The following is a 57671-nucleotide window of genomic DNA, read 5'->3' as shown; positions in this document are numbered from 1 at the left end:
CCACCGCGATCGCGCAGGACACCGGGGCCCGCCTCGTCCTCACCGACGCGGCGAGCGAGCCCGCCGTGACCCGCTGGCTGGAGGGCGAGCGGACCGCACTGCCCGAACTGGCGGCGCTCACCGTGGAGTCGGCCGAGCGGGACGGGGACGCGGACGCCTGGACCGAGCGGCCCGTGGAACCGGACACGCTGTGCTTCCTGCAGTACACCTCCGGGTCGACCAGCGACCCCAAGGGCGTGATGGTGCCGCACGGCGCCCTCCTGCACAACCTGTCGCTGATGCGCGACCGGCACGGCTGGCACGGCGGGATGACCTGGTGCAGCTGGCTGCCCGCCTACCACGACATGGGCCTCATCGCGATGATGCTCTCGCCGCTCCACCTGGGCGGCACCGCCGTGCTGATGTCCTCCACCGACTTCCTCAAGCGGCCCGTCACCTGGCTGCGGCTGATCGAGCGGCACCGCGCCGACATCAGCTGCGCCCCGAACTTCGCCTACGACCTGTGCGCGCGCCGCCTCACCGAGGAGCAGACCGCCGGACTCGACCTGTCGGGCTGGCGGTACGCGTGCAACGGCGCCGAACCGGTCGACGCCGCCACGCTCGCCCGGTTCGCCGACCGTTTCGCCCAGTCCGGCTTCTCGCCCGCCTCCCTGCTGCCCGGCTACGGGCTCGCCGAGGCCACGCTCTACGTCTCCGGGACCCCCGCCGACCGGCCGCCGACCGTGCTGCGCGCCGATCCCGCGGACCTGGCGGCCGGCCGGCTCACCGAGGCCGGAGCGGGCGCCCCGGCCCAGGAGCTGGCGAGCAGCGGTGTCGTCCGGGGGCTCGACGTGCGCGTCGTGGACCCGGCCGGCCGCGCCGAGCTGCCCGACGGGGCGGTCGGCGAGATCTGGATCCGCGGCGGCAGCGTCGCCCTCGGCTACTGGAACCGGCCCGAGGAGACCCGGCGCACCTTCGGCGCGGTGACCGCCGGCGGCGACGGCGGCTTCCTGCGCACCGGCGACCTCGGCGCGCTGCGCTCGGACGAGCTGTACGTCACCGGGCGCATCAAGGAAATGATCATCGTGCACGGCCGGAACCTCTACCCGCACGACATCGAACGCGAACTGCGCGACCTCGAACCGGCCTTCGCCGACCTGCCCGCCGCCGTCTTCGCGGTGCGGCCGGGCGGCGGCCACGCGCAGGAGGAGATCGTCGCCGTCCAGGAGCTGCGCGGCCGCGGGCTGGCGGAGGGCGAGGCGGCCCGGCTCGCGCGCGGCGCCCGCGCCCGGCTCGCGCAGCGGCTCGGCGTACGGGTCGGGGGCGTCGTCCTCGTCAGGCCCGGCCGGGTCCGGCGCACCACGAGCGGCAAGATCCAGCGGACCCTGATGCGCGCCCTCTTCGAACGCGGCGAACTCCAGCCGCTGCACGAGGAGCTGAGCCCGGAACTGACGGCCGCGTTCCGCACCGGACGCGCCGGGGAGAGCCCGGTGTCCGCGCTGCGCGTACCGGCCCCCGAGGACGGCGCCGGCTGGGACCCGTACGCCCTCGGCCGTGAGCTGGAGGCGCGGCTCGGCGATCCGCGCGACGGCGGCGGCGTGTTCACCTACGGGCGTGCGGCACGACTCGACCGGGCCGAGGAGTTCCCGGCGGAGATCTGCCGGGAGCTGGACGCGCTGGGCGTGCCGCGCTGGTTCGCGCCCGCCCGGCACGGCGGGGAACTGCGCAGCGTCGAGGAGCTGTCCCAGCTCATCCGGACCCTGGGACGGCGGGACTTCACCGTCGCCCTCGGCCACGTCAAGACCTATCTGGGCGCCGTCTCCGTCTGGGTGGCGGGCACGCCGGGTCAGGCGCGGGCGCTGGCCGCCCGGGTCGCCGACGGCGCCGTCGTCTCCCTCGCGCTGACCGAGCGGGAGCACGGCAGCGACCTGCTCGCCGGTGAGCTGCGGGCCGTACGGTCGGCGGACGGGTCCGGCGGCTGGCGGCTCGACGGCGAGAAGTGGCTGATCAACAACGCCACCCGGGCGGACCTGGTGTGCGTCCTGGCCCGGACGGGCGAGGAGGGCGGCAGCCGCGGCTTCAGCCTCTTCCTGGTCGACAAGGCCCGGCTGAAGCCCGGTACCTGGCGTCCGCTGCCCGGGGTGGCCACGCACGGGGTGCGCGGCGCCGACATCAGCGGTATCGCCTTCGACGGCGCCGAGGTGCCCGCCGACGCGCTGGTCGGGGCCGAGGGCGAGGGCCTGGAGATCATCCTCAAGGGCTTCCAGATCACCCGGACGCTCTGCTCCGCGATGTCGCTCGGCATGACCGACCACGCCCTGCGCGTCACCGTGGACTTCGCCCGCACCCACCGGCTCTACCGGCGCACCCTCGCCGAACTCCCGCACGCCGCCCGCACCCTGGCCGAGAGCTACGCCGACCTGCTCGCCATGGAGGCCGTCAGCCTGGTCGCCACCCGCTCCGTGCACACCCTCACCGAGGAGCAGAGCGTGGTGTCCGCCGTGGTGAAGTACCTCGTGCCGACCCTCGGCGACGAGGTGATCGGACAGCTGCGCGGGGTGCTGGGCGCGCGGGCGATGCTGGCCGGCGACGACTTCGCCGACGGCGCCTTCCAGAAGCTGGAACGCGACCACCGCATCGTCGGCATCTTCGACGGCAGCACCGCCGTCAACCTCAACTTCCTGATCAACCAGTTCCCGGTCCTCGTCCGGGGCTACCGCAAGCGGCTCGCCGACCGGGACGGCGTCGCGGCGGCGGCACGGCTCGACGGGCCGCCGCCCGAGCTCGACCACGGCCGGCTCACCCTCTACGCCCGGTCCGGGTCCGGCGTCGTCCAGTCCCTGCCCGACGCCGTGGAACGCGTCCGGGCCCTGGCACCCGCCGCCGTGGCGGCCCGCGCCGGGCAGCTGCTCGCCGCCGCCGAGGAGGTCCACGCCGAACTCGCCGCGCACCGGCACAGCGCCCGCGAGGTCCCGCAGTCCGCGTTCGCGTCGGCCCGGCGCTACGCCCTGGTGTACGCGGGGGCGGCGAGCCTGCACCTGTGGCTGGAGAACACCGGCACCGCCCGCGCGGCGGGGCCGCTGTGGGACGGCGCGGCCTGGCTCGACGCCGTACTGGCCCGGCTGCTGCGCCGGCTCACCGGGGAGGCCGACCTCGACGACGTGGACGGGCCCGCCCTGGACGGACTGCTCCCCGCGCTGCACTCCCAGTACACCGACGGCGCCCTGTTCTCGCTGCTGCCGTGCCCGGCGGACGCCCCCCGGGCCGGGCGGGACGCGGCATGACCCCCTCCGGACGCCCGCCGACACACCCCGCCACCGCCCGCCCGGCCGCCCGCCTCACCAAGGACCCGGTATGACAGACCTGCTGACCGGCGCTCCCGGCGCCGGACCCGACTCGCCCGCCGCCGCCCCCGAGCCCGTGCTCGCGCGGATCGCCCGGCTGGAGCGGCTCCTCGGCGACCCGCACGACACCGCCAACCCCCTCGGCCTCGACGCCGTCCTCGCCGCCGACGAACGGGGCGAGCTGCTGCCCGAGGGGGAGCGCGCGCTGGCCGCGTTCGGCCTCGGCGCGGAGTTCGTGCCCGCGGCGTACGGGGGGCGCTTCGAGCGGGCCGACCGGTTCGCGCTGCTCATGCGCGGCCTGTTCCGGCGGGACTGCGCGCTGAGCATCGGCTACGGCGTCACCGGCTTCATCGCCGCACTGCCGGTCTGGGCCGACGGCAGCGAAGCCCAGCGCCGCCGCGTCGCCGGCCTGCTGTGCGGCGGGGGCCGGCTCGTCGCCGCGTACACCGAACTCGACCACGGCAGCGACTTCGCGCGGATCGCGCTGGCCGCGCGCCCGGCGCCCGGCGGCGGCTACCTCCTCGACGGGGGCAAGCAGCTCGTCAACAACGCGGGCCGGGCCGAGGCCGCCGTCCTGTTCGCCCGGACCGACGACCGGCCCGGCAGCCGCGGCCACTCCCACCTCCTGGTCGACCTCGACGCCCTGCCCGCCGGCCGGGTCGAGCGCACCGCCCGCTTCGCCACCTCCGGCGTACGGGGCTGTCTGCTCGGCGGGATCGACCTCGACGCCTGCCCCGTCCCCGCCGACGCCCTGCTCGGTGCCGAGGGCGGCGCCATGGAGACCGTGCTCAAGGTGTTCCAGGTGACCCGCAGCGTGCTGCCCGGCATGGTCGTGGGGGTCGGCGACACCCAGCTGCGCACCGTCCTCGACTTCGCGGGCGAGCGGCGGCTGTACGGGCGGCCGATGAGCGAACTGCCCGAGGTGCGCGGCACGCTGGCCGCCGTCTTCGCGGACCTGCTGATCGCGGACGCGCTGTCCGTCGTCGGCGCCAGGTCGCTGCACCTGCTGCCGGAGGAGACCGGCGTGCGCTCGGCGGCCGTCAAGTACCTGGTGCCGAAGCTCCTCCAGGACAACTCCTACCGGCTCGGCACCCTCCTGGGAGCCCGCGGCTACCTGCGCGAAGGACCGCACGCCGTCTTCCAGAAGGCGGCCCGCGACCTGCCCGTCGTGGCCCTCGCGCACGCGAGCGGCGCCGTCTGCCTCTCCACCATCGTCCCGCAGCTGCCCCGGCTCGCCGAGCGGGCCTGGGAGCCCGCCCTGTCCGGCACCGCGCCCGCCGTGCCCGGGGCGCTCTTCGGGCCGCACGACCCGCTGCCCGCCCTCGACTTCGGCCGGCTGGAGCTGACCGCGCGCGGCGCCGACCGGCTCGCCGGGCACCTGCCCGCCCTCGCCCGGGAACTCGCCGACGAGGCCCGCACCCGCCCCGAGCTCGCCGAACCGGCCCGCCTCGCCGCCCTGTTCGCCGACGCCCTCGGCGACCTCGCCCGCCGCGCCCGCGCCCTGCCGCCGCGCGACCGCACCCCGGTCGCCGGCCGCCGTGCCTTCCTGCTGGCCGAGCGGTACACCCACCTCCTCGCCGCCACCGCCTGCCTCGGCGTGTGGCGCGCGGCCGGACCGGAGGACGGCTTCACCGCCGCTCCGGTCTGGATCACCGGAGCGCTGTACCGGCTCGCCGAGCGGCTCGGACTGCGCCAGGGCCCGCTGCCCGAAGCCGTCGTACGAGGCCTGACCGCCGAACTCGCCGAACGGCACGCCGGTCACCTCACGTTCGACCTGTTCCGCGCACCACTCGCCCACGGCCGGGCCCCGGCCGCGTAACCGCCGGCGCGCCCGCGAGGGCGGCCCGCCCCACCCGCCAGAGGAGTCCTCCCATGACCGAGACCACCACCGCCGACGCCCTCACCTCCCCGCAGGCGATCCGCTCCTGGCTCGTCGACCGCGTCGCCTACTACCTGGAGCGCACCCCGGCCGAGATCGACGAGGGCGCCGACCTCGCCGAGATGGGACTCGACTCGGTGTACGCCCTGACCCTGTGCGGTGACGTCGAGGACCGCTTCGGCCTCGTCGTCGAGCCGACCATGGCCTGGGACCACCCGACGATCGACGCGATCACCGCCCACCTCGCCGCCGAACTGACCGCCTGAGCCGGACGCCCCCCAGGGCGCGGCAGACGGCGGACGGCGGCGTGGAGAGCGGATATAGAAGTCCGATGAGGTGCCGCTGGCAGCGTGGGAAGCCCCCTACACGAGGACGAGATGATGAACCGAGCACCTGACCCCGGCCGGCGCCGACCGCTGGTCGAACGCATCACGTACTGGAGCGTCCACCACCGCAGGAAGGCGGGCTTCGGCTGGCTCGGCCTCGTCGTCCTGATCATCGCCATCGGGGCGGGGCTCGGCAGCACCGACCGCAGCGAGCACTCGCCGGGGGAGACCGGCCGCGCCCAGACGATGCTCGAAGAGGCCCAGGTGTTCTCGCCTCCGCAGGAGAACGTCCTCATCGAGGCGAAGGGGTCGGCGCCCGGGTACGCCGACAACCCGGCCATGCGCGACGCCGCCGCCGACGTGGCGAAGGCCCTGCGCGGCCTCGGCAAGGACGAGACCGGCACCGCGTGGGCCTCCGACATCACCGCGCCGGCCGACTCCGCGAAGGCAGCCGAGAAGCTGGTCTCCGGGGACGGCCGCTCGGTCCTGGTCCGCTTCTCGGTGACCGGCTACACGATGGAGCCGATGCAGAAGGCCGTACGGGACCAGCAGCGGACGCACCCGGACGTCGCCATCACCCAGACCGGCAAGGTCAGCGTCAGCCAGGCGATCGGCGACATCAAGGACGAGGACTTCTCCCGCGCCGAGATCCTGTCGATCCCGCTCACCGTCCTCATCCTCGCGGTGGTCTTCGGCTCGCTGATCTCCGCGGGCATCCCCGTGCTCATCTCGCTGGTGTCGGTGCTCGCCGCGATGGGCGCGCTGACCTTCGCCGGCAAGTGGATCGCCATGGGCGACAGCACGCCCTCGGTGGTGCTGCTCATCGGCATGGCGGTCGGCGTCGACTACTCGCTGTTCTACCTGCGGCGCGCGCGTGAGGAACGGGCCGCCGGGCACGACAACGACACCGCCCTGCTGATCGCCGGCCGCACCTCGGGCACGGCCGTCGTCGTCTCCGGCCTCACCGTGATCATCGCGCTGGCCGGACTGTTCTTCACCGGCATCGAGACGTTCACCGGGATGACGGTCGGCACGATCGCCGTCGTCGGCATCGCCATGATCGGCTCGGTCACCGTGCTGCCCGCCGTGCTGTCCTGGCTGGGGGAGCGCGTCGACAACTGGAAGCTGCCGTGGCTCGGCGCCCGCCGCACCGAGGTCCGCGACTCGCGGGTCTGGGGCGGACTGGTCCGCCAGGTCGTGCGGCGGCCCCTGCTGTGGGGCGGGGTCGGCACCATCGTGCTGGCGCTGCTCGCGCTGCCCGCGCTCGGCATGAAGCTCTCCGACCCGGACCTCAAGCACCGGATGCCCACCGACGTCCCGGCGCTGCAGGCCCTGGACCGGCTGCAGAAGGCGTTCCCGTCGGACTCGGACACCGAGCCCGCCGAGGTCGTGGTGCGCGGCGGCGACCTGGAGGGCCCCGCCGTGAAGGGGGCGCTGGAGGAGCTGGACCGGCGGATCGCGGACAGCGGCGGCAAGCTGCACGGGCCCGTGGACACCTCGCTGGTCACCTCGCCCGTCGACAGCAGCCGCAGCGTCCTGGTGGTCCGGGTGCCGCTGGCCGGCGACGGGAAGAACGCGGCGTCCGTCGCGGCGCTGAAGGAACTGCGCGAGGAGGCACTGCCCGCCTCGTTCGGAGAGGTCGACGGCATCGAGTACGCCGTGTCGGGGGACACCGCCAAGCAGGAGGACTTCAACTCCGCGCTCTCCGACAGCACCCCGTACGTCTTCGCCTTCGTGATCGTGCTGGCGTTCGTCCTGCTGGCGGCCGCGTTCCGGTCGCTGCTCATCCCGGTGCTGTCGATCCTGCTGAACCTGCTGTCGATCGGCTCCGCGTACGGCGTGCTCACCCTGGTCTTCCAGGACGGGCACCTGTCGTCGCTGCTGGACTTCCGCTCCTACGGGGCCGTGGTCAGCTGGCTGCCGCTGTTCATGTTCGTCACGCTGTTCGGACTGAGCATGGACTACCACGTGTTCATCCTCAGCCGGGTCCGCGAGTACCGGGGGCGCGGTCTGGACACCCGGGACGCCGTGGTGCAGGGCATCAGCCGCAGCGCGGGCGTCGTCACCTCCGCCGCCGTCGTCATGGTCGCCGTGTTCTCGGTCTTCGGGACGCTCTCCGCGATCGACTACAAGATGGTCGGCGTGGGCCTCGCCACCGCCGTCCTGATCGACGCCACCGTCGTACGCGGCATCCTGCTGCCCGCCGCGCTCGCCCTGTTCGGCGACGCGACCTGGAAGATGCCGCGATGGCTGGCCTGGCTGCCCGGCATCAGCCTGGAGGGTGCCGACGAGCCCGCGCCCGCCGCACCGGCCGCGGATGCCCCGGCTCCCGTCACCGCGCCGGCCGCCGAGCCCGCCGGCCGGGGCACCGACCCGCTGGTGGGTCCGCGGGCCTGACCGGCCGCCCGGCTGCCGCACCGCACCGCACAGCGGGCCGGGGCCGTCCGAACCCTCGGACGGCCCCGGCCCGCTGTCTTTGCGCGGAGCCCGCCATATAGGGGCGTGATAGCGGTTCCGCAGAGAATTCTCAGGTCAATTCTGTGCTGTTCCGCAGTGACTCACCGGGAAGGGGCAGTCGTGCCCGAAAAACCGTTCCCAGGAATTCTGTCCACCGTAGGAAACACCCCGCTCGTCGAATTGGAAAGACTGCTGCCGGACTTCGGGTCCCGCGTCTTCGGGAAGATCGAGAGGTTCAACCCCGGCGGCAGCATCAAGGACCGCTCCGCCCTCGGCATGCTCCTCGCGGCCATCGAGTCCGGCGAGGTCGAACCGGGCCGCTCCGTGATCGTCGAGTCCAGCTCCGGCAACCTCGCCGTCGGACTCGCCCAGATCTGCCGCTACTTCGGCCTCCGCTTCATCTGCGTCGTCGACGGCAAGACCACCGAGCAGAACCTCGCCATCCTGCGCGCCTTCCGCGCCGAGGTCGAGGTCGTCACCGAACGCGACGAACTGACCGGTGAGTACCTGCCCGTCCGGCTGCGCCGGGTGCGCGAACTCGTCGCCGCGACCCAGGACGCCTACTGGCCCAACCAGTACGCGAGCCTGCTCAACCCCAGGGCGCACGAGACCACCATGCGCGAGATCGAGGAGTCCCTGGACGGCCGGGTGGACTACCTCTTCTGCTCGGTCAGCACCTTCGGCACCCTGCGCGGCTGCCGCGACCACATCAAGGCCAGGGGCCTGTCCACGACCATCGTCGCCGTGGACGCCCTGGGCAGCGCCATCTTCGGCCTGGAGTCCACCCAGCGCCTCATCCCGGGCCACGGCGCGTCCGTGGTGCCGCCGCTCATGGACCCCTCGGCGGCCGACGAGGTGGTGCACATATCCGACCTGGAGTGCGTCGTCGCCTGCCGCCGGCTCATCGGCCGCGAGGCGGTGCTCGCCGGCGGTTCGTCCGGGGCGACCGTCGCCGCCCTGTGGAAATTCAGGCACCGCATTCCGGAGGGCTCGAACTGCGTGCTCATCTTCCCCGACGGCGGTGACCGCTATCTCGACACCATCTATTCCGACGCCTGGGTGAACCGGAACTTCGGCGATGTCGCGCACCTCTGGAAGGACTGACCCGCCCATGTCCGTACCCCCGCCGGTACCCCTGCCCCTCTCCGTCGGCCAGGAAGGGCTCTGGCTCGCTCACCAGCTCGACCCGGCGAGCCCCGCGTACAACGTGGTCCTCGCCGTCCGGCTGCGGGACCGGGTCCGCACCGACGTGCTCCAGGAGGCGCTGACCGCGCTCGTCGCGCGGCACGAGCTGCTGCGGTCCCGCTTCCCCGCCACCGAGAGCGGCCCCGCCCGCGTCACCGTCCCCGCCGACGACGTACGCCTCGACGTGCGCGAGGTGCCGGACCACGACGACGACGCCCTCTTCCGGCTCGCCCAGGAGGCCGCCGAGGAGCCGTTCCGCCTCGCCGACCGGGGCGCGTTCCGCGCGGTGCTGCTGCGCCGCGCCCCCGACGACGCCGTCCTCGTCACCGCCACCCACCACATCGTCAGCGACGCCACCTCGCAGTGGCTGCTCGTCCGCGACCTGTTCGCCGAGTACGGGGCCCGCACCGGGCAGCCGGCCGCCGGACCCGCGCCCGCCGCCGGCGACTGGAGCGGGCAGGTCGCCTCCGAGCGCGCGTTCATCGCCTCACCGCGCGGCGAACGGGCCGCCGCCTACTGGCGGGAGAGATGCGCGGGACTCGCCGCCGCCGAACTGCCCACCGACCGGCCGCGCCCGCCACAGCGCACCCTCAACGGGGCCACCACCGAGCTGGAGCTGCCCGCCGCCACCGCCGGACGGCTGCGGGAGACGGCCGCCCGGCACGCGCTGACCCCGTTCGCCTGGCTGCTCGGCACCTTCCAGGCGGCCCTGCACCGCTCCGGCGCCGGGGACGCCTTCCTCATCGGCTGCCCCGCCACCACCCGGTTCACCCCGGAGAGCAGGAACGCGGTCGGCTACTACGTCAACGCCCTGCCCGTGGCCGCCCGCTTCGGCCCCTCGACCACCCTCCTGGACACCGTCGAGTCGGCCCAGCACCAGCTGCGCACCGGTCTCGCGCACGCCCGCCACCCCGTCGAGCTCCTCGACGGCGGGCCGGGCCGCGGGCCGCTCTTCCGCATCTCCTGCACCCTCGTCGCCGCCGACCGGCTGCCGGTCCCCGGACTGTACGAGGGGCCGGTCCGCCTCGGCGGGCTGCGCGCCGAACTCTGCGACGTACCGCAGCAGGAGGGGCAGCTCGACCTGACCGTGGAGGTCCTCCAGGACAGCCGGGGCTTCCGGGCGGTCCTGCGCTACAACACCGACCTGTTCGACGCCGCCACCGTCGAACGCTTCCGCGACACCTGGCACCGTCTCGTCGACGCCTCCCTCGACGCGCCGGACACCGGCGCCGGCGACGTGGTGCTCGTCGCCCCCGACGACCTGGAGTTCCTGCTGTTCCTCGGGGCGGGTGCGCCGTGACCCCCGGATCACCGGACGACGGCGCGGGAGCGGTGCGCAGGCGGCTGCCCGACGGGCCCGGCGTGTGGTGCGTCAACGGGCCCGCGGCCGTCGCGATGTGGCGTGAGATGCGGCCGCCCGGCGCCTACCACCGGGCGGCCGGGCGGCTGAGCCCCGGCGACACCCTCCTCGACATCGGCGCCAACATCGGCCTGATGTCCGTGTTCTGCGCCCGCACCTGTCCCGGTCTGCGGGTCGTCGCCGCCGAACCCGCCCCCGACCTGCACGCCTGCCTGTGCCGCAACCTCGCCGAGCACGTGGCGCCCGGCTGGCGCGCGGAGTGTGCCGCCGTCTCCGACCGCGCCGGTCGGCTGCGCTTCACCTACTACCCCGAGGCCCCGGGCAACTCCGGCCTCTACGCCGACCCGCATGCCGACGACGAGATCACCCTCGCCTTCCTGCGCAACAGCGGCGTGGACGCCCGGGACGCCGAGGAACTCGTCGAAGGACTGCACGACGGCGTCGAGTTCACCGTGCCGGCCGTCACCGTCACGGACCTCGTCCGCCGGTACGGCCTCGCCCGCGTCGATCTGCTGAAGGTCGACGTCGAGCGCGCCGAGCTCGACGTGCTGCGCGGCGTCGAGCAAGGCCTCTGGCCGCTGATCGGTGCCGTCGTCGCCGAGGTGCACGACGAGGACGGCCGCCTGGACGCCGTACGGCGGCTGCTGCGGAGCCACGGCTTCACCGTCGACGTACGGCAGGACCCGCTGCTCGCGGGCACCGCGCTGTACGACGTCGACGCCGTGCGTGCCGTATAGGCCGCATATAGCGGCGGATCGCACCATCGCAGGGTCAACACGTCCCGTTCACGCACCCGTTCGCCCCTCAGGAAGGTATCCCCATGCTGATTCTCCGGCGCGCCGATGTGACGGACGTCCTGTCCGGCCGGGAGACGGAGATCATCGACCTCGTCGCCGAGACCTACCGGCTGCACGACGCGGGGCAGACGTCCCTGCCGCACTCGACGTTCCTGCGCTTCCCCGAGGAGCGCCACAGCCGCGACCGGATCATCGGCCTGCCCGCCTACCGCGGCGGCGAGCGGCCCGTCGCCGGGATGAAGTGGATCGCCTCCTTCCCGGGCAACGTGGCGGCCGGGACCGAGCGGGCCAGTGCGGCGATCGTCCTCAACTCCCTGGACGACGGGCGCCCGGTGGCGTTCGTCGAGGGCGCGGTGATCTCCGCGCGGCGCACCGCCGCGAGCGCGGCGCTCGCCGCCCGCGAGCTCACCGCGGACAACCCGCCCACCGGAGTGCTGCTGATCGGCTGCGGCGTCATCAACCTGGAGATCCTGCGCTTCCTCGCGGCCGCCCTGCCCGGGCTGCGCGAGGCCGCCCTGTACGACACGGACACCGCCCGCGCCGAGGCGTTCGCCGAGCGGTGCGCCGAGGCGGTCCCGGGCGTGAAGGCGTACCCGGTCACCGAGCTGTCCGCCGCGCTCGGCGAGCACCGGCTGGTCTCCCTCGCCACCACCGCGGCCCAGCCGCACATGGACCTGTCGGCGTGCGGCCCGGACACCACGGTGCTGCACATCTCCCTGCGGGACCTGACCGCCGAGTCGATCCTGGGCGCGGCCAACGTCGTCGACGACGTCGACCACGTCTGCCGGGAGAACACCTCCCTCGACCTCGCGCAGCGGCTCAGCGGCGGCCGCGACTTCGTCGACGCGCCGATCGGGGCGCTGCTGCGCGGCACGGCCACGCTCCGCCGCACGCCCGGACGGCCCGTCGTGTACTCCCCGTTCGGCCTGGGCGTGCTCGACATGGCGCTCGCCGAGTTCGTCCGGGAGGAGGCCGAGCGGCGCGGTCTCGGCGTCCGCGTCGAGGGCTTCATGTCCGCCTGACGCCGGCCCGCCTCACAGCCCCGGCCGCCTCACAGGCACCACCCGCGCCGCGTCCACCGCACGCGCTGATCCACCGCATCCACCGTACCGACCGCACCCACCTCATCCACCGAGGAGTTTCCGTGACCGCACAGCAGAACGCAGCGCAGACCCCGCAGAGCGAGGGCCCCGTCCAGCGGGTCGTCTTCAACGACGAGGAGCAGTACTCGCTGTGGCCCGCCGGGCGCGACCTGCCGGCCGGCTGGCACGCCGAGGGCACCGAGGGCACCCGCGAGGAGTGCCTCGCCCGCATCGCCGAGGTGTGGACCGACATGCGCCCGCTGAGCCTGCGCAAGCAGATGCACGAGTCGTCCGCAGCGTAGGACCTTCGCCCGTCCGCCACCTCACACCCAGGTCTGTGACAGGAGTTACCGTGAACGCCGAACTGCTTTCGGAACGCTTCGCCGAGCAGGCGTTCCGTACCCCGCACGCGGCCGCCGTCGTCGACGGCGCTCGGGCGGTGACGTACGAGGAGCTGGACCGTGCGTCCCTGCGCATGGCCCGCCACCTGCGGGACCTGGGTGCGGGACCGGAGACGCTCGTCGGGGTGAGCCTGCCCCGCGGCGTCGACCTGGTCGTCGCCCTGCTCGGCGTCTGGCGGGCGGGCGCGGGCTACGTCCCGCTCGACCCGGCCCAGCCGCCCGCCCGCCTGTCCGGGCTGGTCCGCGAGGCCGGCGCCCGGCTGGTGCTCGCGGGTCCGGCCCTGGAGGGCGCCATCCGCGACGCCGGAGCCCGGCGCGTCGGACCGGCGGAGCCCGACGGGCGCCCGGACCCGGGCTTCGGCCCGCTGCCCGCGGCGGACCCCGCCAACGTCGCGTACGCCATCTTCACCTCGGGTTCCACGGGCCGGCCGAAGGCCGTCGCCGTCACCCACGCGGGCATCGCGCACCGCGTCGGCTGGACCGTCGAGCGCCACGGGCTCGGCGCGGCCGACCGGGTCCTGCAGAAGACCACCATCGGCTTCGACGCGGCCGGCTGGGAGATCTTCGCGCCGCTGGTCAGCGGCGGCACCGTCGTCCTCGCCCCGGCCGGCGCCGAACGCGACCCGGCGGCCCTGCTGCGCGCGGTCGCCGACCAGGACGTGACCGTGCTCCAGGTCGTCCCCTCCGTGCTGCGGCTGCTCGTCGAGGAGGGCGACTGGAGCGGCTGCGAGCGGCTGCGCCTGCTGTTCTCGGCGGGCGAGGCGCTGCACGCCGAACTCGTCGCGCGGCTGCGCGAGCGGGCGGGCACCGGCCTGGAGGTGTGGAACACCTACGGCCCCACCGAGTGCTCCATCGACGTCACCGCCCAGCCCGTCGACCCCGCCGTCACCACCGGGCCCGTGCCCATCGGCCGCCCCCTGCCCGGCATGCGCGTCCTCGTCCTCGGCCCGAACGGCACCCCGGTACCCGTCGGCGTCCCCGGCGAGCTGTACGCGGGCGGCTCCGGCGTGGCCCGCGGTTACGTCGGCCGCCCCGACCTGACCGCCGAGCGCTTCGTGCCCGACCCGTACGCCGCCGAGCCCGGCGCCCGCCTCTACCGCACCGGCGACCAGGTGCGCTGGCGGGCCGACCGCACCCTGGAGTACCTGGGCCGCCTCGACCACCAGGTCAAGGTCAACGGCGTCCGGATCGAACCGGCGGAGATCGAGGCCGCGCTCGCCGCGCACCCCGCCGTCACCGGCGCCGTCGTCACCCCGTACGAGGTCGACGGCGGCGGCAAGCGGCTGGCGGCGCACCTCACCGCGGACGGCGCCCCGGACACCGCCGAGCTGCGCGGCTTCCTGGCCGAGCGGCTGCCGGACAGCCACGTTCCCTCCTTCTTCCACGTCCTCGACGCCTTCCCGCTGCTGGCCAACGGCAAGGTCGACCGGGCGATGCTGCCCACCCCGGACGAGGTCGTCGCCGCGGACCAGCCCGTGTTCACCGCGCCGCGCGACGCGGCCGAGGAACTCGTCGCCGGGGTCTGGGCGGAGCTGCTCGGCCTCGACCGGGTCGGCGCCCTCGACGACTTCTTCTCCCTGGGCGGCACCTCGCTGCAGCTGACCCGGCTCGCGGCGCGGCTGCGCGCCGCCTCCGGCGAGAAGGTCTCCCTGCGCGGCCTGTTCGCCGCCGGCACCGTCGAGGCCCAGGCCCGCCTGCTCACCGGCGCGGGAGCGCGCGCCGGGGCGGACGCGGCCGACGGCCCGCGGGGCGGCGCGCGCGCCGGTGACGACGGGCCGGGCATCGTCCCGGTGCCCCGCGACGGTGAGCTTCCGCTGTCCTCCGGGCAGCGCCGGCTGTGGTTCCTGGACCGGATGCACCCCGGCAGCCCCGAGTGGGTCGCCCCGCTCTTCCTGCGGCTGCCCGGCACCCTGGACGCCGCGACCGTCGGCCGGGCCCTCGACGCCCTCGCCGCCCGCCACGAGCCGCTGCGCACCCGGTACGCCGACCGCGGCGGCGAGCCCCGCCAGATCATCGACGCGCCGGGCACCGCCCGCGTCGGGCTGCGCGTCGAGGACACCGCCCCGGACGGGCTGCCCGCGCTGTTCGGCGAGCAGTTCGACCGCGGCTTCGACCTCGCCGAGGGACCGCTGTGGCGGGCGCTGCTGGCCCGGATCCCCGGCCAGGACCACCTGCTGCTGCTGACGATGCACCACATCACCTGCGACGGCTGGTCCACGGTCGTCCTGGAGCGCGAACTGCGCGAGCTGTGCGCCGCGTACGAGGAGTCCCGCGAGCCCCGCCTGGCCCCGCTCGACGTCCAGTACGCGGACTACGGCGCCTGGCAGCACGCCCACCTCACCGACGACGTCGTCGAGCGGGAACTGACCCACTGGCGCGGCGCCCTCGACGGCATCAGCCCCGTCGACCTGCCCGCCGACCGTCCCCGCCCGGCCGTCCGCGACCCGCGCGGCGCCGTCGTCCCGTTCAGGGTCGCCCCAACGACCGCCGCCCGGCTGGCCGAACTGGGCCGGGCCCACGGCGCCACGCCGTTCATGACGCTGCTGACGGCCTACGCCACGCTCGTCGCCCGCTACACCGGCCAGTGGGACGTGCCGGTCGGCACCCCGGTGGCGGGCCGCACCCGGCCCGAGACCGAGCACATGGTCGGCTTCTTCCTCAACTCCCTCGTCGTCCGCTGCGGCCTCACCGCCGGCCTGTCCTTCACCGACGCCCTGGTCCGCGTCCGGGACGCGGCCCGCGCCGCCTTCGTCCACCAGGACCTGCCGTTCGAGCGGCTCGTCGACGAACTGCAGCCCGAACGCGACCTCTCCCGCACCCCGCTCTACCAGGTCGCCTTCGACCTGCACAGCGAGGGCGTGACCAGCGTCGTCACCGACGACGCGGACCTCGCCGCGTTCACCGAGGCCTGGCGGGTCGCGAAGACCGACCTGTCGCTGTTCATGCGGCAGACCCCCGACGGCGCCCTCGACGGCGTCCTCGAGTACGCCACCTCGCTGTTCGAGCGGGCCACCGCCGAACGCATGACCGGCCACTTCCTCACCCTGCTGGAGCAGCTGACCCGCGACCCGCACACCGCGCTGGGCGCCGTGGACATGCTCTCCGCCGACGAGCGCAGGCAGCTGCTCGCCGACTGCAACGACACCGCCGAGGAGACCGACGAGCGCACCGTCTTCGAGCGCTTCGAGGAGCAGGCGGCCGCCGCACCCGAGCGCACCGCCCTGACCTTCGGCGCCGAGACGACGACGTACGGCGAGCTGGACGCCGCAGCCAACCGGCTCGCCCAGCACCTGCGCACCCGCTGCGTCGGCGTCGAGTCCCGCGTCGCGGTCCTCCTCGACCGCGGACCCGAACTGGTCACCGCGCTGCTCGCGGTCTGGAAGGCCGGCGGCGCCTACGTGCCCGTCGACCCGTCCTACCCCGCCGAGCGTATCGCCGCGATGTGCGAGGCCGCGGGCGTCCGCACCGCGGTGACCACCTCCGCGTACGCCGGCCGCTTCGCCCCCTCCGGGGCGCGGCTGCTGCTCCTGGACGAGGAGGCCGGTGAGATCGCCGGGCGGCCCGGTGCCGCGCCCGCCCGCACCCGGGACGCCGGACGGCTCGCCTACTCCATCTTCACCTCCGGCTCGACCGGCCGCCCCAAGGGCGTGGAGGTCACCCACCGGGGCCTCGCCAACCACGTCGCCTGGGCGGCCCGGGAACTCGCCGGCGCGGACTACGGGGGAGCCGCCCTGTTCTCCTCCGTCGCCTTCGACCTGGTCGTCCCCAACCTGTGGGCGCCCCTGGTCACCGGCCAGCGGCTGTTCCTGCTGCCGCAGGACACCGACATGTCGGAGCTCGGCAAGCGGCTCGCGGAGGCCGAACCGTTCAGCTTCCTCAAGCTGACCCCCGGCCACCTCGACATCCTGGCCCTCCAGCTCACCCCGGCCCAGGCGGGCGCCCTCGCCCCGGTCGCGGTCGTGGCGGGCGAGGCCTTCACCCGGGCCACCCTGGAGCGCTGGCGCGAACTCGCGCCCGACATGCGGCTCGTCAACGAGTACGGGCCGACCGAGGCGTCCGTCGGCACCTCCGTCTACCCGGTACCGCGGGACGGCACCGACCACATCCCCGACGTCCTGCCCATCGGCCGCCCGCTGCCGAACATGACGATGTACGTCCTCGACGCGGACCTGCGCCCCGTCCCGTTCGGCGTCGGCGGCGAACTGTACGTCGGCGGCACCGGCGTGGCACGCGGCTACGCCGGCCGGCCCGACCTCACCGCCGAACGCTTCGTGCCCGACCCGTACGCCACGGCCCCCGGTGCCCGCATGTACCGCACCGGCGACCTGGCCCGGCGCCTCCCGGACGGCGACGTCGCCTTCCTCGGCCGCGTCGACGACCAGGTCAAGATCCGCGGCTACCGCGTCGAACTCGGCGAGATCCAGGCCGTCCTGGCCGGTCACCCCGCCGTCCGCGACGCCGTCGTGACCGTGCACCGCCCCGCGAACGGCGAACCCGCGCTCGCCGCCCACCTCGTGCCCGCCGACCCCGGCGCACCGCTGCCCGACCTGGCCGCCCACTGCGCCCGGCACCTGCCCGAGTACATGATCCCGGCGACGTTCACCGCGCTCGACGCGATCCCCGTCAACGCCAACGGCAAGGTCGACCGCGCCGCACTTCCCGCGCCCGGCCGCCCCGCCGACGACGAGGACCGAGCCGAACCCAGCGGCCCCGTCGAGGAACGCATCGCCGAGATCTGGAGCGAACTGCTCGGCGTACAGGCCGGGGCGCACGACAACTTCTTCCACATCGGCGGCAACTCGATCCTCGCGATCCGGCTGATCTCCCACATCCAGCAGGAGTTCGAGATCGACTTCGCGGTCCGCACCGTCTTCGAAGGCCCCACCGTCGCCCGCCTCGCCGCCACCGTCGAGGAACGCGTCATGGCCCAGATCGACGCCCTCACCGACGCCGACCTCCGCGAGGAGGCCGGCCTGGGCGACGACACGGACCTGGCGACGGCCGCCGCGGCCACCACCCCAGACCTCACGAACAATCCCTCGCTGAAGGAGCACCAGGCATGAGCACCGGGGAAATGGAGAGGCCCGCGGTCGCGGGCGCCGACGCCGACACGCTCCGCGCCGAGCTGCTGCGCCGCCGTCTCGCGGGCCGCCGCGGCGGCACCACCACCCGCCGCCCGGAGATCCCCCGCGCCGACCGCACCGCCCCGCTCCCGCTGTCCCACGGGCAGCAGCAGATGTGGTTCCTCAGCCGCCTGGAGCCGGACAGCCCCGAGTACCTGGTCCCGCTGGTGCTGCGGCTGCGCGGCCGGCTCGACACCGAGGCGCTCGCCGCGGCCTGGCAAGGGGTGGTCGACCGGCACGAGATCCTGCGCACCCGCTACGCCCTCGACGGGGACGAGCCCGTCCAGATCGTCGACGCCCCGGGCCCCGCGCCCCTCGACCGCTGCGACGCCGCCGACGACGACGCCGCCCGCGCCCTGGTCGAGGCCGACCTCGCCCGCCCCTTCGACCTCGCCCGCGACCGGCCCGTACGCGCCCGGCTGATCCGGCTCGCCGACGACGAGCACGTCCTCGCCGTCGTCCTCCACCACATCGCCTGCGACGCCTGGTCCACCGGAGTCATCGGCCAGGAGCTCAGCGACCTGTACGCGGGCACCACCCCGGAGCCGCTGCCCCTCCAGTACGCCGACTACGCCGCCTGGCAGCGCGCCGAGCTGACCGGCGACGTCGTCGAACGGCACCTCGACCACTGGCGGGAGCGGCTGGCCGGCCTCGCCCCGCTCGACCTGCCCACCGACCGCCCGCGCCCCGCCGTCCGCGACGGCGCCGGCGCCTCCGTCGGCTTCGACGTGCCCGCCCCGGTGGCCGCCCGGCTGCGCGAGCTGGCCGCCCGGCACGACAGCACCCCGTTCATGCTGTTCCTCGCCGCCTACCAGGCCCTCCTGGCCCGCTACACCGGCCGCACGGACATCGCGGTCGGCACCGTCGTCTCCGGCCGCGGCCGGCCCGAGCTGCAGCGGCTCGTCGGCTACGGCATCAACAGCCTCGTGATGCGCGGGGACCTGTCCGGCGACCCCACCTTCGGCGAGCTGCTGGACCGCACCCGCGGCACGGTCCTGGACGCCTACGACCACCAGGACGTCGCCTTCGCCCAGGTCGTCGACGCCCTCGCCCCCGAGCGTGACCTCTCCCGCACCCCGCTGTTCCAGACCGCCTTCACCCTGCACGGCGACCGCAGCTCCGCGTTCACCTTCCCCGGCGTCGACGCCTCGCCCTTCGAGGGCTCCGGCGGCGTCGCCAAGTTCGACCTGGACCTGCAGATCCGCGAGGGCGCCGACGGCTCCCTCGGCGGACGGCTCGAGTACGCCACCTCGCTCTTCGACCACGCGACCGTCGAGCGCTTCAGCGGCCACCTGCTGCGCCTGCTCGGCGGAATCGCCGCCGACCCCGGCGCCCGGCTGTCCTCGTACGGGATCGTCGGCGACGACGAGCTGGCCGTCCTCCTCGGCGAGGACGCGTCACAGGCGGCGGAGCCGGTGACGCGTCGGGTGCACGAGGTGTTCGAGGAGCAGGTGGCGCGGACTCCGGAGGGGGTCGCGGTCTGCTTCGAGGGTACGGAGCTGTCGTACGCGGAGGTGAACGCGCGGGCGAACCGGATCGCGCACGCGCTGATCGCGAAGGGTGTGGGTGCGGAGACGCTGGTGGGTCTGAGTCTGGAGCGGGGGATCGAGCTGATCCCGGCGCTGCTGGGCGTCCTGAAGTCGGGTGCGGCGTATCTGCCGCTTGACCCGGCGAACCCGGCGGACCGGATCGCGTACATCGTCGGTGACGCGAAGGCCCCGGTCGTGGTGACGACGGCGGAGCACGCGCACCTCTTCGACGTGGACCTGCTGCTCCTGGACTCGGACGCGGGGGCGCTCGCGGCGCTCCCGGACACGGACCCGGGTGTCGCGGGCAGTCCGGAGAACCTGATCTACACGATCTACACGTCGGGTTCGACGGGCCGCCCGAAGGGTGTCGCGCTGACCCACTCCAACGTGGTCCGCCTCCTGGAGCGCGGCCACGAGCACTACGCGTTCAGCGACACCGACGTGTGGCCGCTGTTCCACTCGTACGCGTTCGACGTGTCGGTGTGGGAGATGTGGGGTGCGCTGCTGCACGGCGGCCGGCTCGTCGTCGTCCCCCACGCGGTGACCCGCAGCCCCGAGGAGTTCCTCGACCTGCTCGTCCGCGAGCGCGTCACGGTCCTCAACCAGACGCCCACCGCCTTCCGCTCCCTGGCCGGGACGGAGGCCGAGCTGTCCCTGCGGGCCGTCGTCTTCGCCGGGGAGAAGCTGGAGGTCTCCGAACTGCGGCCGTGGGCGGAGCGGTTCGGGCTCGACCGGGTGGCCCTGGTCAACATGTACGGGATCACTGAGACCACCGTCCACACCACCTACCACCGGCTCACCGAGCGCGACCTGGAGCCCGGAGCGGGCAACCCGGTCGGCCACCCGCTGGCCGACCTCCGGGTCCACCTGATCGACGCCGAGGGCCGGCTGGTCCCGATCGGTGTCCCCGGTGAGATCCACGTGGGCGGTCCGGGTGTGGCGCGCGGTTATCTGAACCGGCCGGAGCTGACGGCGGAGCGGTTCGTACCCGACCCGTACGGTCCCGCCGGCTCGCGCCTGTACCGAAGCGGTGACCTGGCGCGCCGACTGCCGGACGGCAGCCTGGAGTTCCTCGGGCGCATCGACGACCAGGTGAAGATCCGAGGCTTCCGCATCGAGCTCGGCGAGATCGAGACCGCGCTCGCCGCACACCCCGGCATCCGGGACGCGGTCGTCCTGGTCCGCGAGGACACCCCCGGCGACAAGCGCCTCGTCGCCTGGACGACCCCGGCCTCCGAGGAGGTCCCGCCCCCCGGCGAGCTGCGCTCCCACCTCACGGCCCGGCTGCCCGAGTACATGGTGCCGTCCGCGTTCGTCGCCCTCGACGCGCTGCCGCTGACCACCAACGGCAAGCTCGACAAGCGCGCCCTGCCCGCCCCCGGCCAGGACGCCCAGGGCACCTCCGGATACGTCGCCCCGCGCACCGTCGCGGAGGAGCGCATAGCCGAGGTGTGGGCCGACGTCCTCGGTCTGGACCGGGTCGGCGTCGACGACGGCTTCTTCGAACTCGGCGGGCACTCCATCCGGGCCGTCACCCTCGTCGGCCGGCTCCGCGCGATCGGCTACGACCTCGCCGTCCGCGACGTCTTCGAGTACCGCACGGTCGCCCGTGTCGCCGAACTGGTCACCGGGCGCCCCGCGCCCACCGACGCCGACCGCACCGTCGAGCCGTTCTCCCTGGTGCCGGCCGCCGACGCGGACCGCCTCCCCGCAGGGCTCGCCGACGCCTACCCGCTCTCGCAGGTCCAGCTCGGCATGGTCGTCGAGATGCTGACCGACGACGGCAAGCACCCGTACCACAACGTCACCTCCTTCCGGATCCGCGACGAGCGGCCCTTCTCGCCCGACGCGCTGCGTGAGGCCGCCGCGGCCGTCGTCGCCCGCCACGAGGCGCTGCGCACCTCCGTCGACCTCACCGGCTACTCCGTGCCCCTGCAACTGGTGCACGCCACCGCCGAGATGCCCGTCGGCTTCCGCGACCTGTCCCGCCTCTCCGAGGAGGAGCTGCTCGCCTCTCTGCGCGATTTCACGGTCAAGGAGCGGTCCGAGCTGTTCGACCTGGCGTCGCCGCCGCTGCTGCGGCTGTACGCGCACATCGCGGGCGACGGCAGCTGGTGGCTCACCAACACCGAGTGCCACGCCATCCTCGACGGCTGGAGCCACCACTCCCTGCTGATGGAGGTCCTGGAGGAGTACGGGAACCTCCGCGACGGCCGGGAGCCCGCCCAGGACGCCGCGGCCCGCCCGGCGGTCCGCTTCGCCGACTTCGTCGCCGCCGAACTGGACGTGCTCGCCTCCGCGGAGACCCGCGCCTACTGGCAGTCCGTGGTCGACGGCCACGCCCGTCTCACCGTCCCCGCCCCGTGGACCGGAGACCCGGCCGACACCGGCGCCCCGTACCGGGTGCCCGTGCCCTTCCACGACCTGGAGGACCGGCTGCGCGCCCTGGCCACCGCGGCGGGTGCCTCGCTCAAGAGCGTCCTGCACGCGGCCCACCTGAAGACGCTCAGCATGCTCACCGAGGAGGACCGCTTCTTCAGCGGCCTGGTGTGCAACGCCCGCCCCGAGGTGCTGGGCGCCGACCGCGTCTACGGGATGCACCTGAACACGCTGCCGTTCGCCCACGACCGGTCCGCCGCGACCTGGCGCGAGCTGGTCGCCGCGGTGTTCGCCCGCGAGATCGAGCTGTGGCCGCACCGCACGTTCCCGATGCCGGTCATCCAGCGTGAACTCGCCGGCGGCGAGCGCCTGATCGACATGCGGTTCAGCTACCACGACTTCGACCAGGTCGACCGCGACCAGGTCGACTACCTGGCCAGCATCGACGACAGCCCCACCGAGTTCCCGCTCGGCGTCTCGGCCCGCGTCGGCCACCTCGTCCTCACCGCGTCCCCGAAGGCCCTCAGCCGCTCCGGCACGGACCGCCTCGCGGCCATGCTCCGCGGCGTACTGGAGGCGATGGCGGCGGGCCCGGACGGCGACGCGCAGGCGTCGTTCCTCCCGGAGGGGGAGCGGGAGCGGCAGCTCGTCGAGTGGAACGACACCGCGTTCGCGGCGGAGTCGGCGAGTGTGCTCCAGCGGTTCGAGGAGCAGGCGTCCCGCACGCCGGGAGCCGTGGCCGTGGCCGACGGGGAGAACTCTCTCTCCTACGGTGAGCTGGACGCGCGCGCCAATCAGCTGGCGCACCACCTGCGGGACGCGGGTGTGGGCGCCGAGTCGCGGGTGCTGGTCCGCCTCGACCGCGGTCCCGACCTGCTGACGGCGCTGCTGGCGGTGTGGAAGGCGGGCGGTGCCTATGTGCCGGTCGATCCGTCCTACCCGGCCGACCGTGTCACCGCGATGCGCGAGGCCTCCGGCGCCCGTGCCGTCCTCACCGAGATCCCGGCGAAGGCGCTGATCAGCCTCCCCGTGACCGCGCCGGCGAGGACCGACCACCTGGACCGGCTGGCGTACGTCATCTTCACCTCCGGTTCCACCGGCCGCCCGAAGGGCGTGGAGGTCACCCACCGGGGCCTGGCCAACCACGTCGCCTGGGCGGCGCGGGAGCTGGCGTCGCAGGGTGACGGCGGCGCCCCGCTGTTCTCGTCGGTCGCCTTCGACCTGGTCGTCCCCAACCTGTGGGCGCCCCTGGTCACCGGCCAGACCGTGCACACCGTCGGCCAGGACGTCGACATGGCCGACCTGGGCGCGCGCCTCGCCGCCTCGGCCCCCTACAGCTTCGTCAAGCTCACCCCGGGCCACCTGGACGTGCTCGCCCAGCAGCTCACCCCGGCACAGGCCGCCGCTCTGGCCCCCGTACTGGTGGTGGCGGGCGAGGCGTTCACGCGGGCGACGCTGGAGCGCTGGCGTGAACTCGCCCCGGACACCCGGCTGATCAACGAGTACGGGCCGACCGAGGCGTCCGTCGGCACGACGATCCACCCGGTGCCGGCCGACGCCGACGCGGACGTGCTGCCCATCGGGCGTCCGCTGCCGAACATGACCACCTACGTCCTGGACGCGGCCCTGCAGCCGGTCCCCGTCGGCGTCACCGGTGAGCTGTACGTCGGCGGCACGGGCATCGCCCGGGGCTACGCGGGCCGCCCCGACCTGACCGCCGAGCGCTTCGTGCCCGACCCGTACGGGAGCGTGCCCGGCAAGCGGCTCTACCGCACCGGTGACCTCGTACGCCAACTGGCCGACGGGACCGTCGAGTTCCTGGGCCGCGTCGACGACCAGGTCAAGATCCGCGGCTTCCGCGTCGAACTCGGCGAGGTCCAGGCCGTCCTCGCCGCCCACGCGGACGTCCGCGACGCCTTCGTGACGACCGTCGACGGCGAACTGGCCGCCTACGTCACCCCTCAGGCGGTCACCGCGGAGGCGCTGCGCGCCCACCTCGCCACCGCGCTGCCCGACTACATGATCCCGGCCACCCTCACCGCCCTCGACGCGCTGCCGCTGAACGCCAATGGCAAGGTCGACCGCAAGGCCCTGCCCGCCCCCGAGTCGGCCGCCGCCGTCCCCGACGGGTTCGTGGCCCCGCGCACGGACTCCGAGGAGCGCGTCGCGTCCGTGTGGCGCCGTGTCCTGGAGCGGGACGCCGTCGGCGTCGACGACGACTTCTTCGAGATCGGCGGGCACTCGATCCGCGCCGTCGCCCTCGTCGGCGCCCTGCGCGCCGAGGGCTTCGACATCGGGGTGCGGGACGTCTTCGAGTACCGCACCGTGGCCCGGCTGTCCGAGCTGCTCACCGGCCGCCCGGCGCCCGAGACCGCCGACACCGGCGTCGCACCGTTCACCCTGGTGCCCGGCGCCGACCGCGCCCACCTGCCGGCCGGGCTCGACGACGCCTACCCGCTGTCGCTGGTGCAGACCGGCATGGCCGTGGAGATGCTCGCGGAGGAGGGCGGCGACAAGTACCACAACGTCAGCGTCTTCCCGATCCGTGACGGCATGGCGTTCGACGCCGAAGCGCTGCGCGCCGCCGCCCGCACCGTCACCGCCCGCCACGACATCCTGCGCACCTCCGTCGAGCTGACCGCCCACTCCGTGCCCATGCAGTACGTGCACACGCACGCCGAGGTCCCGGTGACCGTGGAGGACCTGCGGGCGCTGCAGGACGCCGGCGCCCGCGCCGAGGCGGTCGCCGCCCGCCGCGCGGCGGAGCGCACCCGGCACTTCGGCCTGTCGGCCGCGCCGCTGCTGCGGATCGCCGCGCTCGTCGAGGACGACACGTCCTGGCAGCTCGTCCTGACCCAGCCGCACCTGGTCACCGAGGGATGGAGCCACCACTCCCTGCTGATGGAACTGCTCGACTGCTACCGGCAGTTCCGCGACGAGGGCGCCGCGGGCCCGTACGCGGCACCGTCCGTCCGGTACGCCGACTTCATCGCCGGTGAACTGGACTCCCTCGCCTCCGAGGAGGACCGCGACTTCTGGCAGCGGACCGTCGACACGTACGCCCCGTTCACGCTGCCCGCCTCCTGGGCCGACGACCCGGCCACCCCGCGGACCGTCTCCCGGGCCCGGGTCGACCTCAGCACGGTCGAACGCCCGCTGCGGGCGCTGGCGGCCGCCGCCCGCGTCTCGTACAAGAGCGTGCTGCACGCGGCCCACCTGAAGGTGATGAGCCAGCTCACCGACGAGGAGCGGTTCTTCACCGGCATCGTCGCCCACGGCCGGCCCGAGGCGCTGGGCGCCGAGCGGGTCTACGGCATGCACCTCAACACGCTGCCGCACCCCACCGACCGGGAGGCCCGCACCTGGCGCGAGCTGGTCCGGCGGACCTTCGACCGGGAGGCCGCGACCTGGCCGCACCGGCGCTACCCGCTGCCCGCCGTGCAGCGGCTCGCCGGCGGCGAGCGGCTCATCGACGTCGTCTTCAACTACCTGGACTTCCACCAGGTCGACACCGAGCGCGTCGACTTCAAGGAGGCCGCGCACGACGCGGCCACCGAGTTCGGCCTGCACGTCTCGGTGCTCGGCGGCTATCTGGGCCTCAGCAGCAACACGCACGTGCTGAGCCAGGCCCACGCCGAGCGTCTCGCCGGGCTCTACCGGGCCGTCCTGGAGGCGATGGCCGCGAACCCGGACGGCGACGCGCGGGCCACGTACCTGCCCGCCGCCGAGGCGGAGCTGCTGCCGTCCGCCGCCCCCGGCGAGCCCGCCGCGCACGGCACCGTGCCCGCGCTGTTCGCCGCGCAGGCCGCCCGCACCCCGGACGCCGTCGCCCTCGCCCACGAGGACACCGCGGTGACGTACGCGGAGCTGGACGCCCGCGCCAACCGCCTCGCCCACCACCTGGCCGGGCTCGGGGTCGGCCCCGAGACGGTCGTCGCCGTCTCCCTGGACCGCGGACCCGCCCTGATCACCGGCATCCTCGGCATCCTCAAGGCGGGCGGCGCCTACCTGCCGCTCGACCCCGCCTACCCCGCCGACCGGCTCACCTACATGCTCGGCGACTCCGGCACCCGGCTGCTGCTCACCGAGAAGGCCGTCGCCGGGACACTGCCCGCGCACACGGCGCGGACGGTCGTCGTCGACGACGAGGAGACGGCGGCGGCGATCGCCGGACTGCCGGCCACGGCGCCCGCCGTGGACCTGCGGCCCGAGTCCGCCGCGTACGTCATCTACACCTCGGGCTCCACCGGGCGGCCGAAGGGTGTCGTGGTCACCCACGCCGGCACCGGCAACCTGGGCGCGGGCATGGCCGCCCGGATGGGCGCCGGTCCCGGCAGCCGCATCCTGCAGTTCGCCTCGATCAGCTTCGACGCGGCCTTCGCCGACCTGGCCCAGGCCCTGTTCACCGGCGCCACGCTGGTCCTCGCGTCCGCCGAACGGCTGATGCCGGGGGCCGAGCTGACGGCACTCACCCACGAGCAGCGGATCACCCACCTCACCCTGCCGCCGGCCGCGCTGTCCGTGCTGCCCGTCGACGGCGGACTGCCGGCCGGGGCGACGCTGCTGGTCGCGGGCGAGGCCTGCCCGCCCGACACGGTCGCCGCCTGGTCCGCGGGCCGCGTGATGATCAACGCCTACGGGCCCACCGAGACGACCGTCTGCGCCACCACCAGCGCCCCCCTCTCGGGCGCCGCCGTGCCGCCGATCGGCCGGCCGATGCCCGCCTTCACCACCCACGTGCTCGACGCCCGCGGACACCGGGTGCCCGCCGGGGTCACCGGCGAGCTGTACGTCGGCGGCATCGGCGTCGCCCGCGGCTACCTCGGCCGCCCCGGCCTGACCGCCGAACGGTTCGTCCCCGACCCGTACGCCGCCGAGCCGGGCGCCCGCCTCTACCGCACCGGCGACCTGGTGCGTCAACTGCCCGACGGGCAGCTCCAGTTCGTCGGCCGCGTCGACACCCAGGTCAAGCTCCGCGGGTTCCGGATCGAACTCGGCGAGATCGAGACCGCCCTCACCGCCCACCCGGGCGTACGGGCCGCCGTCGCCGACGTCCGCGAGGACGTACCCGGCGCACGCGCCCTCGCCGCCTACTACGTGCCCGAGCCGGGCGCCCGCCCCGAGCCGGCCGAGCTGCGCGAGCTGCTCGCCGCCTCGCTGCCCGAGTACATGGTCCCCGCCTCCTTCACCGCCCTCGACGCGATCCCGCTCAGCCCCACCGGCAAGACCGACCGGCGCGCCCTGCCCGCCCCCGACCGCTCCGCCCACGCGGCGGCCGAGACGTACACGGCACCGCGCACCACCGTCGAGGAGCGCGTCGCGTCCGTGTGGAGCGAGGTCCTGGGCCTCGGCCGGGTCGGTGTCCACGACGGGTTCTTCGACCTGGGCGGCGACTCGATCCGCGCCGTCACCCTGGTCGGCGCGCTGCGCGCCGCCGGGTTCGACACCGGCATACGCGAGATCTTCGAGGCCCGTACGGTCGCCGCGCTCGCCGAACTCCTCACCGGACGCCCGGCCCCGGCCGAGCGGACCTGGACCGCGCCGTTCGCGCTGGTCACCGACGCGGACCGCGCGCTGCTGCCCGGCGGTCTCGACGACGCCTACCCGCTGTCCCAGGTGCAGACCGGCATGGTCGTCGAGATGCTCGCCGACGGTGCCCGCACCAAGTACCACAACGTGAGCGTCAACCGGATCCGCGACGGCGTGCCGTTCTCGGCCGAGGCGCTCCGGGAGGCCGCCCGTACCGTCGTCGCCCGGCACGAGGTGCTGCGCACGTCGTTCGAACTGACCGGCTACTCCGTGCCGATGCAGCTGGTGCACGCCACGGCGGACGTGCCGGTCCGCGTCACCGACCTGCGCGACGCCGACGCGGGCGAGCAGGAGCGGATTCTCGGGGACTTCGTCACCGCCGAGCACGCCGACCACTTCGACCTCGCGTCCGCCCCGCTGCTGCGGGTCGCCGCGTTCGTCGAGAGCGGCACGTCCTGGCGGCTGGCCCTCACCGAGTCCCACGCCATCACCGAGGGCTGGAGCTACCACGCGCTGATGATGGAACTGCTCGACGTGTACGCCGCCCTGCGCGACGGACACGAGCCCGCCCTGCCCGCCCTGCCCGAGGTCCGCTTCGCCGACGCGATCGCCGCCGAACTGGCCACCCTCGGCAGCGAGGAGAGCCGCGCCCACTGGCAGGACACCCTCGACGCGTACCCCGCCTTCGAGCTGCCCGCCGACTGGGGCGACACCTCCGCCCCGGCCGAGACCTACCGGGTCAGCGTCGCCCTCGCCGACCTGGAGCCGGGACTGCGCAGCCTGGCGAGCGCCACCCGCACCTCCCTGAAGGCGGTGCTGCACGCCGCCCACCTGAAGGTGCTCGGCCAGCTCACCTCCGAGGAGTGCTTCCACGCCGGACTGGTCGGCGACACCCGGCCCGAGGCGGCCGGCGCCGACCGGGTGCTCGGCATGTACGTCAACACCGTGCCGTTCGCCCACGACCGGTCCGCCGCCACCTGGGGCGACCTGGTGCGGCAGGTCTTCGACCACGAGGTCGCGCTGTGGCCGCACCGCCGGTTCCCGCTGCCCGCGCTCCAGCGGCAGGCGGGCGGGCAGCGGCTCGTCGACGTCGTCTTCAACTACCAGGACTTCCACCAGGTCGACACCGACCTCGTGGACGTCGCGGCGGGCACCGGCGCCGGCGGCATCGAGTTCGCTCTCGCCGTCACCACCCTCGCCGGACAGCTCCACCTCAAGTCCGACACGCACCGCATCAGCCGCGCCCACGCCGGCCGGCTCGCCGCGATGTACCGGGCGGTCCTCACCGCCATGGCGGGCGGAGCGGACGGCGACGCCCGCGAGGTGTACCTGCCGGACGGCGAGCGCGCCCTCCAGCTCGCCGACTGGACCCGCGCCGCCGCACCCGGCGGCGCGGACGCCGCCCCGGACCGGTGCGTGCACGAGGTCTTCGAGGAGCGGGCCGCCCGCACCCCGGACGCCGTCGCCGTCACCTCCGGTACCACCCGGCTCACCTACGCCGAGCTCAACACCCGCGCCAACCGCGTCGCCCACCTGCTGCGCGCCAAGGGCGTCGGGCCCGAGACCCTGGTCGGCGTCGCCCTGGAACGCGGCACCGACCTGGTCGCCACCCTCCTCGGCGTCCTGAAGGCGGGCGGCGCCTATCTGCCGCTCGACCCCGCCTACCCGGCCGACCGCCTCGCCTACATCGCCGAGGACGCCGCCGCCCCGGTCGTCGTCACCACCTCCGGCCACGCCGACGCCTTCACCGCCGACCTGGTCCTGCTCGACCGGGACGCCGACCTGCTCGACGCCCAGCCCGGCACCGACCCCGAGTCCGGCGCGGCCCCCGGCAACCTGGTGTACGTCATCTACACCTCGGGCTCCACCGGCCGCCCCAAGGGCGTGGCCCTCACCCACGCCAACGTGCTGCGCCTCTTCACCGTCACCGAGGACCGGTTCCACTTCGGCCCCGACGACGTGTGGACGCTCTTCCACAGCTACGCCTTCGACTTCTCGGTGTGGGAACTGTGGGGCGCCCTGCTGCACGGCGGCCGCCTCGTCGTCGTCGACCAGCAGGTCACGCGCTCGCCCGACGACTTCCTCGGCCTGCTGGCCGCGGAGGGCGTCACGGTCCTCAACCAGACGCCGTCCGCGTTCCGCGCGCTGACCGCCGCCGCCCGCGACGACGACCCGCGCGTCGCGGAACTCGCCCTGCGCACCGTCGTCTTCGGCGGCGAGAAGCTCGAGGTCGGCGAACTCGCCCCGTGGGCCGCACGCGTCGGGCTCGACACCACCGACCTGGTGAACATGTACGGGATCACCGAGACCACCGTCCACGTCACCCACCACCTGCTCACCGGCGCCGACCTCGCCGCGCCGCTGCGCAGCCCCGTCGGCGCCCCCCTCGACGACCTGCGGGTCTGCCTGCTCGACCGGGACGGCAGGATCGTGCCGCTGGGCGTCCCCGGCGAGATCCACGTGGGCGGCGCGGGCGTGGCCCGCGGCTACCTCGGCCGGCCCGGACTGACCGCCGAGCGCTTCGTGCCCGACCCGTACGGCCCGCCCGGCGCCCGCCTCTACCGGGCCGGAGACCTCGCCCGCAGGATGCGCGACGGCAGCCTGGAGTTCCTCGGCCGGATCGACGACCAGGTCAAGATCCGCGGCTTCCGCATCGAACTCGGCGAGATCTCCCACGCCCTCGGCGGCCACCCCGAGGTGCGGGACGCGGTCGTCGTCGTCCGCGAGGACACCCCCGGCGACAAGCGCCTCGTCGCCTACTTCGTCCCCGCGGGCGACCAGCCGCCCGCCCTCGCCGGCCTGCGCGCCCACCTCGCCGAGGTGCTGCCGGACTACATGGTCCCGGCCGCGTTCGTACCGATCGGCAGCGTGCCGCTGAATGCCAACGGCAAGCTCAACCGCCGTGTCCTGCCCGCCCCCGCCGACGCCGCGCTGGCCGCCGACGACACCTACGCGGCGCCCAGCGGCCCCGTCGAGGAGCGCGTCGCCGCGATCTGGTGCGAGGTCCTCGGCGCTCCGCGGGCGGGCCGGCACGACAGCTTCTTCGACCTCGGCGGCGACTCCATCCGCGCCGTCGCCCTCGTCGGCGCGATGCGCGCGGCCGGCTTCGACGTCGCCGTCCGCGAGGTCTTCGAACTACGCACCGTCGCCGGGCTCGCCGAGCTCCTGGAAGGCCGGGAAGGACCCATGGACACAAGGACAAGCGTGCGCCCCTACGAGCTGATCACCGAGGCGGACCGCGCGAAGCTGCCCGAGGGCACCACCGACGCCTACCCGCTCTCCCAGATCCAGGCCGGCATGGTCGTGGAGCTGATGGCCGACACGGGCCGCAGCAACTACCACAACGTGACCTCGTTCCGGATCACCGACGACGCGCCCTTCTCGCCCACCGCGTTCGAACGCGCCGTCCGCACCGTCGTCGCCCGCCACGACGTGCTGCGCACCTCCGTCGCCGCCTCCGGCTACTCGGTACCGCTGCAGATCGTCCACGCGCACGCCGACACCCCCGTCACCGTCGCCGACCTCAGCGGCACCGACGCGGCGGGCCTGGAGGCCGCGCTGCGGGCGTACGTCGCCGAGGAGCGCGCCGCCCTGTTCGACCTGTCGGCGGCACCGCTGCTGCGCACCGCCGCGCACATCGAGGGCGACCGCGCCTGGTGGCTCTCGCTCACCGAGTCGCACGTCATCCTGGAGGGCTGGAGCCACGCCACCCTCGTCATGGAACTCCTCGCCGCCTACCGGGAGATCCGCGACACCGGCGAGGCCGCGCCCTACGACCGGCCGCCCGTGCGGTACGCCGACTTCGTCGCCGGCGAGGTGGAGGCCCTGGCGACCGCCGAGGACCGCGCCTACTGGCAGGGCGTCGTCGACGAGCACGCCCGGTTCGCACTGCCCGCCGGGTTCGCCGAACCGGGCAGGGCACGCGAGTCCAACCGCGTGATCGTCGCCCTCGACGACCTCGCGCCGCGGCTGCGGGCCCTCGCCTCCGAGACCGGCACCTCCCTCAAGAGCGTCCTGCACGCCGCGCACCTGAAGGTGATGAGCCAGCTCACCGGCGAGCAGGCCTTCTTCACCGGCCTGGTCACCCACGCCCGCCCCGAGGCGGCGGGCGCCGAGCGGGTGCTCGGCATGCACCTCAACACGCTGCCGTTCGCCCACGACCGTTCCGCCCGCACCTGGCGCGAGCTGGTGGGCCAGGTGTTCGCCCGCGAGCTGGAGGTCTGGACGCACCGGCGCTTCCCGCTTCCGGAGATCCAGCGCGCGGCCCGCGGCGGCCGCCTGATCGACGTGCTGTTCAACTTCGTCGACTTCCACCAGGTCGACGACGACCTGGTCGACTCCGGCGTCCGCATCAGCGAGACCCCGACCGAGTTCGCCCTGTCGGTGCACGCCACCGGCGCGAACATCGTCCTCAGCACCAACACCCACGTCCTGAGCGTCGCCCACGCCGAGCGGCTGGCCGGGATGTACCGGGCGGTCCTCGACGCCATGGCCGAGGACGCGGACGGCGACGCCCGCGCCACCCGGCTCCCGGCCGGCGAACGCGAACGCCTCCTCGGTGAGGTGGTGGCGGAGGCGGCGGAGCCGGTGACGCGGCGGGTGCACGAGGTGTTCGAGGAGCAGGTGGCGCGGACTCCGGAGGGGGTCGCGGTCTGCTTCGAGGGTACGGAGCTGTCGTACGCGGAGGTGAACGCGCGGGCGAACCGGATCGCGCACGCGCTGATCGGGAAGGGTGTGGGTGCGGAGACGCTGGTGGGCCTGAGTCTGGAGCGGGGGATCGAGCTGATCCCGGCGCTGCTGGGCGTCCTGAAGTCGGGTGCGGCGTATCTGCCGCTTGACCCGGCGAACCCGGCGGACCGGATCGCGTACATCGTCGGTGACGCGAAGGCCCCGGTCGTGGTGACGACGGCGGAGCACGCGCACCTCTTCGACGTGGACCTGCTGCTCCTGGACTCGGACGCGGGGGCGCTCGCGGCGCTCCCGGACACGGACCCGGGTGTCGCGGGCAGTCCGGAGAACCTGATCTACACGATCTACACGTCGGGTTCGACGGGCCGCCCGAAGGGTGTCGCGCTGACCCACTCCAACGTGGTCCGCCTCCTGGAGCGCGGCCACGAGCACTACGCGTTCGACGAGACGGACGTGTGGCCGCTGTTCCACTCGTACGCGTTCGACGTGTCGGTGTGGGAGATGTGGGGTGCGCTGCTGCACGGCGGCCGGCTCGTCGTCGTCCCCTACGCGGTCACCCGCAGCCCCGAGGAGTTCCTCGACCTGCTCGTCGAGCAGGAGGTGACCGTCCTCAACCAGACGCCGACCGCCTTCCGCTCCCTGGTCGCGGCCGCCGCCGACGGCGACCGGCGGATCAAGCAGCTGTCCCTGCGGGCCGTCGTCTTCGCCGGGGAGAAGCTGGAGATCTCCGAACTCCGCCCGTGGACCGACAAGCTGGGCCTGGCCCGGACCGCACTGGTCAACATGTACGGGATCACCGAGACCACCGTGCACACCACCTACCACCGGCTCACCAAGAAGGACCTCGACCCCCGGGCCGGCAACGCCATCGGCCGCCCCCTCGCCGACCTCCAGGTCCACCTCCTCGACGCGGACGGGGACCTCACACCCCTCGGTGTCCCCGGTGAGATCCACGTGGGCGGTCCGGGTGTGGCGCGCGGTTATCTGAACCGGCCGGAGCTGACGGCGGAGCGGTTCGTGCCGAACCCGTACGGTCCCGCGGGCTCGCGCCTGTACCGAAGCGGTGACCTGGCGCGCAGGCTGCCGGACGGCAGCCTGGAGTTCCTCGGGCGCATCGACGACCAGGTGAAGATACGCGGCTTCCGTATCGAGCTCGGCGAGATCGAGACCGCGCTCGCCGCGCACCCCGGCATCCGGGACGCGGTCGTCCTGGTCCGCGAGGACACCCCCGGCGACAAGCGCCTCGTCGCCTATCTGACGGCCACCGGCGACCAGCCGCCCGCGCTCGGCGAACTCCGCGCCCACCTCGGCGGCTCGCTGCCCGAGTACATGGTGCCGGCCGCGTTCGTCGCCCTCGACGCGCTGCCCCTGACCACCAACGGCAAGCTGGACAAGCGCGCCCTGCCCGCCCCCGGCCAGGGCACCGCCCTCACCGGCGAGCAGACCTACGTCGCCCCGCGCACCGACACCGAACAGCACATCGCCGACGCCGTCGCCGACGTCCTGGGCGTCGAGCGGGTCGGCGTCGAGGACAGCTTCTTCGACCTCGGCGGCGACTCGATCCGGGCGCTGTCCCTGGTGGGCGCCCTGCGCGAGGCCGGTTTCGACCTGGCGGTGCGCGACATCCTGGAGAGCCTGACGGTCGCCGCGCTCGCCGAACTGGCGACCGGGCGCCCCGCCCCGGCGCAGAGCGCGGGCAGCGTGGCACCGTTCACACTGCTCACCGACGCGGACAGGGAGCGGCTGCCCGACGGCCTCGCCGACGCCTACCCGCTCTCCCAGGCCCAGCTCGGCATGGTCGTCGAGATGCAGCGCGGCGACGGCAGGAACACGTACCACAACGTCTTCTCCATGCGGATCCGCGACGAGGTCGCCTTCGACGCGGACGCGCTGCGCCGCGCCGTGGCCGAGATCGTCGGCCGGCACGAGGTGCTGCGCACCTCCGTCGACCTCTCCACGTACTCGGTGCCCATGCAGCTCGTCCACGCGGACGCCGAGATCCCCGTCGCGACCCGTGACCTGAGCGGCCTGGACCGCGACGGCATCGACCGGGCGGTACGGGAGTTCACGGCCGAGGAGCGCGCGAACGTCTTCGACCTGGAGCGGGCGCCGCTGATGCGGATCGCCGCCCATGTGGAGGAGACGGGCGCCTGGTGGCTCGCCATCACGGAGTGCCACGTCGTCATGGAGGGCTGGTCGACCTTCACCCTGGTCATGGAGGTCATCGACGCCTACCGGCAGATCCGGGACACCGGTGCCCCGGAGCCGTACGAGGCGCCCGCCGTGCGGTACGCGGACTTCGTCGCCGCCGAACTCGACTCGCTGGCCTCCGCCGAGGACCGCGGGTACTGGCGTGACGTCGTCACCGAGTACCCCCGGCTGGAGCTGCCGGCCGCCTGGGCCGACGCGCCCGGTTCCGAGCGCCGCCAGTCACGCGGCCAGGTGGCCTTCGGGGACCTGGAGCCCGGACTGCGCTCGCTCGCGGCCGACGCCCGCGCCTCCCTCAAGAGCGTCCTGCACGCCGCCCACCTCAAGGTCATGAGCCAGCTGACCCCGGACGAGCGCTTCTTCACGGGGCTGGTGTGCAACGCCCGCCCGGAGGCCCGGGGCGCCGACCGCGTCTACGGGATGCACCTGAACACGCTGCCGTTCGCCCACGACCGGTCCGCCGCGACCTGGCGCGAGCTGACGGAGCAGGTCTTCGCCCGCGAGGCGGAACTCTGGTCGCACCGGGCCTTCCCGATGCCGGAGATCCAGCGCGAACTCGGCGACGGCCGGCGCCTGATCGACATCCCGTTCTCCTACCAGGACTTCCACCAGGTGGACGAGAAACTGATCGACACCAAGGCCACGGTCGGCGAGGGCGCCCTGGAGTTCGGGCTGCGCGTCTCGGTCCTGTCCGGGCACATCAACCTCTCCGCCAACAACCTGGTCCTCGGCCAGGACGCCCTCGACCGGCTCGCCGGGATCTACCGGTCGGTCCTGGAGGCGATGGCCCGCGACCCGAAGGGCGACGCGCAGGCGTCGTTCCTCCCGGAAGGGGAGCGGGAGCGGCAGCTCGTCGAGTGGAACGACACCGGGTACGAGGCGGAGACGGCCAGTGTGCTCCGCCGGTTCGAGGAGCAGGCGTCCCGCACCCCGGGGTCCGTCGCCGTCGCCGGCGAGGGCAGTGCCCTCTCGTACGGTGAGCTGGACGCCCGTGCCAACCGGCTGGCGCACCACCTGCGGGATGCGGGTGTGGGCGCCGAGTCGCGGGTGCTGGTCCGCCTCGACCGCGGTCCCGACCTGCTGACGGCGCTGCTGGCGGTGTGGAAGGCGGGCGGCGCGTACGTGCCGGTGGACCCGTCCTACCCGGCCGACCGTGTCACCGCGATGCGCGAGGCATCAGGCGCCGAGGTCACCCTGGACGGGCTCCCCGGCCCCGCCGCGCTCGCCGCGCTGCCGGACTCGGCCCCGGACCGGACGGACGGTGACGCCCTGGACCGGCTGGCGTACGTCATCTTCACCTCCGGTTCCACCGGGACCCCGAAGGGTGTGGAGGTCACCCACCGCGGGCTGGCCAACCATGTCGCGTGGGCGGCGCGGGAGCTGGCGTCGCAGGGCGAGGGCGGTGCGCCGCTGTTCTCGTCGGTCGCCTTCGACCTGGTCGTCCCCAACCTGTGGGCGCCCCTGGTCACCGGCCAGACCGTGCACACCGTCAGCCAGGACACCGGCCCCGCCGACCTGGGCGAGCGGCTGGCCGCCGACGCCCCGTACAGCTTCGTCAAGCTGACCCCCGGGCATCTGGACATCCTCGCCCAGCAGTTGATGCCCGAGCAGGCGAGCGGACTCGCGCCGGTGCTGGTGGTGGCGGGCGAGGCGTTCACGCGGGCGACGCTGGAGCGCTGGCGTGAACTGGCTCCGGACACCCGCCTGATCAACGAGTACGGGCCGACCGAGGCCTCCGTCGGCACCACGGTCCACCCGGTGCCGGCCGGCACCGACGCGGACGTGCTGCCCATCGGACGCCCGCTGCCGAACATGACGACCTACGTCCTGGACGCGGCGCTGCAGCCGGTCCCGGTCGGCGTCACGGGCGAGCTGTACGTCGGCGGCACCGGGATCGCCCGGGGCTACGCGGGCCGCCCGGACCTGACCGCCGAGCGCTTCGTGCCCGACCCGTACGGGAGCGTGCCCGGCAAGCGGCTCTACCGCACCGGTGACCTCGTACGCCAACTGGCCGACGGGACCGTCGAGTTCCTGGGCCGCGTCGACGACCAGGTCAAGATCCGCGGCTTCCGCGTCGAACTCGGCGAGGTCCAGGCCGTCCTCGCCGCCCACGCGGACGTCCGCGACGCCTTCGTGACGGCGCTGGACGGACCGACCGGCGACAAGGAACTCGCCGCCTACGTCACCCCTGGGACCGTCACCGACGACACGCTGCGCGCCCACCTCGCCACGGCCCTGCCCGACTACATGATCCCGGCCACCCTCACCGCCCTCGACGCGCTGCCGCTGAACGCCAACGGCAAGGTCGACCGCAAGGCCCTGCCGGTACCGGACCGGGGAACGGCCGCCGACGAGCGGGAGTTCAGGGCGCCGGGCACGGAGACGGAGAAGACGCTCGCCGGGATCTGGTCCCAGCTGCTGGGCACCGACGACATCTCCCTGGACGACAACTTCTTCGACCGCGGCGGCCACTCGATGCTGATCATCAAGGTGATGGCGGCGGCCCGCAAGCAGCGCCTGCCCATCTCCCTGCGGATGCTCTACGAGACGGGCACCCTCGCGGAACTCGCCGCCGCCGTCGATGCCCAGGCGGCGAAGACCCGGCCGGCGTCCGCCGCCCGCACCGCCGCCGCGCCCGCCGCCCGTACGGCCGCCGCGCCCGCCGCCCCCGAGCTGCTGCCCGGCATGGCCGAGCACCACGTGCCCGGAGCGGTCGTCGCGCGGATCCAGGACGGCGAGGTCGCCGGGGTCCGGGCGTACGGGGTGCTCACCGCGGGCTCCGCGGAGGCGGTCACCGCGCAGACGCTGTTCCAGGCCGGGTCGATCAGCAAGCTGGTCACCGCGCTCGGTGTACTGAGGCTGGTGGACCGGGGCACCCTCGGCCTCGACGAGGACGTCAACACGTACCTCACGTCCTGGCAGGTGACCGCCCCGGCCGGCGAGCCCGCCCGGGTCACCCTGCGGCAGCTGCTGAGCCACCGCTCGGGGCTGACGGTCGTCGGGAACGCCGGTTACCTGCCGGGCGAGCCGATGCCCACCGTCCTCGACCTGCTCACCGGGCGGCCCCCGCTCGACACGCCGCCCGTCCACGCCGAACGGGCACCCGGCGCCTTCCAGCTGGCGAACACCAACTACTCGGTGATCCAGCAGCTGCTGGAGGACACCACCGGCACCCCGTTCGCGGCGCTGCTGCGCGAGCTGGTCCTGGAACCGCTGCGCATGACGTCCAGCGGCTTCGAGCAGGACTTCCCGCGCACCGCGGGCCGTCCGGCCGCCGAGGGCCACGACAGCCGGGGCGCCCGGATCGAGGGCGGCTGGCGGGTCCGCCCGCAGCTGGCCTCCTCCGGCCTCTGGTCCACGGCCGGGGACCTGGCGAAGGTGGTGGTCGAACTGCGCCGCGCCTACCGGGGCGAGCCGTACGCCGTCCTGTCGCGCCCCCTCGCCGAGCAGATGTGCACCCCGGGCGAGGACGGCTTCTACGGCCTCGGCGCCGTCGTCGACGGGGTCGCCCCCGACCTGGAGGTGGGGCACGGCGGTGAGCCGCAGGGCTACCGCAACATGCTCATCGTCGCCACCGGCACGGGCTCCGGCTTCGTCGCCCTGACCAACGGCGAGTCGGGCCGCGAGGTCCTCAAGCCGGTCGCCGCCGCCCTGCGCGAACAGGACGGCGCCTTCGGCACCGGCAGCCTCGCCTCCACCTGGTCCGCCTAGGCCGGCCCGACCCGACCCGGCCCGTCCCGGTCCGCGGGGAGCCCGACCGGCCCCCCGCGGACCCCACCGGAAGGACATCCTCATGCGACACCTGATATCCCTCGACGACCTCACGGACGACGAGCTCACCGCCCTCGTGACGCGCGGCGCCGCCTTCGCCTCCGGCCAGACCGGCCCCGTACGCCCGCTGGACGGGCAGATCGCCGGCATCTACTTCGCCAAGACGTCCACCAGGACCCGCACCGCCTTCTCCAGCGGCGCCCTGCGGCTCGGCGCGCAGATCATCGCGTACGGGCCCGGCGACCTCCAGCTCAACACCGGCGAGACCAGCGAGGACACCGGGCGCGTCATGTCCCGGATGCTCGACGTGCTGGTGGCGCGCACCGCGGGCGACCCGGCGGAGATGCGGGCCTGGGCGGCCCAGGACCGGATGTCCGTCGTGAACGCGATGAGCGCCGACGAGCACCCCACCCAGGGGCTCACCGACCTGACCACGCTGTACGGGCGGTTCGGCCGCGTCGAGGGGCTGCGCGTCCTGTACGTCGGCGAGGGCAACAACACCGCCGCCGCCCTCGCCCTCGGCCTGAGCCGGTTCCCCGGTGTCGAGTTCGAGCTGCGCACCCCGCCGGGATACGGCCTCACCGAGCCGGTCCGCCGCAGGGCCGAGGCGCACGCCGCCCGGCACGGCGCGGTCCTGCGCGAGCGGCACGACATGGCGGACCTGCCCGAGGACCTCGACGCGATCTACACGACGCGCTGGCAGACCACCGGCACCAGCAAGCCCGACGCCGACTGGCGGCGGGTGTTCGCCCCCTTCCAGGTGACCGCCGGCCTGTGGCTCGCCAGCCCCAAGGCGGTGTTCCTGCACGACCTGCCCGCCCACCGCGGCGACGAGGTCACCGCGGAGGTCCTGGACGGCCCGGCGAGCATCGCCTTCGACCAGGCCGAGAACAAGATGCACAGCGCGATGGCCGTCCTCGAGTGGTGCCGCACGGCCGCCCCCGCCGGCCCGGGAACCCGCCCGTGAGCGTCATGGGCGAGGCACCGCCGACCGACAGCGCCGCCCCCATGCCGCCGCTGCGCAAGAACCGCGACTTCCGGCTGCTGTGGTCGGGGGCCGCCGCCTCCTTCCTCAGCAGCCGGGTCAGCGCCGCCGCGTACCCGCTGGTGGTGCTCTGGACCACCGGGTCGCCGCTCGCCACGTCCGTGGTGTCGTTCGCCGCGCTGCTGCCGCTGCTGCTCATCCAGCTGCCCGCCGGAGCGCTCGTCGACCGCTGGGACCGGCGGCGCCTGATGGTGATCTGCGAGGCGGGCCGCTTCCTGGCGCTGGCCACGGTCGCCGGGGCCGTCCTGTCCGGGACGGTGTCGGTGCCGCACCTGGCGGCCGTCGCGTTCACCGAGTCCTGTCTGAACGTCTTCTACCGGCTCGCCGAACGCGGCGCCGTCCGCAACGTCGTGCCCGTCGAGCAGCTGCCGACCGCGCTGGCCGGCAACGAGGCCCGCGGCCGGGCCGCCGGACTGGTCGGCCAGCCCGGCGGCATCCTGCTGCACTCCCTGGTCCGCTGGGCGCCGTTCCTGTTCGCCGCCGTCGGCTATCTCGTCTCGCTCGGCTCCCTGCTGCTCATCAGGAAGGACTTCCAGGCCGAACGCAAGACCCGGCCCGGACGGCTGCGCACCGAGGTCGCCGAGGGCATGCGGTGGCTGTGGCGGCAGCGGTTCCTGCGCGCGGCCCTCGGCATCGTCGCGGGCAGCAACATCCTCTTCCAGGTGCTGAGCCTCGCCCTGATCCTGATGATCAAGGAGGACGGCCGGTCACCGGCGACCCTGTCCATCGTGGTCGTGTGCAGCGGTGCCGGCGGGATGCTCGGCGCGCTGAGCGGCGGCTGGTGGCTGCGCAGGTTCAGCCAGCGCGCCATCCTCGTCGGCGGCGCCACCGCCTGGGCCGTCCTGATGACGTCGATGGCCCTGGTCCGCGAACCGCTCGGCCTCGGCGCCCTGTTCGCCGGTACGAGCCTGGTCGGCGCCGTGTTCAACGTCGCGGCCGGCGTCTACCAGGTGCGCGTCACCCCGGACGCCATGCAGGGCCGGGTCGCCGCCACCGCGAACCTCCTCGGCTCCGGCACCAACGCGCTCGGCTCCCTCGGCGGCGGTCTCGTCCTGGCCGCCTGGGGCACCACCCGTTCCGTCCTGCTCGTCGGCGGCGTCATGGCCCTGCTGGCCGCGCTCGCGGCGCTCAGCCCCGCGCTGCGCTCGGAGGACACGCCCGCCGACACCGCGTCCCCCGACACCGTGCCCGCCGAGACCGTGCCCGCGGGCACCGCGCCCGCAGGCACCCCGGCGGCCGACGGCGGCCGGCCCGCCACCGACCCCCCCACCGCCCCCGACCGGACCGAAGGAGCCCCCCTTTGAGCGACTCCCTCATGCTCAGCGCCCCGCCGCTGTTCGACACCCTGGAAGAGGAACGCGCCCACCGCAAGGAGAGGCTGGCCGCCGCCCTGCGCATCTTCGGCCGGTTCGGCTTCGAGGAGGGCAACGCCGGCCACGTCACTGCCCGCGACCCGGAACTCGAGGACCACTTCTGGGTCAACCCGTTCGGCCTGTCCTTCAAGCACCTCAGCGTCAGCGACCTGCTCCTCGTGGACAGCGAGGGCCGCGTCGTGGAGGGCAGGTACCACGTCAACCGGGCCGCGTTCGCGATCCACTCGCAGATCCACGAGGCCCGGCCCGATGTCGTCGCCGCCGCGCACACCCACTCCACGTACGGGCGTGCCCTGTCGGCGCTCGGCGAACTGCTCGAACCGCTCACCCAGGACGTGTGCGCCTTCTACCAGGACCACGCCCTGTTCGACGACTACACCGGACCCGTCACCGAGCTCGAGGAGGGCCGCAGGCTCGCCGAGGCGCTCGGCCCGCACAAGGCGCTCATCCTGCGCAACCACGGGCTGCTCACCGTCGGCGACACCGTCGACGCGGCCGCCTGGTGGTTCATCACGATGGAGCGCTCCTGCCAGGTGCAGCTGCTGGCGAAGGCGGCCGGGAAGGTCGTCCACATCAGCCACGAGAACGCCCTGCACACCTACCGCGAGGTCGGCGACGACCTCATCGGCTGGATGAACTTCCAGCCCCTCTACGACCACGCCCGGCGCACCGAGACCGGCCTCTTCGACTGAGCCGGGCCCTCGCGCCGGCCCCGTGACCCACAGCCTCGTACCGCACAGCCTCGTACCCCACAGTCCCGTAACCCCCAGAAGGAGGAGGACCGTTGCCTCCCGCCGTGACCGCACGGGCCGACACCGGCCCCTGGTTCCGCCGCCACCGAAGGAGCGCGGCGCCGCGTCTGCGGCTCGTGTGCTTCCCGCACGCGGGCGGCACCGCCCAGCTCTTCCACACCTGGCCGTCCCGGCTGCCCGACGACGTCGAACTCCTCGCCGTCCGCTACCCCGGCCGCCAGGACCGGCTCGCCGAGCCGTGCGTCGAGTCCATGGACGTCCTCGCCGACGCGATCACCGACGCCCTCACGGACCACCTCGGCCTGCCGCTGGTGTTCTTCGGCCACAGCATGGGCTCGTCCGTGGCCTACGAGGTCGCGGCACGCCTGGAGGCACGGCACGGTGTGAGCCCCGAGCGGCTGCTGGTCTCCGGCCGGGCCGCCCCGCACCGCGCCAAGCACACCGGACTGCACGAGGCCGACGACGAGACGCTGATCGCCGGCATCCGCTCCCTGGGCGACCTGGGCTCCGAGGCGTTCGACATCCCCGAGCTGCGCGAACTGCTGCTGCCGCCGCTGCGCGCCGACTACCGGCTGATCGAGACCTACCGGCCCGCCGCCCCGGCCCCCCTGCGCTCCCCGATCACCGCCTACGTGGGCACCGACGACCACGGCTGCGTACGCGAACACGTGCTGGCCTGGGCGGAACTGACCACGTCCGGCGACTTCACGCTGCGCGCCTTCGAGGGCGACCACTTCTATCTCGTGCCCCGCGAGGACGAGCTGCTGGCCGACGTGGCCCGGCGACTGGACGGCGTCCGCGTCGCTGTAGCGAAAACATAGCTCGGCCATGGACCTCGTAAAGACAATGCACGCACCGAAAGGAAGCAGACGATGACGCATATGAGGACCTGGACGCCGCTCGAGATCGAGGCCGAGGCCACCGGCGGCGCCGACGAGCTGGTGAACCGCCTGAAGGAGATGGGTCCCGGCGGTCTCACCGACCTGCTCACCCAGGAGAAGGGGCTGGTGTTCCGGGGGTTCGACGTCACCCGTGACGAACTCGATCCCGTCCTCGACCTGCTGCTGCCCAACCGGCTCGCCTACGTGCACGGCAACTCGCCGCGCACCAAGGTCGGCAGCAACGTGTACACCTCCACGGAGTACCCGCAGGAGTTCACCATCTCGATGCACAACGAGATGAGCTACGCCCACGCCTGGCCCGCCCGGCTCGCCTTCTACTGCGAGGTCCAGCCCGGCGGTCACGGCGCCACCCCCGTCGTCGACGCCGCCCAGTGGCTGGCGGGCCTCGACCCCGAGGTGCGCGAGGCGTTCGCCGGCGGGGTGCGCTACCTGCAGAACCTGCACGACGGCTACGGCCTCGGCAAGAGCTGGCAGGACACCTTCGAGACCACCGACCGGGCAGCCGTCGAGGCGTTCCTGAAGGGCACCGGCGCGACCTGGGAGTGGAAGGCGGACGGCGGCATCCGGATCAGCTCCGTACGCCCCTCCACCACCCACCACCCGGTCACCGGCACCGAGGTGTGGTTCAACCAGGCCGACCAGTGGCACCCCGCGGGACTCGGCGACGACACCGCGGCGGCCCTCGCCCAGATCCTGCCCGAGGACGAGCTGCCGCAGACCGTGACCTTCGCCGACGGCACCCCCATCCCCGCCGAGTACGTGGAGCAGATCCGCGACCGCGGTCTCGACGCCGCCGTCGACGTCGACTGGCGCCGCGGCGACCTGCTGCTCATCGACAACGTGCTCCTGGCCCACGGCCGGCGCCCCTTCACCGGCGACCGCCGCGTGCTCGTCGCCATGTCCGACTGACCACGACCCACCGGGAACCACCGGGAAAGGGGGGACAGCCGATGAGCCGGCCGACCAACCGGGCGGACCAGCCGGCGGACCGGGCGGTGGGCGCCGAGTACCGGGAGCTTCTCGACACCGGCGCCGTGCACGTCTGGCAGGGCAGCTCGGCCGGGCTGCTCGATCCGGCGGACGCCGCGCTGCTGTCCGACGAGGAGCTCCTCGTCGTACGCCGCAGATCCCAGGAAGCGGGCACCCGTTACGCGGGTGCCCACGCGGCGCTCCGCCGCATTCTCGCCCGCTACCTCGGCACACCGCCGGAGGCGATCCGCTTCGGGCGCCGGCCCTGCCCGCGCTGCGAGCACCCCGAACACGGGCGCCCCCGCGTGAGCGCGCCGGACACCGGCCTCGACTTCAATCTCTCCCGGTCGGGGCCGCACTGGATCGTCGCCGTCACCGCGGGGCGGCAGGTCGGCATCGACCTGGAGGACGCGCGCAGCCTCGACGTCGACGGCTCGGCCGAGCTGATGATGTCCCGCGCCGAACTGCGCCATCTGCGCGGCCAGTCCACGGAGGCGGGCCGGACGGCGGCCTTCTTCCGCTGCTGGACCCGCAAGGAGGCCGTCGTCAAGGCCAGCGGCGTCGGCATCCTCACCGACCTGCGCGCCCTCGACGTACAGCCCGCGCGGGAGGGCCCCGTGTCCGTGCGGCACGAGGAACCGACGGGGCCCACGGACTGGATCGTCCAGGACGTGCCCGCCGCACCCCACCTGTTCGCCGCGCTCGCCCGCGAGGCGGGCAGCACCGGCCCCGTCGTCGTCCGGCACGACGACGCGTCCGGCCGGGCCCCGGCCGTCCCCGAAGGAGCAGTCAGCACATGACCATCACCGAGACGGGCCCGCTGCGGGGCTCGCTTGCCGCCTGCGTGACGGGCTCCGGCCCGGTGCGGGCGCACATCGACGCACACCGGCGGGAACTGCGCGAGCTGCTCACCGAGCACGGCGCCGTCCTGCTGCGCGGCTTCGACTCCGGGGGCGCCGAGGGCCTGGACGGGACCGTGCGGTCCTTCTCCGGCAGCGCCCCGCTGACCTACGCGGAGCGGTCCTCGCCCCGCTCCACGATCACCGGCCAGGTCTACACGTCCACCGACTACCCGGCGGACGAGGAGATCTTCCTGCACAACGAGAACTCCTACCAGGCCGCCTGGCCGCTGACCCTGTACTTCGCCTGCCTCGCCGAGGCGCACACCGAGGGCGCGACACCGCTCGCCGACATCCGCGAGGTGTACCGGTCCCTCGATCCCGCCCTGCGGGAGGAGTTCGAGCGGCGCGGCTGGCGGGTGGTGCGCAACTTCCACGGCGACTTCGGCGTGCCCTGGCAGGAGACGTTCAGCACCTCCGACCGCGACCGGGTGGCCGCGTACTGCCGGGACAAGGGGCTCCAGGTGCACTGGCGGCCCGACGGCGGGCTGCGCACCACGGCGCTGCGGCAGGCGGTGCACACCCACCCGGTGACCGGGGACCGGGTCTGGTTCAACCACGCCACGTTCTTCCACGTCACCTCGCTCGCCCCGGAGGTGGGGGAGGGGCTGCGGGAGATCTTCCCCGACGAGGACCTGCCGACGAACACGTACTACGGCGACGGCGGGGTCATCCCCGACAGCGTCATGGACGAGCTGCGCGCCGCCTACCGGGCCGCGTCCACGCGCTTCGACTGGCGGCTCGGCGACGTCCTGGTGGTCGACAACATGCGGGCCGCGCACGGCCGCGAGCCGTTCACCGGCCCGCGGAGGATCGCGGTCGCGATGGCGGAACCGTCCGACGCGCGCTGAGGCGGGGCGGTCGCCCGCGCACGACGAGGGAGGGGCCCGGCGCTCGAAGCGCCGGGCCCCTCCCTCGTGGTGCGCCGGTCAGGCCGCCGTGGTCAGCCGGACGCTGCCGCCCTCCGTGTTCAGCTTGATCTTCCGGTCGGAGGCGGGGTCCGTGCGCACCCCGACCTTCTCGCTGCCGCCCTTGGCGGACACCTGCACCGCGTACGCCTCGTTGGGCACCCGCACCGTCACGTCGCCCGACTTGGTGTCGACGTCGACGCTGGAGGGGGCGGTGGTGAAGCCGGCCCGCACGCTGCCGCCCTGGGCCGACACCCGCAGGCTCTTCGCGGCCACGTCGTCGGCGCGCACCTTGCCGCCGCCGGCCTTCACGTCGATCGCGCCGGCCAGGCCGGTCACCGTGACGTCGCCGCCGGAGCTGTCGAGGACGGCGGACACGTCCTTGGGGACCTCCACCCGGTAGCTGACCTTGCAGGTGCCGGGGCCGCCCGCCGGGCCGCAGTCGTCGCCGGGCAGCAGGGACAGGGTGCCGCCGCTGGTGCTGTGCTCGGTCTTCGGCTTGTCGCCGGTGTAGCGGATCCTCTCGGTCACCTTCACGCTGTCGCCGCTCGCGGCGACCACCTCGATGCTGCCGCCGGGTGTCGTCACCGACAGCGCGGTGACGTCGCCGTCGACGGTGTAGGAACTGCTGGTGGACTTCTCGTCGTCCTCGCCGCCGCAGGCGGTGAGCGTCGCGCCGGCCGCGAGGAGCGCGGCGCACAGCGCCACGGTCCTGGCCGTGCGGGTGCCGCGGAGGGACGTGGTGGCGGTACGGGTGCGCTGCGTCATCAGAGCCTCTTCTTCTGGTTCTTTCGCGTCCGCTGTGTCTGCTGCGTCCGCTGTGTCGTGGTGCCGCTGTGTCGTGGTGCCGGGAGGTCGGTACGCGTGTTCGGGAGCACGGTCAGCCGAGCACGTGGGTGACGTGGCCGTGCCGCGTCCGGTACGAGACGCGCTCGTACGCCCCCGGGGCCTCGGCCACCCACATCCGGCCGGCGATCCTCGCCGGGACGACCGCACGGGTGTCGGCGGTGCCCGGCCGCGGGCCGGAGAAGACCACGGTCAGCGCGTCCACCGCGGACGGCAGCCGGCCGGCGGCCCGGGTGCGGGCGGGGCGGAGGTCGCTGGGCGTGTACTCGTCGGCCGGCATCTGCGCTCCCGTTGGACTCGGTTCGGCTCCGCTGTCGCGGCGCTCCCTTGCGATGCCTCAACGAAACCGCGAAAGGGGTGCGCGGCACATTGCGGCACAGCCGAGTCCCGGGGGTAGGGCCAGACCTACCCCGAAGGTAGAACTGTCCTGCTGGGCAGGGGGGTTGCCCCTTTCCTACGGTGAGGGCATGGCAAAGACAACGATGTGGCAGGCCCTCGGCGGCCGTACGTTCCTGCTCTCCTCCGCGCCCTGGCGGTCCGTCGCGTATCTGCTGAGCGGCTGCCTCGTCGGTGTCCCGGCGCTCGCCGCCCTCGCGGCGGGACTGGCCGTCGGCGGCGCCCTGTCGGTGGCGCTGATCGGACTGCCGCTGCTCGCCGCGGTGGCCCTCGCCGGCCTGCCGGTGGGGGCTGTGGAGCGGCGCCGGCTGCGGATCGTCGAGCGCGGCGCCGCCGCCAGCCCGCACCTGCCGGTGCCGGACGAGGGCGTACGGAAGTGGGCGCTGGCCCGGTTCCGGGAGCGGGCCACCTGGCGGGAGCTGCTCTACACGCTGCTGTTCGCGACGGTCCTGTGGCCGCTCGACCTGCTGGCCGTGGTCTTCGCGCTGACCCTCCCCGTCGGCCTCCTCGCGACGCCCGTGATGCTGGCGACGACAGGCCACGGCACGTACACCATGGCGCTGAAGGAGTGGATGGTCACGTCGTACCCGCACGCCTTCGCACTGGCGCTCCTCGGTCTGCTCCTGCTGCCGGCCGCCGCGTACACGCTGGGCGCCCTGGCAGGTGTGCGGGCGTGGTGGGCCCGGCAGCTGCTGACCTGACGTGCCGCCGTCCGCGTACGGCCCCGGCCGGGCGGATTCCGGCGGGGCGGGGACGCGGGCGAGCTCGCCGCGCAGCAGGGCGAGGTACGCGGCGGCGAGTCGTGGCCCCGGGTCGATGCCCAGCTCCTCGGCGAGGACCGCGCGGCCCCGCTGGTAGAGCAGGACCGCGTCCGCCTGGCGCCCGCAGCGTGCCAGCGCCGTCATCAACTGGATCCGCAGCCGCTCACGTACCGGGAACTCGCCGACGAGGGCGGTCAGTTCGGCGACCAGCGTCTCCTCCCGGCCCAGCGCCAGATCCGCCTCGATCCGGTTCTCCAGCGCGGCGGCCCACGCCTCCTCCAGCCGCGGGCGTTCCGCGGCGGCCAGCCCCGGTGTCGCGTCCGCCAGCGCGGGCCCGTGCCACAGGCCGAGTGCGGCCCGCAGCAGCGCCGCCGCCTCCCCGTACGCGCCGTCGCCCAGCGCCCTGCGGCCCAGCCCGGACAGCCGCTCGAACTCGTGGACGTCGACCGGGCAGTCCCCGGTCAGCAGCGCGTATCCGGCGGGCATACGGACGATCTCGACGTCCGTGCCGAGCCGCCCGCGCAGCCGGGACACATGGGTGTAGAGCTGGGCGCTCGCGGTGGCCGGCGGATCCTCGCCCCACAGCAGCACGCCGAGCCGGGAGTCGGTGACGACCCGGCCCCGGGCCAGCAGCAGGGCGGCCAGCACCGTCAGCACCTTCGCGCCCGACAGGGCGACCCGCTCACCCCCCGCGCGGGCCTCCACCGGGCCGAGCATCCGGAACTCCATGGCTCTGCCCGGCCCTCCTGTCCTCGGTCACGGCGCGCGGCTTCCCCAGCGAGCGCCCGCGCCTGCCGGAATCCCCGGCCACGTCATTGTTCTCCGCCCGCGGGCCCCGGGCCTGGCGCGGCGCCTGGCAGGACACTGCGGTGGCATGAGGCTGCGCCGGAGGCGGACACGGCGTCCGCCGCGCCCCCCCACGAAACCGCGAACGGGCCACCAGGCGCAGTGCGGCAGGGCAGACAACCGGGGTAGGGCCAGGGCTACCTCCGGCTCCCCCCCCAGGCCACCCGGCCACCCGGCTCCCCTCAGGCCACCCGGCCTCCGGTCACGCCACCCGGCTCTCCCGGTCCGCCGCCCCGGCCAGGTCCGATCCGGCGAACCGCCGTCCGCCGCGGTGCCGCTGCCCCGCCGCGACGAGCCGCACCAGCTCGTGGAAGCGGTACCTCGGCTCACCGGCGGAGTCGATCCCGGGCATCTCCAGCAGCGACCGCTCCACCAGCCGCTCCAGCAGCTCCTCCGCCACCGCCTCCGGCATCGCGAGCCGCGCGGCGGCCGCCGCCGCGGTGAACGCGGTGCGCCGGTGCACGGCCAGCTCGGTGAGCAGCGCCCGCTCGGCCGGGGTGATGCGGCCCAGCGCCGAGCCGAGGCTGCGCCGCAGGTCCAGTTCGCCGGCCTTCAGCTCCTCGACGCGCGCGGCCGGGTCGGCCAGGCGCCGGGCCAGCCGGGAGACGGGCCAGTGCGGCCGGGACGCGAGCCGGGTGCCCGCGATCCGCAGGGCCAGCGGCAGTCCCGCGCAGGCCGCGGCGATCTCCCGGGCGGCGTCCGTCTCCACGGCGACCCGGGACACCCCGGCGACCGACGCGAGCAGCGCGAGGGACTCCGCGCTGTCCATGGGTTCGAGCGCGGTGGTGCGGGACCCGGGGACCGCGGAGAGCCGGCTGCGGCTGGTGACCAGGACCGCGGCGTCGGCCGTGGCCGGAAGGAGCGCGTCGAGCTGCAGCTCGTTCGCCGCCTCGTCCAGCAGGATCAGCAGCTTGCGGCCCGCCGTCCGGGTGCGGTACAGGCGGATCAGCTCGTCCAGCCTCCCCGGCCGGCCACCGGGCGCCAGGACCTCGTCGGACGTCTCGCCGAGTGCCCGCAGCAGCTGCGTGAGCACGGTCGAGGAGTCCTTGACCGTGCCGTCGTCGTGCCGCAGCCGGGCGTGCAGCAGACCGTCGGGGAACTCCCCGGCGACCGCGTGCGCGACCCGTACCGCCAGCGCCGACTTGCCGACGCCCGCCATGCCGGTGATCAGCAGCCGGCGCGGCCGGAACGGCGGCCGCTCCTGGCCCGGCGCCGGCGTCAACTGCGCGCACAGCTCCTCGAACTGGGTCTCGCGCCCGGTGAAGTCGGCGAGGTCCGGCGGCAGCATCACGGGCATCTCCGCCGGCCCGTGCGGCGCGGACGTCGCCAGCCGCGCGGGCTGCGGCAGCCGGGCCAGCCCGCCGTCCAGCGCCGCCTGGTAGGTGGCCGTGAGGTCGGTGCCGGGGTCCACGCCCAGTTCCTCGGCGAGCACCTGCCGGCCCTCGTGGAACGCGCGCAGCGCCTCGGCCTGCCGGCCGCACCGGTACAGCGCCGTCATCAGCTGCGCGCGCAGCCGCTCCCGTACGGGGAACTCCACGACCAGCCCGGTCAGTTCGGGCACCAGCCGCTGGTGCCGGGCGAGGGCGAGGTCCGCCTCGATCCGGTGCTCCAGGGCGCTCACCCGGGACTCCTCCAGCTGGGGCAGCTCCGCCTCGGCGAGGTGGGGCGTCACGTTCGCCAGCGCCGGTCCCTGCCACAGGTCGAGGGCGCGCCGCAGCAGTTCCCCGGCCTCGGCGAACCGACGCTCCTCCAGCGCCACCCGGCCGAGCCGGTCCAGACGCTCGAACTCCACCAGGTCCACCCGCGCGCCCTCGGCGACGAGCTGGTAGCCCGGCTGCCTGCGGACGAGCTCGACCTCGGGGCCCAGCAGCTTCCTGAGCCTCGATATGTACGTGTAGATCTGGGCGTTCATCGTGGCCGGCGGGTCCCAGCCCCACAGCAGCGAGCTGAGCCTGCCGTCCCCCACGACCCGGCCGCGCGCGAGCAGCAGCACGGCGAGGACGGTGTGGACCTTGGAGCCCGACAGGGCGACACGGTGTGTGCCCGCGCGTGCCTCGACCGGACCGAGAAGCTGGAATTCCATGCGTGACTCCCCCAGTTGCGGCCCCGGCCGTGTGGTACGGCAGTGGCCATCGGAAACGCTGGAGCGCGAACCTCTGGCCATTGTTTGCGCCAACCGGTGGCGGAATCCGGTCTTCAAAATGGCAAGAGTCTGCGGTGGCAAGACCCTGCACGCCCGTTCCCCGCCTGACCCGCCCGGGGTAGGGCAGGCACTACCCCCCGCCCGCCCACTGGGCCCATGGCCCCGCACGCGCGCGCCTTCTACGGTGATCCCCATGCACCCTCGGAATGTGTGGCAGGCCATGTCGGCGCCCGGCTTCCTCGGCACCTCGTGGCCCTGGCGGTCGGTCGCCTACCTGCTCACCGGCGCCCTCGCCGGGATCGCGGCCCTGCTGACGGTGGTGACCGCCGCCGTCGTCGGCGGCGTCCTCGCCGTCGTCCTCATCGGCCTGCCCCTGCTCGTCCTCACGGCCCTCGCCGGCATACCGGTGGCCGCCGTGGAACGGCGCAGGCTCCGCCTCGTCGACCTCGACCCGGCCCCCGGACAGCACGGGACGCCCAGCGGGCCCGGCCTGCGGAACTGGCTGACGACCCGGCTCCAGGAACAGGCCACCTGGCGTGAACTCACCTACGCCCTGCTCTTCGGTGTCCTGCTGTGGCCCATCGACGCGCTCGCCGTCACCCTGGGCCTGCTGTTCCCGCTGTCGATGATCGCCACCCCGGCGGTCATGGCCACCTTCGGCGACGGCGAGGCCAAGGTGCTCAAGGCCTGGACCGTCACCTCCTGGCCCGCCGCGACCGGCGTCGCCCTCCTCGGCGTCGTCCTGCTCGCCGTCTGCTGCTACGCCCTGGGTTTCGTGGCCGGCGCACGCGCCGAGCTGACCCGCCTGCTGATCGCCTCCCGCGAGGGTGACCTGGGCGCGAAGGTCACAGAACTCACCCGCTCCCGCGTCCGGTTGGTCGACGCCTTCGAGGCCGAGCGGCGCCGCATCGAGCGCGACCTGCACGACGGGGCACAGCAGCGCATCGTCGCCCTGACGATGACGCTCGGCCTGGCCCGCCTCGACGCACCGCCGGGACCCCTCGCCGACCAGCTCGCCAAGGCGCACGACGAGGCCGGGAAGGCCCTCGCGGAACTGCGCGACCTCATCCAGGGCATCCACCCCAAGGTCCTCGCGGACTACGGCCTGGAGGCGGCCGTAGCCGACGCCGCCGACCGCTCCGCCGTCCCCGTGGACGTCACCGTCGAACTGCCCGGCCGCTTGCCCCAGGCCGTCGAGGCCGCCGCGTACTTCGTGGTGTGCGAGGCCCTCGCCAACGTCGCCAAGCACAGCGGCGCGGACCGCGCCGAGGTGACCGGCGGCCACCACGACGGCCGGCTCGTCCTGGAGGTGCGCGACGACGGGCGCGGCGGCGCGAGCACGGACGACGGCACCGGACTGACCGGACTCGCCGACCGCGTGTCGGTCCTGGATGGCAGACTTGCCCTGTCCAGCCCGCCGGGCGGACCGACCCTGCTGCGTGTGGAGATTCCTTGCGACCCTTGCGAGCGGACCGAGCGCTGCGCGTAGTCCTCGCCGAGGACAGTGTGCTGCTGCGTGAGGGACTCGTCGGACTGCTGACCCGCTGCGGCCACGAGGTGGCGGCGGCCGTCGGCGACGCGGAGGCCCTGATCGCCGCCGTCGAGGAGCACGAGCCCGACATCGTCGTCACCGACGTGCGGATGCCGCCCGGACTCAAGGACGAGGGGCTGCACGCCGCCGTCCGGCTGCGGGAGAAGCGCCCCGCCCTGCCGGTCCTGGTCCTCAGCCAGTACGTGCAGCGGGCCTACGCCTCCGAACTCCTCGACTCCGGCGACGGATCGGGCGTCGGCTATCTGCTCAAGGACCGGGTCGGCCAGGTCGAGGAGTTCGTCGACGCGCTGAACGAGGTCGCGAGCGGCGGGACCGTCGTCGACCCCGAGGTGGTCCGTCAGCTGCTGCGCCGCCGCCGCGACCCGCTGGCCCGGCTCACCCCGCGCGAGCGGGAGGTCCTCTCCCTGATCGCCCAGGGCAAGTCGAACGGCGCGATCGCCCGGGAGCTGGTCGTCACCGAGGCCGCCGTCGGCAAGCACATCGGCAGCATCCTCACCAAGCTCGACCTCCCCCCGGCCGACGAGACCCACCGCAGGGTCCTCGCCGTCCTGGCCTTCCTCCGCGCCTGAGCGCCTGAGCGCCTGAGCGCCCGCGACGGCGGCCAACGCCCGCGCCCGCGAAGGCCCCTGGGCCGCCGCCCCGCCGCCCAGCCGTCACGCGCCCCCGGTACCGGCCGCCCCGCCCGTCACGCGCGCCGCACGCTGCCCGTATAGAAGCGGCATACATCCGCCGTACCTCCGCGCCGAACGCTGGGGCCGCCCCGACGACCTCCGCCGGGGCTGCCCGCGCTCTCCCCGGAGGTAGACCCCATGCGCCGTCGCTTCGCCGCCGCCCCGCTCGCCGCCGTCGGCCTCGCGCTCACCGCCGTACTGCTCCCCGCCACCGCGGCCACCGCGGCGCCCGCCGACAAGGCCACGGTCCTCAGCGGCTGGACCCAGACCAGCGCCGCCTCGTCCAGCGCCTTCCAGGCGGCCCGCGCCGACCAGGGCGCCTGGAGCGCGTACGGCTTCGACTGGTCCACCGACTACTGCACGACCTCGCCGGACAACCCGTTCGGCTTCAACTTCTCGAACGCCTGCTCCCGGCACGACTTCGGCTACCGCAACTACCACGCGGCCGGCACCTTCGACGCCAACAAGTCGCGTCTCGACGACGCCTTCTACGCCGACCTCAAGCGCGTCTGCGCCACGTACTCGAGCGTGAAGAAGGCCTCGTGCAACGCGACCGCCTGGACCTACTACCAGGCCGTCGACAAGCTCGGCGGCTGACGGCCCGCGGCCGGGACCGGCCCGGCGAGGCGCCGGGCCGCCGCCGTCACAGCGCCTTGGCGTAGCACCTGCTGTCCTCGTGGAAGCGGTAGTGGCCCACCTTGGGACACGGCGCGTAGCCGCTGGAGGTGTACAGGGCGATCGCCTCCGGCTGCCGCGTGCCCGTCTCCAGGACCATCCGCAGCCGGCCCGCGGCCCGGGCGTCCGCCTCCAGCGCGGCCAGGATGCGCCGGGCGAGGCCGAGGCCGCGGGCCTCGCGGACCACGAACATGCGCTTGAGCTCGGCGTCCCCGTCCGAGTACGCCTCCTCGTTCGTGTCCTGGGCGCGCCAGCCGCCGGTGGCCACCGGGCGGTCCCGCTCGTCGTACGCGATCAGGTACAGGCCGAGGGGCGGGCGGAACATCGACGCGTCGAGCGGTGTGACGTCGCCCTCGTCGCCGTAGCGCTCGGCGTACTCGAGCTGCACCTCGTCGTTGAGTTTGACGGCGTCGGGGTGGTCGAAGCGGACCGGACGGATATTCATGCGCAGTAGCGTACTTCTATGCGGGAAACGGGGGCCATGGGTTAAGTATCGTACCGGGGTGCTGACTGTTACCTCGGTGAACGTGAACGGGCTCAGGGCCGCCGCGAAGAAGGGCTTCGTGGAGTGGCTCGCCCAGACCTCCGCGGACGTGCTGTGCCTCCAGGAGGTGCGGGCGGAGTCCCATCAGCTCCCGGAGGCCGCCGGCGCCCCCGAGGGCTGGCACGTCACCCACGCCCCCGCCGCCGCCAAGGGCAGAGCCGGTGTCTCCCTCTACACGCGCCGCGAGCCGGACCGCGTGCGGGTCGGCTTCGGCTCGGCCGAGTTCGACGGGAGCGGACGGTACGTGGAGGCCGACCTGCCCGGCGTCACGGTCGCGAGCCTCTACCTGCCCTCCGGGGAGGCCGGCACCCCGCGGCAGGACGAGAAGTACCGCTTCATGGACGAGTTCCGCGGCCACCTCCAGGACCTGCGCGGGCGGGCCGCCGCCGACGGACGCGAGGTCGTGGTCTGCGGCGACTGGAACATCGCCCATCAGGAGGCCGACCTGAAGAACTGGCGCGGCAACCGCAAGAACTCCGGCTTCCTCCCCGAGGAGCGCGCCTGGCTGGGCCGCCTCTACGAGGAGGACGGCTACGTCGACGTCGTACGCGCCCTGCATCCGGACACGGAGGGCCCCTACTCGTGGTGGTCCTACCGGGGGCAGGCCTTCGACCGCGACACCGGCTGGAGGATCGACCTCCAGGTCGCCACCCCGGGCCTCGCCGCCAAGGCGGTCAAGGCGTACGTGGAACGCGCGGCGACGCACGGCGAGCGCTGGTCGGACCACGCGCCGGTGACGGTCGTCTACGAGCGCTGACGGCGGCCGGGGGCCGGTGACCGGGTGGCGCCTCGGGCCTCACGCCCCCGTGTCCGCCGCCCCGCCGGCGTCCGCGGCCGACCCGCCCGCGCCCCCGCCGTCGCCTGCGCCGTCGGCCGGACGCTCGCGCAGCCGCCGGTCCAGGGCCATCGACAGTTCCGCCTCCACCACGCTCTTCGCCAGCGGACGCAGGCGCTGCAGGTCCTCGGGAGTGCGTCCCCCGGTGAGGACCATGGCGGTGAACAGTTCGGCGAGGGCCTCCGTGTGCTCGCGCACGCTGCGCCCGGCGGCCAGCACGTCGGCGAGCGGGATGCCCTCGCGGACCAGGGCCGCCGAGACGTCCAGCAGGCGGCGGCTGATGTGGACGATCTCGCCGCCGTCGGTGCCGAGATAGCCGAGGTCGAGCGCGGCCGCGAGGTTCTCCGGGGTCACCTCACCGGAGAACGCGTCGGCCAGCTCCTCGGGGGAGAGGCGTACCGGGGTCTCCTCGGTCGGTTCACCGAGGCCGAGCAGCTCGCCGACGTCGCGCCCGTGGTCGAAGGCCTCGGCCAGTTCCGCGATGCCGTTGAGCGTGTGACCGCGTTCCAGAAGGGCGGAGATCGTCCGCAGCCGGGCCAGGTGCGTGTCGTCGTACCAGGCGATCCTGCCCTGCCGGCGGGGCGGCGGGATGAGTTTGCGCTCCCGGTAGAAACGCAGGGTGCGCACGGTGATGCCGGCCTCCTCGGCCAGCTCGGCCATGCGGTACTCGCGCCGCGCGCCGTGTTCCTCTGATCCTTCGGTCACGCCGGAACCCTACGTCGTACCCCCGGTAACCTTCTTCGGCCCGGCCCCTACCCATCGGTACGATCCTGCTCTACTCTCCCCACTGTGCCAGTGTTCACTGGCGCGGTCGCGCGGAGCTGGGAGGCGTGGGGATGACCGAGCACGAGCATGTACGGGTGGCGGTGGTCGGGTCGGGGTTCGGGGGGCTCGGAGCGGCCGTGCGGCTGCGCCGCGAGGGAGTCACCGACTTCGTCGTCCTGGAACGGGCGGGCGGTGTCGGCGGCACCTGGCGCGACAACAGCTACCCCGGGTGCGCCTGCGACGTACCGTCCCACCTCTACTCGTTCTCGTTCGCGCCCAACCCCGACTGGCCGCGCACCTTCTCCGGCCAGGAGCACATCCGCGCGTACCTGGAGCACGTCGCCGACGTCTTCGGGCTCCGCCCGCACCTGCGCTTCGACTCCGAGGTCAAGAAGATGACCTGGGACGCCGCGAAGCTGCACTGGCTCGTCGAGACCAGCAGCGGCACCCTCACCGCGGACCTCGTCGTCTCCGCGACCGGACCCCTGTCCGACCCGAGGCTGCCGGACATCCCGGGGCTCGACACCTTCCCCGGCAAGGTCTTCCACTCGGCCCGCTGGGACCACGACCACGACCTGCGCGGGAAGCGCGTCGCCATGATCGGCACCGGCGCCTCCGCCATCCAGATCGTCCCCTCCATCCAGCCCGAGGTGGAGCGGCTGACCCTCTTCCAGCGCACCCCGCCGTGGGTGATGCCCCGCGTCGACCGCGCCATCAGCGGCCCCGAGCGGCTGCTGCACCGCACGCTGCCCTTCACCACCCAGCTCCGCCGCGGACTGCTGTGGGGGATCAGGGAGTTGCAGGTCCAGGCGTTCACCAAGCGCCCGGGCGAACTGGGTCTCGTCGAGAAGCTGGCCAAGCGGAACATCGCCCGCGCGATCAAGGACCCGGCGCTGCGCGTCCGGCTGACCCCCGACTACCGGATCGGCTGCAAGCGCATCCTGCTGTCCAACACCTACTATCCGGCGCTCGCCCAGCCCAACGTGGACGTCGTCGCGAGCGGGCTGAGCGAGGTCCGCGGTTCCACGCTCGTCGCCGCCGACGGCAGCGAGGCCGAGGCCGACGTGATCGTCTTCGGCACCGGCTTCCACGTCACCGACATGCCGATCGCCGAACGGGTCGTCGGCGCCGACGGCCGCACGCTCGCCGAGTCCTGGAAGGACGGCATGCAGTCGCTGCGCGGCGCCACCGCGGCCGGCTTCCCCAACTGGATGTCGATCATCGGCCCCAACACCGGCCTCGGGAACTCCTCGATGATCCTCATGATCGAGTCCCAGCTGAACTACCTCGCCGACTACCTGCGCCAGCTCGACGTCCTCGGAGGCCGGGCCGCCCTCGACGCCCGCCCCAGCGCCGTCGGCGCCTGGAACCGCAGGGTCCAGGAACGCATGAAGCGCACCGTCTGGAGCACCGGCGGCTGCACCAGCTGGTATCTGGACGCCAGTGGCCGCAACACCACGATCTGGCCGGGCACCACGACCGAGTTCCGCGGGGCCACGCGCCGCGTCGACCTCTCCGAGTACCAGGTGCTGCGCGCGCCGAAGCCCGCCACCCACACCCCTCTCGAGAAGGCGGAGGCCGAGGCATGAGCCGGCTGACCCCCGTGGCGAGCGGCCCCTACACCCCGCCCGTACCCGCACGCGAACTGACCGTCCGCTCCACCGGCGGCGCCCGGCTGCACGTCGAGGTGCACGGCCCCGAGGACGCGCCCGCCGTGGTCCTCTCCCACGGGTGGACGTGCTCGACCGCCTTCTGGGCGGCGCAGATCCGGGACCTCGCCGGCGACCACCGGGTGATCGCGTACGACCAGCGCGGACACGGCCGCAGCCCCGCGAGCGAGACCTGCGCCACCGACGCGCTCGCCGACGACCTGGAGGCGGTGCTCGCGGCCACTCTCGCACCGGGCGAGAAGGCCGTGCTCGTGGGGCACTCCATGGGCGGGATGACGCTGATGGCCGCCTCGGCCCGGCCCGGGCTGCGGGAGCACGCCGCCGCCGTACTGCTGTGCAGCACGGGCAGTTCGAACCTGGTGGCCGAGTCGCTGGTCGTGCCGATGCGCGCCGGCCGCCTGCGCACGCGCATCACCACGTCGGTCCTCGGCTCCCGGGCGCCCCTCGGACCGGTCACGCCCCTGGCCCGGCGCATCCTCAAGTACGGGACGATGGGCCCCGGTTCGTCACCGGCGATGGTCGAGGCGTGCGCGCGGATCGTCCACGCCTGCCCCCGCAAGGTCCGCCACGCCTGGTCGCACGTGCTGAACTCGCTCGACCTCGACGACGCGGTTCGGGAGTTGAGGGTGCCGACGGCTGTCGTCGTCGGGACGGCGGACCGGCTGACCCCGCCCGTGCACGCGCGCGCCCTGGCCGCCGCGCTGCCGCGGTGCACCGGCCTCACCGAACTGCCCGGCGTCGGCCACATGACCCCCGTCGAGGCCCCCGAGCGGGTCACGTCCCGGATCCGCGAACTCGTCACCGCCCACGTGGGCGTGGCGGGAAGGGCCGAGGAGACCGGTCGAACGGGCGACGAGCCCACAGAGATCAAGGAGCGCGCATGAGCAGGGTGAGCCTGGAAGGCCGGGTCGCGGTCGTCACGGGAGCCGCGCGCGGCGTCGGCGAGCTGCTGGCCCGCAAACTCTCCGCCCGCGGGGCGCGGATCGCGCTCGTCGGCCTGGAGGAGGAGGCGCTGAAGGAGGTCTCCGGACGGCTGCACGGCGAGAGCGGCCACTGGTACGCCGACGTCACCGACCACGAG

Annotated in this window: 31 protein-coding genes and 1 pseudogene (2 of these 32 only partly in view); 26 read left to right on the top strand and 6 right to left on the bottom strand. The window is 74.1% G+C overall.

Going from position 1 to position 57671, the window contains the following annotated elements:
• The 18 genes from ACFY93_RS12120 to ACFY93_RS12035 form a co-directional block, all read left to right on the top strand.
• Positions 1 to 3263 carry the 3' portion of an AMP-binding protein gene (locus ACFY93_RS12120; RefSeq protein ID WP_391356642.1) on the top strand. Its footprint begins 301 nt before the window's first position, so the window shows 3263 of its 3564 coding nt (coding positions 302-3564); its start codon lies off the left edge, out of view; its stop codon occupies positions 3261 to 3263.
• Between the two features lie 70 nt (positions 3264 to 3333).
• Positions 3334 to 5142, top strand: a complete 1809-nt coding sequence (locus ACFY93_RS12115; RefSeq protein WP_391356639.1) for an acyl-CoA dehydrogenase family protein — start codon at positions 3334 to 3336, stop codon at positions 5140 to 5142.
• Between the two features lie 53 nt (positions 5143 to 5195).
• A complete protein-coding gene (locus ACFY93_RS12110) occupies positions 5196 to 5468 on the top strand; it encodes a phosphopantetheine-binding protein (RefSeq protein ID WP_391356636.1) in 273 nt (90 codons plus the stop codon).
• Between the two features lie 114 nt (positions 5469 to 5582).
• A complete protein-coding gene (locus tag ACFY93_RS12105; RefSeq protein ID WP_391356633.1) occupies positions 5583 to 7925 on the top strand; it encodes an MMPL family transporter in 2343 nt (780 codons plus the stop codon).
• A gap of 180 nt (positions 7926 to 8105) precedes the next feature.
• Positions 8106 to 9089, top strand: coding sequence for a 2,3-diaminopropionate biosynthesis protein SbnA (gene sbnA / locus ACFY93_RS12100; protein ID WP_391356630.1), 984 nt, complete (start codon positions 8106 to 8108; stop codon positions 9087 to 9089).
• Between the two features lie 7 nt (positions 9090 to 9096).
• Entirely contained in the window at positions 9097 to 10470 is a 1374-nt protein-coding gene (locus tag ACFY93_RS12095; protein ID WP_391356628.1) for a condensation domain-containing protein, read from the top strand.
• Positions 10467 to 11267 carry an FkbM family methyltransferase gene (locus ACFY93_RS12090; protein ID WP_391356626.1) on the top strand — a complete coding sequence of 267 codons (801 nt, stop codon included), beginning with the start codon at positions 10467 to 10469 and terminating at the stop codon, positions 11265 to 11267. Before ACFY93_RS12095 ends, ACFY93_RS12090 begins: the two co-directional genes overlap by 4 nt.
• An 83-nt stretch (positions 11268 to 11350) precedes the next feature.
• Positions 11351 to 12349 (top strand): 2,3-diaminopropionate biosynthesis protein SbnB, encoded by a 999-nt coding sequence (gene sbnB / locus ACFY93_RS12085; RefSeq protein WP_391356623.1) that lies wholly within the window; start codon positions 11351 to 11353, stop codon positions 12347 to 12349.
• A 122-nt stretch (positions 12350 to 12471) separates the two neighbouring features.
• A complete protein-coding gene (locus tag ACFY93_RS12080) occupies positions 12472 to 12711 on the top strand; it encodes an MbtH family NRPS accessory protein (protein WP_391356620.1) in 240 nt (79 codons plus the stop codon).
• Positions 12712 to 12761: 50 nt separating this feature from the next.
• A complete protein-coding gene (locus ACFY93_RS12075) occupies positions 12762 to 17873 on the top strand; it encodes an amino acid adenylation domain-containing protein (RefSeq protein ID WP_391356617.1) in 5112 nt (1703 codons plus the stop codon).
• Entirely contained in the window at positions 17870 to 37978 is a 20109-nt protein-coding gene (locus tag ACFY93_RS12070) for an amino acid adenylation domain-containing protein (protein WP_391356613.1), read from the top strand. The genes ACFY93_RS12075 and ACFY93_RS12070 overlap by 4 nt, the downstream gene beginning before the upstream one ends.
• An 82-nt stretch (positions 37979 to 38060) precedes the next feature.
• Positions 38061 to 39005 carry an ornithine carbamoyltransferase gene (locus ACFY93_RS12065; protein ID WP_391356610.1) on the top strand — a complete coding sequence of 315 codons (945 nt, stop codon included), beginning with the start codon at positions 38061 to 38063 and terminating at the stop codon, positions 39003 to 39005.
• 5 nt (positions 39006 to 39010) lie between these two features.
• Positions 39011 to 40387, top strand: coding sequence for an MFS transporter (locus ACFY93_RS12060; protein ID WP_391356840.1), 1377 nt, complete (start codon positions 39011 to 39013; stop codon positions 40385 to 40387).
• 11 nt (positions 40388 to 40398) lie between these two features.
• Entirely contained in the window at positions 40399 to 41148 is a 750-nt protein-coding gene (locus tag ACFY93_RS12055) for a class II aldolase/adducin family protein (RefSeq protein WP_391356837.1), read from the top strand.
• A 92-nt stretch (positions 41149 to 41240) separates the two neighbouring features.
• Positions 41241 to 42029, top strand: coding sequence for an alpha/beta fold hydrolase (locus ACFY93_RS12050; RefSeq protein WP_391356607.1), 789 nt, complete (start codon positions 41241 to 41243; stop codon positions 42027 to 42029).
• A 51-nt stretch (positions 42030 to 42080) separates the two neighbouring features.
• Positions 42081 to 43019: a TauD/TfdA family dioxygenase gene (locus ACFY93_RS12045; RefSeq protein WP_391356604.1), complete on the top strand. Its 939-nt coding sequence runs from the start codon at positions 42081 to 42083 to the stop codon at positions 43017 to 43019.
• A gap of 41 nt (positions 43020 to 43060) precedes the next feature.
• Positions 43061 to 43879, top strand: coding sequence for a 4'-phosphopantetheinyl transferase superfamily protein (locus ACFY93_RS12040; protein ID WP_391356601.1), 819 nt, complete (start codon positions 43061 to 43063; stop codon positions 43877 to 43879).
• Positions 43876 to 44829, top strand: coding sequence for a TauD/TfdA family dioxygenase (locus tag ACFY93_RS12035; protein WP_391356599.1), 954 nt, complete (start codon positions 43876 to 43878; stop codon positions 44827 to 44829). The genes ACFY93_RS12040 and ACFY93_RS12035 overlap by 4 nt, the downstream gene beginning before the upstream one ends.
• 78 nt (positions 44830 to 44907) lie before the next feature.
• Here ACFY93_RS12035 and ACFY93_RS12030 read toward each other — a convergent pair whose 3' ends face one another.
• Complete coding sequence (locus ACFY93_RS12030) at positions 44908 to 45654, bottom strand: DUF4097 family beta strand repeat-containing protein (protein ID WP_391356597.1); 747 nt, start codon at positions 45652 to 45654, stop codon at positions 44908 to 44910.
• 112 nt (positions 45655 to 45766) lie between these two features.
• The gene (locus ACFY93_RS12025) at positions 45767 to 46012 is read right to left on the bottom strand and encodes a hypothetical protein (RefSeq protein ID WP_391356595.1); all 246 of its coding nucleotides are present in this window, start codon (positions 46010 to 46012) and stop codon (positions 45767 to 45769) included.
• A gap of 187 nt (positions 46013 to 46199) precedes the next feature.
• On the opposite strand from ACFY93_RS12025, the gene ACFY93_RS12020 reads away from it, so the two are divergent.
• On the top strand, positions 46200 to 46829 hold the full coding sequence (locus ACFY93_RS12020) for a sensor domain-containing protein (protein WP_391356593.1): 630 nt from the start codon (positions 46200 to 46202) through the stop codon (positions 46827 to 46829).
• 84 nt (positions 46830 to 46913) lie between these two features.
• On the opposite strand, the pseudogene ACFY93_RS12015 reads toward ACFY93_RS12020, so the two are convergent.
• Positions 46914 to 47606, bottom strand: a pseudogene (locus ACFY93_RS12015) (BTAD domain-containing putative transcriptional regulator); the annotation flags it as partial.
• 331 nt (positions 47607 to 47937) lie between these two features.
• Positions 47938 to 49818: a BTAD domain-containing putative transcriptional regulator gene (locus ACFY93_RS12010; protein ID WP_391356591.1), complete on the bottom strand. Its 1881-nt coding sequence runs from the start codon at positions 49816 to 49818 to the stop codon at positions 47938 to 47940.
• Positions 49819 to 50098: 280 nt separating this feature from the next.
• Between ACFY93_RS12010 and ACFY93_RS12005 the strand changes: the two genes are divergently transcribed.
• From ACFY93_RS12005 to ACFY93_RS11995, 3 genes are all read left to right on the top strand, one after another.
• Entirely contained in the window at positions 50099 to 51367 is a 1269-nt protein-coding gene (locus tag ACFY93_RS12005) for a sensor domain-containing protein (RefSeq protein WP_391356834.1), read from the top strand.
• A complete protein-coding gene (locus ACFY93_RS12000; protein WP_391356588.1) occupies positions 51340 to 51999 on the top strand; it encodes a response regulator in 660 nt (219 codons plus the stop codon). The genes ACFY93_RS12005 and ACFY93_RS12000 overlap by 28 nt, the downstream gene beginning before the upstream one ends.
• 240 nt (positions 52000 to 52239) lie before the next feature.
• Positions 52240 to 52698, top strand: coding sequence for a phospholipase A2 (locus tag ACFY93_RS11995; RefSeq protein ID WP_391356585.1), 459 nt, complete (start codon positions 52240 to 52242; stop codon positions 52696 to 52698).
• A gap of 46 nt (positions 52699 to 52744) precedes the next feature.
• Here ACFY93_RS11995 and ACFY93_RS11990 read toward each other — a convergent pair whose 3' ends face one another.
• Positions 52745 to 53221, bottom strand: a complete 477-nt coding sequence (locus ACFY93_RS11990; RefSeq protein ID WP_391356582.1) for a GNAT family N-acetyltransferase — start codon at positions 53219 to 53221, stop codon at positions 52745 to 52747.
• On the opposite strand from ACFY93_RS11990, the gene ACFY93_RS11985 reads away from it, so the two are divergent.
• Positions 53220 to 54077 (top strand): exodeoxyribonuclease III, encoded by an 858-nt coding sequence (locus ACFY93_RS11985; protein WP_391356579.1) that lies wholly within the window; start codon positions 53220 to 53222, stop codon positions 54075 to 54077. The genes ACFY93_RS11990 and ACFY93_RS11985 overlap by 2 nt on opposite strands.
• Positions 54078 to 54116: 39 nt before the next feature.
• On the opposite strand, the gene ACFY93_RS11980 is transcribed toward ACFY93_RS11985, so the two are convergent.
• Positions 54117 to 54815 carry a MerR family transcriptional regulator gene (locus tag ACFY93_RS11980; protein WP_391356831.1) on the bottom strand — a complete coding sequence of 233 codons (699 nt, stop codon included), beginning with the start codon at positions 54813 to 54815 and terminating at the stop codon, positions 54117 to 54119.
• Between the two features lie 176 nt (positions 54816 to 54991).
• Between ACFY93_RS11980 and ACFY93_RS11975 the strand changes: the two genes are divergently transcribed.
• The 3 genes in view from ACFY93_RS11975 to ACFY93_RS11965 are tightly spaced (each overlapping or abutting the next) and all read left to right on the top strand, a layout consistent with a single transcriptional unit that may run on beyond the window.
• A complete protein-coding gene (locus ACFY93_RS11975; RefSeq protein ID WP_391356577.1) occupies positions 54992 to 56509 on the top strand; it encodes an NAD(P)-binding domain-containing protein in 1518 nt (505 codons plus the stop codon).
• The gene (locus ACFY93_RS11970) at positions 56506 to 57474 is read left to right on the top strand and encodes an alpha/beta fold hydrolase (protein ID WP_391356574.1); all 969 of its coding nucleotides are present in this window, start codon (positions 56506 to 56508) and stop codon (positions 57472 to 57474) included. Before ACFY93_RS11975 ends, ACFY93_RS11970 begins: the two co-directional genes overlap by 4 nt.
• A protein-coding gene (locus ACFY93_RS11965; protein WP_391356572.1) for a short-chain dehydrogenase/reductase crosses the window boundary here: on the top strand, positions 57471 to 57671 show its start. The gene runs 690 nt beyond the window's last position; the window shows 201 of its 891 coding nt (coding positions 1-201); it begins with the start codon at positions 57471 to 57473; its stop codon lies off the right edge, out of view. Before ACFY93_RS11970 ends, ACFY93_RS11965 begins: the two co-directional genes overlap by 4 nt.

It is taken from the genome of Streptomyces sp. NPDC008313 (assembly GCF_042956125.1).
Classification (GTDB): Bacteria; Actinomycetota; Actinomycetes; order Streptomycetales; family Streptomycetaceae; genus Streptomyces.
The sequence above is the reverse complement of the archived record's forward strand: the minus strand, read 5'-3'. Positions and strand labels throughout refer to the sequence as shown.

Excerpts from the sequence above, each read along its gene's own strand:
- ACFY93_RS11995 (WP_391356585.1), top strand. The coding sequence starts at position 52,240 with ATGCGCCGTCGCTTCGCCGCCGCCCCGCTCGCCGCCGTCGGCCTCGCG.
- ACFY93_RS12115 (WP_391356639.1), top strand. The coding sequence starts at position 3,334 with ATGACAGACCTGCTGACCGGCGCTCCCGGCGCCGGACCCGACTCGCCC.
- ACFY93_RS12010 (WP_391356591.1), bottom strand. The coding sequence starts at position 49,818 with ATGGAATTCCAGCTTCTCGGTCCGGTCGAGGCACGCGCGGGCACACAC.
- ACFY93_RS12020 (WP_391356593.1), top strand. The coding sequence starts at position 46,200 with ATGGCAAAGACAACGATGTGGCAGGCCCTCGGCGGCCGTACGTTCCTG.
- ACFY93_RS12070 (WP_391356613.1), top strand. The coding sequence starts at position 17,870 with ATGAGCACCGGGGAAATGGAGAGGCCCGCGGTCGCGGGCGCCGACGCC.
- ACFY93_RS12025 (WP_391356595.1), bottom strand. The coding sequence starts at position 46,012 with ATGCCGGCCGACGAGTACACGCCCAGCGACCTCCGCCCCGCCCGCACC.
- ACFY93_RS12055 (WP_391356837.1), top strand. The coding sequence starts at position 40,399 with ATGCTCAGCGCCCCGCCGCTGTTCGACACCCTGGAAGAGGAACGCGCC.
- ACFY93_RS12045 (WP_391356604.1), top strand. The coding sequence starts at position 42,081 with ATGACGCATATGAGGACCTGGACGCCGCTCGAGATCGAGGCCGAGGCC.
- ACFY93_RS11990 (WP_391356582.1), bottom strand. The coding sequence starts at position 53,221 with ATGAATATCCGTCCGGTCCGCTTCGACCACCCCGACGCCGTCAAACTC.
- ACFY93_RS12040 (WP_391356601.1), top strand. The coding sequence starts at position 43,061 with ATGAGCCGGCCGACCAACCGGGCGGACCAGCCGGCGGACCGGGCGGTG.
- ACFY93_RS12060 (WP_391356840.1), top strand. The coding sequence starts at position 39,011 with ATGGGCGAGGCACCGCCGACCGACAGCGCCGCCCCCATGCCGCCGCTG.
- ACFY93_RS12095 (WP_391356628.1), top strand. The coding sequence starts at position 9,097 with ATGTCCGTACCCCCGCCGGTACCCCTGCCCCTCTCCGTCGGCCAGGAA.
- ACFY93_RS12035 (WP_391356599.1), top strand. The coding sequence starts at position 43,876 with ATGACCATCACCGAGACGGGCCCGCTGCGGGGCTCGCTTGCCGCCTGC.
- ACFY93_RS11985 (WP_391356579.1), top strand. The coding sequence starts at position 53,220 with ATGCGCAGTAGCGTACTTCTATGCGGGAAACGGGGGCCATGGGTTAAG.
- ACFY93_RS11980 (WP_391356831.1), bottom strand. The coding sequence starts at position 54,815 with ATGGCCGAGCTGGCCGAGGAGGCCGGCATCACCGTGCGCACCCTGCGT.
- ACFY93_RS11970 (WP_391356574.1), top strand. The coding sequence starts at position 56,506 with ATGAGCCGGCTGACCCCCGTGGCGAGCGGCCCCTACACCCCGCCCGTA.
- ACFY93_RS11975 (WP_391356577.1), top strand. The coding sequence starts at position 54,992 with ATGACCGAGCACGAGCATGTACGGGTGGCGGTGGTCGGGTCGGGGTTC.
- ACFY93_RS12105 (WP_391356633.1), top strand. The coding sequence starts at position 5,583 with ATGAACCGAGCACCTGACCCCGGCCGGCGCCGACCGCTGGTCGAACGC.
- ACFY93_RS12110 (WP_391356636.1), top strand. The coding sequence starts at position 5,196 with ATGACCGAGACCACCACCGCCGACGCCCTCACCTCCCCGCAGGCGATC.
- ACFY93_RS12030 (WP_391356597.1), bottom strand. The coding sequence starts at position 45,654 with ATGACGCAGCGCACCCGTACCGCCACCACGTCCCTCCGCGGCACCCGC.
- ACFY93_RS12065 (WP_391356610.1), top strand. The coding sequence starts at position 38,061 with ATGCGACACCTGATATCCCTCGACGACCTCACGGACGACGAGCTCACC.
- ACFY93_RS12005 (WP_391356834.1), top strand. The coding sequence starts at position 50,099 with ATGTCGGCGCCCGGCTTCCTCGGCACCTCGTGGCCCTGGCGGTCGGTC.
- sbnB (WP_391356623.1), top strand. The coding sequence starts at position 11,351 with ATGCTGATTCTCCGGCGCGCCGATGTGACGGACGTCCTGTCCGGCCGG.